General features: G+C 72.4%; 49 protein-coding genes. 14 read left to right on the forward strand and 35 right to left on the reverse strand.

Annotated features, from left to right (window positions below):
• Positions 1-113: 113 nt before the first annotated feature.
• Both IT780_RS03920 and IT780_RS03925 read right to left on the reverse strand, forming a co-directional pair.
• Complete coding sequence (locus IT780_RS03920) at positions 114-1,346, reverse strand: chymotrypsin family serine protease (RefSeq protein WP_199509959.1); 1,233 nt, start codon at positions 1,344-1,346, stop codon at positions 114-116.
• A 105-nt stretch (positions 1,347-1,451) separates the two neighbouring features.
• Positions 1,452-1,691 carry a hypothetical protein gene (locus tag IT780_RS03925; protein ID WP_199509960.1) on the reverse strand — a complete coding sequence of 80 codons (240 nt, stop codon included), beginning with the start codon at positions 1,689-1,691 and terminating at the stop codon, positions 1,452-1,454.
• 90 nt (positions 1,692-1,781) lie between these two features.
• On the opposite strand from IT780_RS03925, the gene IT780_RS03930 reads away from it, so the two are divergent.
• Positions 1,782-3,542 carry an acyl-CoA dehydrogenase gene (locus tag IT780_RS03930; protein WP_199509961.1) on the forward strand — a complete coding sequence of 587 codons (1,761 nt, stop codon included), beginning with the start codon at positions 1,782-1,784 and terminating at the stop codon, positions 3,540-3,542.
• Here IT780_RS03930 and IT780_RS03935 read toward each other — a convergent pair.
• Positions 3,539-6,547: an ATP-binding protein gene (locus IT780_RS03935; RefSeq protein ID WP_199509962.1), complete on the reverse strand. Its 3,009-nt coding sequence runs from the start codon at positions 6,545-6,547 to the stop codon at positions 3,539-3,541. The genes IT780_RS03930 and IT780_RS03935 overlap by 4 nt on opposite strands.
• A 78-nt stretch (positions 6,548-6,625) precedes the next feature.
• On the opposite strand from IT780_RS03935, the gene IT780_RS03940 reads away from it, so the two are divergent.
• Complete coding sequence (locus tag IT780_RS03940) at positions 6,626-7,501, forward strand: alpha/beta fold hydrolase (protein ID WP_199509963.1); 876 nt, start codon at positions 6,626-6,628, stop codon at positions 7,499-7,501.
• Between the two features lie 39 nt (positions 7,502-7,540).
• On the opposite strand, the gene IT780_RS03945 is transcribed toward IT780_RS03940, so the two are convergent.
• Positions 7,541-8,452 carry a phytanoyl-CoA dioxygenase family protein gene (locus IT780_RS03945; RefSeq protein WP_199509964.1) on the reverse strand — a complete coding sequence of 304 codons (912 nt, stop codon included), beginning with the start codon at positions 8,450-8,452 and terminating at the stop codon, positions 7,541-7,543.
• A gap of 157 nt (positions 8,453-8,609) precedes the next feature.
• Between IT780_RS03945 and IT780_RS03950 the strand changes: the two genes are divergently transcribed.
• On the forward strand, positions 8,610-9,287 hold the full coding sequence (locus IT780_RS03950; protein ID WP_199509965.1) for an NUDIX domain-containing protein: 678 nt from the start codon (positions 8,610-8,612) through the stop codon (positions 9,285-9,287).
• A gap of 26 nt (positions 9,288-9,313) precedes the next feature.
• On the opposite strand, the gene IT780_RS03955 is transcribed toward IT780_RS03950, so the two are convergent.
• From IT780_RS03955 to IT780_RS41560, 9 genes are all read right to left on the reverse strand, one after another.
• Positions 9,314-9,928, reverse strand: coding sequence for a TetR/AcrR family transcriptional regulator (locus IT780_RS03955; protein ID WP_372443596.1), 615 nt, complete (start codon positions 9,926-9,928; stop codon positions 9,314-9,316).
• Between the two features lie 45 nt (positions 9,929-9,973).
• Positions 9,974-11,554 (reverse strand): MFS transporter, encoded by a 1,581-nt coding sequence (locus tag IT780_RS03960; protein WP_199509967.1) that lies wholly within the window; start codon positions 11,552-11,554, stop codon positions 9,974-9,976.
• Between the two features lie 123 nt (positions 11,555-11,677).
• Positions 11,678-12,217 (reverse strand): hypothetical protein, encoded by a 540-nt coding sequence (locus tag IT780_RS03965; RefSeq protein WP_199509968.1) that lies wholly within the window; start codon positions 12,215-12,217, stop codon positions 11,678-11,680.
• A gap of 98 nt (positions 12,218-12,315) precedes the next feature.
• Positions 12,316-13,179, reverse strand: coding sequence for an RNA polymerase sigma-70 factor (locus IT780_RS03970; RefSeq protein WP_199509969.1), 864 nt, complete (start codon positions 13,177-13,179; stop codon positions 12,316-12,318).
• Positions 13,176-13,751, reverse strand: coding sequence for a carboxymuconolactone decarboxylase family protein (locus IT780_RS03975; protein ID WP_199509970.1), 576 nt, complete (start codon positions 13,749-13,751; stop codon positions 13,176-13,178). Before IT780_RS03975 ends, IT780_RS03970 begins: the two co-directional genes overlap by 4 nt.
• Positions 13,752-13,817: 66 nt before the next feature.
• A complete protein-coding gene (locus IT780_RS03980) occupies positions 13,818-14,687 on the reverse strand; it encodes a hypothetical protein (RefSeq protein ID WP_199509971.1) in 870 nt (289 codons plus the stop codon).
• A 9-nt stretch (positions 14,688-14,696) separates the two neighbouring features.
• Complete coding sequence (locus IT780_RS03985) at positions 14,697-15,956, reverse strand: Gfo/Idh/MocA family protein (RefSeq protein ID WP_199509972.1); 1,260 nt, start codon at positions 15,954-15,956, stop codon at positions 14,697-14,699.
• On the reverse strand, positions 15,947-16,795 hold the full coding sequence (locus IT780_RS41555) for a class II fructose-bisphosphate aldolase (RefSeq protein WP_307831021.1): 849 nt from the start codon (positions 16,793-16,795) through the stop codon (positions 15,947-15,949). Before IT780_RS41555 ends, IT780_RS03985 begins: the two co-directional genes overlap by 10 nt.
• Before the next feature lie 50 nt (positions 16,796-16,845).
• Positions 16,846-17,736, reverse strand: a complete 891-nt coding sequence (locus IT780_RS41560; protein ID WP_307831022.1) for a 1-phosphofructokinase family hexose kinase — start codon at positions 17,734-17,736, stop codon at positions 16,846-16,848.
• A gap of 237 nt (positions 17,737-17,973) precedes the next feature.
• Here IT780_RS41560 and IT780_RS03995 point away from each other — a divergent pair, with 237 nt between their 5' ends.
• A complete protein-coding gene (locus IT780_RS03995; protein WP_199509974.1) occupies positions 17,974-18,885 on the forward strand; it encodes a carbohydrate kinase family protein in 912 nt (303 codons plus the stop codon).
• Here the strand turns inward: IT780_RS03995 and IT780_RS04000 are convergent.
• From IT780_RS04000 to IT780_RS04020, 5 genes are all read right to left on the reverse strand, one after another.
• Positions 18,866-19,687 (reverse strand): carbohydrate ABC transporter permease, encoded by an 822-nt coding sequence (locus tag IT780_RS04000; protein WP_199509975.1) that lies wholly within the window; start codon positions 19,685-19,687, stop codon positions 18,866-18,868. The two genes, IT780_RS03995 and IT780_RS04000, sit on opposite strands and share 20 nt — an antisense overlap.
• Positions 19,687-20,631: a carbohydrate ABC transporter permease gene (locus IT780_RS04005; protein WP_199509976.1), complete on the reverse strand. Its 945-nt coding sequence runs from the start codon at positions 20,629-20,631 to the stop codon at positions 19,687-19,689. Before IT780_RS04005 ends, IT780_RS04000 begins: the two co-directional genes overlap by 1 nt.
• Positions 20,631-21,947 (reverse strand): ABC transporter substrate-binding protein, encoded by a 1,317-nt coding sequence (locus tag IT780_RS04010; protein WP_199509977.1) that lies wholly within the window; start codon positions 21,945-21,947, stop codon positions 20,631-20,633. The genes IT780_RS04005 and IT780_RS04010 overlap by 1 nt, the downstream gene beginning before the upstream one ends.
• 41 nt (positions 21,948-21,988) lie before the next feature.
• Entirely contained in the window at positions 21,989-22,873 is an 885-nt protein-coding gene (locus IT780_RS04015; RefSeq protein ID WP_199509978.1) for an SIS domain-containing protein, read from the reverse strand.
• 71 nt (positions 22,874-22,944) lie between these two features.
• Positions 22,945-24,240, reverse strand: a complete 1,296-nt coding sequence (locus tag IT780_RS04020; RefSeq protein ID WP_199509979.1) for an alpha-glucosidase/alpha-galactosidase — start codon at positions 24,238-24,240, stop codon at positions 22,945-22,947.
• A gap of 110 nt (positions 24,241-24,350) precedes the next feature.
• Between IT780_RS04020 and IT780_RS04025 the strand changes: the two genes are divergently transcribed.
• Both IT780_RS04025 and IT780_RS04030 read left to right on the forward strand, forming a co-directional pair.
• Complete coding sequence (locus IT780_RS04025) at positions 24,351-25,139, forward strand: DeoR/GlpR family DNA-binding transcription regulator (RefSeq protein WP_199509980.1); 789 nt, start codon at positions 24,351-24,353, stop codon at positions 25,137-25,139.
• Positions 25,140-25,148: 9 nt separating this feature from the next.
• On the forward strand, positions 25,149-26,198 hold the full coding sequence (locus IT780_RS04030; RefSeq protein ID WP_199509981.1) for a hypothetical protein: 1,050 nt from the start codon (positions 25,149-25,151) through the stop codon (positions 26,196-26,198).
• A 4-nt stretch (positions 26,199-26,202) separates the two neighbouring features.
• Here the strand turns inward: IT780_RS04030 and IT780_RS04035 are convergent, their stop codons facing one another.
• Positions 26,203-26,658 carry an aminoacyl-tRNA deacylase gene (locus tag IT780_RS04035; protein ID WP_199509982.1) on the reverse strand — a complete coding sequence of 152 codons (456 nt, stop codon included), beginning with the start codon at positions 26,656-26,658 and terminating at the stop codon, positions 26,203-26,205.
• A gap of 20 nt (positions 26,659-26,678) precedes the next feature.
• On the reverse strand, positions 26,679-27,476 hold the full coding sequence (locus tag IT780_RS04040) for an MBL fold metallo-hydrolase (protein WP_199509983.1): 798 nt from the start codon (positions 27,474-27,476) through the stop codon (positions 26,679-26,681).
• A 114-nt stretch (positions 27,477-27,590) separates the two neighbouring features.
• Between IT780_RS04040 and IT780_RS04045 the strand changes: the two genes are divergently transcribed.
• Positions 27,591-28,355, forward strand: coding sequence for a SigB/SigF/SigG family RNA polymerase sigma factor (locus tag IT780_RS04045; RefSeq protein ID WP_199509984.1), 765 nt, complete (start codon positions 27,591-27,593; stop codon positions 28,353-28,355).
• 152 nt (positions 28,356-28,507) lie between these two features.
• Here the strand turns inward: IT780_RS04045 and IT780_RS04050 are convergent, their stop codons facing one another.
• From IT780_RS04050 to IT780_RS04065, 4 genes are all read right to left on the reverse strand, one after another.
• Entirely contained in the window at positions 28,508-29,395 is an 888-nt protein-coding gene (locus tag IT780_RS04050; protein ID WP_307831026.1) for a Stf0 family sulfotransferase, read from the reverse strand.
• Positions 29,396-29,419: 24 nt separating this feature from the next.
• Complete coding sequence (locus IT780_RS04055; protein ID WP_199509986.1) at positions 29,420-29,743, reverse strand: STAS domain-containing protein; 324 nt, start codon at positions 29,741-29,743, stop codon at positions 29,420-29,422.
• A 78-nt stretch (positions 29,744-29,821) separates the two neighbouring features.
• On the reverse strand, positions 29,822-30,055 hold the full coding sequence (locus IT780_RS04060) for a hypothetical protein (protein ID WP_199509987.1): 234 nt from the start codon (positions 30,053-30,055) through the stop codon (positions 29,822-29,824).
• 41 nt (positions 30,056-30,096) lie between these two features.
• Positions 30,097-31,251: a branched-chain amino acid ABC transporter substrate-binding protein gene (locus tag IT780_RS04065; RefSeq protein WP_199509988.1), complete on the reverse strand. Its 1,155-nt coding sequence runs from the start codon at positions 31,249-31,251 to the stop codon at positions 30,097-30,099.
• A gap of 82 nt (positions 31,252-31,333) precedes the next feature.
• Between IT780_RS04065 and IT780_RS04070 the strand changes: the two genes are divergently transcribed.
• On the forward strand, positions 31,334-33,367 hold the full coding sequence (locus IT780_RS04070; protein ID WP_199509989.1) for a putative bifunctional diguanylate cyclase/phosphodiesterase: 2,034 nt from the start codon (positions 31,334-31,336) through the stop codon (positions 33,365-33,367).
• On the opposite strand, the gene IT780_RS04075 is transcribed toward IT780_RS04070, so the two are convergent.
• The 3 genes from IT780_RS04075 to IT780_RS42540 are packed head-to-tail and all read right to left on the reverse strand — an operon-like array spanning position 33,345 to position 36,115.
• Positions 33,345-34,994 carry an ArnT family glycosyltransferase gene (locus tag IT780_RS04075; protein WP_307831028.1) on the reverse strand — a complete coding sequence of 550 codons (1,650 nt, stop codon included), beginning with the start codon at positions 34,992-34,994 and terminating at the stop codon, positions 33,345-33,347. The two genes, IT780_RS04070 and IT780_RS04075, sit on opposite strands and share 23 nt — an antisense overlap.
• A complete protein-coding gene (locus IT780_RS04080) occupies positions 34,991-35,941 on the reverse strand; it encodes a nucleoside/nucleotide kinase family protein (protein WP_199509990.1) in 951 nt (316 codons plus the stop codon). Before IT780_RS04080 ends, IT780_RS04075 begins: the two co-directional genes overlap by 4 nt.
• Before the next feature lie 48 nt (positions 35,942-35,989).
• Positions 35,990-36,115, reverse strand: coding sequence for a nucleoside/nucleotide kinase family protein (locus IT780_RS42540; protein ID WP_267909897.1), 126 nt, complete (start codon positions 36,113-36,115; stop codon positions 35,990-35,992).
• A gap of 107 nt (positions 36,116-36,222) precedes the next feature.
• Here IT780_RS42540 and IT780_RS04085 point away from each other — a divergent pair, with 107 nt between their 5' ends.
• Genes IT780_RS04085 through IT780_RS04095 form a run of 3 tightly spaced genes read left to right on the forward strand, consistent with a single transcriptional unit; the run spans position 36,223 to position 39,381 of the window.
• A complete protein-coding gene (locus IT780_RS04085) occupies positions 36,223-37,578 on the forward strand; it encodes an ABC transporter substrate-binding protein (protein ID WP_199509991.1) in 1,356 nt (451 codons plus the stop codon).
• A gap of 1 nt (position 37,579) precedes the next feature.
• Positions 37,580-38,482 (forward strand): carbohydrate ABC transporter permease, encoded by a 903-nt coding sequence (locus IT780_RS04090; RefSeq protein ID WP_233412077.1) that lies wholly within the window; start codon positions 37,580-37,582, stop codon positions 38,480-38,482.
• 8 nt (positions 38,483-38,490) lie between these two features.
• Complete coding sequence (locus IT780_RS04095) at positions 38,491-39,381, forward strand: carbohydrate ABC transporter permease (RefSeq protein WP_199509992.1); 891 nt, start codon at positions 38,491-38,493, stop codon at positions 39,379-39,381.
• A gap of 12 nt (positions 39,382-39,393) precedes the next feature.
• Here the strand turns inward: IT780_RS04095 and IT780_RS04100 are convergent, their stop codons facing one another.
• Entirely contained in the window at positions 39,394-40,512 is a 1,119-nt protein-coding gene (locus IT780_RS04100) for an amidohydrolase family protein (RefSeq protein ID WP_199509993.1), read from the reverse strand.
• 120 nt (positions 40,513-40,632) lie between these two features.
• Here IT780_RS04100 and IT780_RS04105 point away from each other — a divergent pair, with 120 nt between their 5' ends.
• Positions 40,633-40,902: a DUF2277 domain-containing protein gene (locus IT780_RS04105; protein WP_199509994.1), complete on the forward strand. Its 270-nt coding sequence runs from the start codon at positions 40,633-40,635 to the stop codon at positions 40,900-40,902.
• Positions 40,903-40,905: 3 nt separating this feature from the next.
• Here the strand turns inward: IT780_RS04105 and IT780_RS04110 are convergent, their stop codons facing one another.
• The gene (locus IT780_RS04110; RefSeq protein ID WP_199509995.1) at positions 40,906-41,616 is read right to left on the reverse strand and encodes a hypothetical protein; all 711 of its coding nucleotides are present in this window, start codon (positions 41,614-41,616) and stop codon (positions 40,906-40,908) included.
• A gap of 84 nt (positions 41,617-41,700) precedes the next feature.
• Between IT780_RS04110 and IT780_RS04115 the strand changes: the two genes are divergently transcribed.
• Positions 41,701-42,066 carry an ArsR/SmtB family transcription factor gene (locus IT780_RS04115; protein ID WP_199509996.1) on the forward strand — a complete coding sequence of 122 codons (366 nt, stop codon included), beginning with the start codon at positions 41,701-41,703 and terminating at the stop codon, positions 42,064-42,066.
• Entirely contained in the window at positions 42,063-42,695 is a 633-nt protein-coding gene (locus tag IT780_RS04120; protein WP_199509997.1) for an SRPBCC family protein, read from the forward strand. The genes IT780_RS04115 and IT780_RS04120 overlap by 4 nt, the downstream gene beginning before the upstream one ends.
• 1 nt (position 42,696) lies before the next feature.
• Here the strand turns inward: IT780_RS04120 and IT780_RS04125 are convergent, their stop codons facing one another.
• From IT780_RS04125 to IT780_RS41565, 6 genes are all read right to left on the reverse strand, one after another.
• Positions 42,697-43,254 carry a sigma-70 family RNA polymerase sigma factor gene (locus IT780_RS04125; RefSeq protein WP_199509998.1) on the reverse strand — a complete coding sequence of 186 codons (558 nt, stop codon included), beginning with the start codon at positions 43,252-43,254 and terminating at the stop codon, positions 42,697-42,699.
• Positions 43,251-44,006 carry a YcnI family protein gene (locus IT780_RS04130; protein ID WP_199509999.1) on the reverse strand — a complete coding sequence of 252 codons (756 nt, stop codon included), beginning with the start codon at positions 44,004-44,006 and terminating at the stop codon, positions 43,251-43,253. Before IT780_RS04130 ends, IT780_RS04125 begins: the two co-directional genes overlap by 4 nt.
• Before the next feature lie 89 nt (positions 44,007-44,095).
• On the reverse strand, positions 44,096-45,454 hold the full coding sequence (locus IT780_RS04135) for a sensor histidine kinase (protein WP_307831029.1): 1,359 nt from the start codon (positions 45,452-45,454) through the stop codon (positions 44,096-44,098).
• 1 nt (position 45,455) lies between these two features.
• Complete coding sequence (locus tag IT780_RS04140) at positions 45,456-46,142, reverse strand: response regulator transcription factor (protein ID WP_199510000.1); 687 nt, start codon at positions 46,140-46,142, stop codon at positions 45,456-45,458.
• A 319-nt stretch (positions 46,143-46,461) separates the two neighbouring features.
• Entirely contained in the window at positions 46,462-46,998 is a 537-nt protein-coding gene (locus tag IT780_RS04145) for a GNAT family N-acetyltransferase (RefSeq protein WP_199510001.1), read from the reverse strand.
• Between the two features lie 165 nt (positions 46,999-47,163).
• On the reverse strand, positions 47,164-47,573 hold a 410-nt coding region (locus IT780_RS41565; RefSeq protein ID WP_233412078.1), incomplete at its 5' end, for a hypothetical protein.

The raw sequence follows: 47,573 nt of genomic DNA on the forward strand, positions 1-47,573 counted from the left end.
TTGGTCCCCCCCCCCGTCCTCACGCTTATTTACCCCCCCCCACGCCCCCCGGGGGGCCGCGGCACACGCCGCGACCCCCGGCCGGCCGGCCGGCGAGCGGCCGGGGTGATGGCTCAGCGGGTGGCCGGGGTGATGCCGAAGTCCCGCCACGCCGTGCCGTAGTCCTGGAAGCCCAGCCGGGCCCCCGCGGTCCGCGTCACGGTCCCCTTCGCGACGATCTTGCCGCTGCCGGAGATCGAGTAGACCGGCCCGCCGCTGTCACCCGGGCGGGCCGCCGGCTGCCCCTCGGTCTGCTCGGCCTCGACGAGGTCCTCCCGGTCGGCGTAGAAGAACAGCACCTTGAGGTTGCACACCGGCCGGCCGAGCTCCCGCGAGCTGGAGACGCCGGACTGGCACAGGTACTCGCCGACGAACGTCCAGCCCCAGCCCTCCACCAGGCCCACGAGGTTGTCGTCCGGGTTGCCGATGTAGACGTACCCGTCGACGGCGGAGGTGGGCACCAGCTCGACGTCGTGGTCCTGGTTCCGCGGCCCGACGTTGCCGATGAACTCGCCCCGGGCGTCCTGGAAGCGGTCGCCGCCCTGCCCGCAATGCGCGGCGGTCAGCAGGTAGCCGGCCGAGCCGTTGCGCACGCCGAAGCCCGACGTGCAGGCGGTCGACCGGGTGGTGTTGACGATCGTGGCGCCACCCTTCCACGGCGACCAGTCGTCGTCGCGGCTGGTCGGTCGCAACGCGGGCTCGTGCACCACGCTGACGGGCACGCCGGCGGCCGCGCGGACGCCCGCCGCGCCCGGCGGCGCCGAGACCACGAGACCGCTGCCGTCGCCCTTCAGCTTGACTGCCTGGATCGGCAGGCCGGGATTGCCGGCCCGGACGGCGGCCGCGGCCGCCCGCAACTCACCCAGCGAGTGCGCAGCGCTTCTCACAAGTACGGGCGCAGTGCGCGAAGCGTTCGCCACGGCCCGGCGCATCGACGGAGGAACGACACCCTTCCACCACAACGCCACCGCGGAATCCTCGAGCGTGATGCCGGCGTAGCCGGAGTATCCCCGCCGCTCGACCTCCCAGCGCACCACGGACGCGGCCGCCACCAGAGGCCGCTGCCGCTCCATGCGGGCCCGGTCCGCGGCCGGCAGCACGCTGAGCGCGTCCACCGTCGCCGCGACGGAGGCCGACGCGGCGCCGGGCGCGGATCCGGCGGGTCCGGCAGCCCCCGCGGTCTCGGCGGTCCCGGTCGTCGCGCCGACAGCCGGGGTGGCGGAGGCGGGTGCCTGCAGGGCGGTGACGGTCAGGGTGAGCATGGCGGCCGCAACGGTCCAGCGACGCGGGTGTGACAACGATGTCATGCGATCAGAGCTCCCTCGGTGACGGATGTCGCCTGATGGATGAACACGACCGACAGATCGATGGTTATCGATAGTAAACTTTCTATTACGAACCCGCTACCGCCGCTATTCACATTCCTCGTCGTCGTCGCGCACGGCCGCCACGTCGTCCAGGAAGTCGCGGAACCCCGCCGGCCAGTGCGCGGGCGCCGGGAACAGGCCGGGCTGCGCCTCGAGGGCAAGACCGACCCGCACGAGCACCGCGGCGACCTCCGGTGGCACCGGCACCGTGTGCCGTTGCTCCAGCAGCAGCGACCGTTCGCGGTCGCCGAGCCCGTCCCAGACGTCCACGAAACGATCACCCACGAGCCCACCGTAGGGCGCGGAGCCGCAGCTCACGGCAGGTTCGCCGACCGATCACCCCGGCGCCGCGCCCGGGCCGGGCAGAATCGGGGGATGTCTCGGATTCTTTCGCAGCGCGACCTCGAGTTCCTGCTCTACGAGTGGCTGGACGTCACGGCCCTGACCGCGCGGCCCCGGTTCGCCGAGCACTCGCGGGAGACCTTCGACGCGATGCTCGAGGTCTCGGCGCAGATCGCCGAGCGCGAGTTCGCCCCGCACAACCGGGCCGGCGACCTGCAGGAGCCGACCTTCGACGGTGAACGGGTGACCGTGATCCCCGAGGTGAAGGCCGCGCTGAAGGCGTTCAACGACTCCGGGCTGCTCGCCGGGGGGCTCGACGAGGAGCTGGGCGGCCTGCAGCTGCCGCACGCCGTGCTGCGGGCGTGCTTCGCCTGGTTCCAGGCCGCGAACATCGCCACGTCGGCGTACCCGATGCTCACCATGGCCAACGCCAACCTGCTGCTCACGTACGCGAAACAGGAGCATGTCGACGCCTTCGTCCGGCCGATGCTGGAGGGCCGGTTCACCGGCACGATGTGCCTGTCGGAGCCGCAGGCGGGGTCGTCGCTGAGCGACGTGACGACCCGCGCGGTGCCGGCCGGCGACGGCGCGTACCGGCTGCACGGCAGCAAGATGTGGATCTCCGCGGGCGACCACGAGCTGAGCGAGACGATCGTGCACCTCGTGCTCGCCCGGGTGCAGGGCGCGCCCGCCGGGGTGAAGGGCCTGTCGCTGTTCATCGTGCCGAAGCACCTGCTCGGGCCGGACGGCTCCCCCGCGGAACGCAACGACGTGGTGCTGGCCGGGCTGAACCACAAGATGGGCTTCCGCGGGACGACGAACGCCGTGCTGTCGTTCGGCGACGGGACGTACGAGCCGCAGGGGGCGCCCGGCGCGGTCGGCTACCTGGTCGGCGAGGAGGGGCGCGGGCTCGCGTACATGTTCCACATGATGAACGAGGCGCGGATCGGGGTCGGGGCCGGCGCGGTCGCGCTCGGCTACACCGGCTACCTGCACGCGCTGGCGTACGCCCGGGAGCGGTTGCAGGGCCGCCCGGTGACGGGCAAGGACCCGGCCGCGCCGCCGGTGCCCATCGTGCGGCACCCCGACGTCCGCCGGATGCTGCTCGCCTCGAAGTCGTACGTGGAAGGCGGCCTGGCCCTCGTCCTGTACGCGGCGATGCTGGTCGACGACGATTCCCCGGACGCGCCGCTGCTGCTGGACGTGCTCACGCCGATCGTGAAGGCGTGGCCGTCGCAGTGGTGCCTCAAGGCGAACGACCACGCGATCCAGGTGCACGGCGGCTACGGCTACACCCGCGAGTACCCGGTCGAGCAGTTCTACCGCGACAACCGGCTCAACCCCATCCACGAGGGCACCGACGGCATCCAGGCGCTGGACCTGCTCGGCCGCAAGGTCGTCATGCAGGGCGGCGCGGGCCTGGCGCTGCTGCTGCGCACCATCGGCGCGACGACCGCCCGGGCGCCGGAGGAGCTGTCCGCGATGGCGTCGGCCCTGGACGCGGCGTGCGCGCGGCTCACCGAGGTGACGCGGAAGCTGTGGGCCGCGGGTGACCCGGACGCCGCGCTGGCCAACGCGACCGCGTACCTGGACACGGCCGGGCACATCGTCATCGCGTGGATGTGGCTGGAGCAGGCGATCGCCGCCGCCGGCAAGGAGGGCGCGTTCTACGACGGCAAGCGCCTCGCGGCCCGCTACTTCTTCACCCACGAGCTTCCGCGTACGGGCCCGTGGCTGGATCTGCTCGCCGGCGGCGACACCCTCCTCGCGGACCTGGACGACGCCGTTCTCTAGAGCAGTTCCCGCAGGGCCGCGAGGTGCTCGTCGACCGTGCCGAACGAGACGACGCCGCTGCCCGCCCCGGCCAGTTCCCCGGCGGCGGGCAGCAGCTCCTCGTACAGCCGCGCGGCCGCCTCGCGATCGCCCAGGTCGGCCACGGCCCGCGCGGTGAGGCAGAGCCGGGCCTCCCACAGCAGGTCGTGCGGGGACCGCGGCAGGTCCCGTACGGCCTGCGCGGCCTCCTCGCGCCGCCCGTCGGCGAGCAGGCGCCCGGGACGCACCCACGGCTCGTACGGGCCGGTGTCCCCGCCGTCGTGCCCGATCGACAGCAGGGCCAGCCCGAGCAGGCCGTCGCTCATCCCCGGCATGCCGCTGCCGGCGAGCCGCGCGCACGCCGTGCGGTACGCGTCCTCGGCGGGACAACCGGTCACGGCGAGCCGGAGGGCGGCGTACAGCTCGGTGAACACGCCGACCACGGGCAGCTCGTAGCGGCCGGCGAGCCGGTCGGCGGCGGCCGCGTGCCCGTCCGCCGCGTCGAACCCACCGCGGGCGCAGGCCGCCTGCAGCCGGATCAGGTGCCCGAGCACCTCCACGGTCACGAGGTCGTGCTTCGCTGCCAGGCCGACGAGCTCCGCGCCGAGGCGGTCCCGCTCCCCCGCGGTCCCCGTACGGGCGAAGGCGTGCAGGAACCGCGCGTTGAGCGCCAGCGCGAGCAGCCCGGGATCGTCGAGCTCCCGGGCGATCGCCTCGGCCTCGGCGGCGGCCCGGCGGCCCCGGTCGCCGGTGTCCCCGCGCAGCTCGAGGGCGAGCGTCGACAGCAGCCGGCTCCGCAGCGGCGGCAGCGCGCCGGGCAGCACCCGCTCGACGGCGGCGGCGACGCGGCCGGCGAGCTCCTGGTCGTCGTTGCGCGGCCAGATCGCCGGCACGTCGAAGCCGGTGAGCACGGCCGCGGTCAGCTCGGGGTCGCCTGTGGCGGTGACCGCGGCGATCGCCTCGGCGCGCAGGGCCCGCGTCTGCTCCAGGTGACCGGTGACGGCCAGGTTGCGCCCCAGCCCGGCGAGCGCGGTCAGCCGCACGGCCACCTCGCCGCTGCCGGCGGCCAGGACCTGCTGCCACAGCCGGGCGGCCTCGTGCGGGTTGCTGCGACGTTCCGCCTCCTCCGCGGCCGTACGGGCGTACCGGGCGGCCTTCGGCGCGGTGGCCCGGCCGGCGGCGAGCCCGAAGTGGTGGGCGAGCACGGCCGCGTCGCCGGGCGAGAGGCGTTCGATGGCCGCCCCGGCCGCCGCGTGCCAGTGCGAGCGGCGTACGGCGGTCAGGTCGTCGTAGACGGTGTCCCGCACCAGGATGTGCGCGAACCGCAGGCGCGGCCCGTCCTCGGTGAGGAACCCGGCGGCGAGGGCGTCGTCCAGGGCGTCCACCACGTCGCCGGCCAGCGCGCCGAGCACCTCGGGGTCGACGTCGCGGCCCAGCACCGACGCCTGGCGCAGCACGTCGCGGGTGCGCTCGGGCAGCCGGGCGAGGCGGTGCCGGATGACGTCGCGGACGCCCGCGGGAATGTGGTCCAGGGCGGCGCCGTCGGCGTGCAGCCGGGCGAGCTCGCGGGCGAAGAACGGGTTGCCGCCGCTGCGCCGGTGCACCGCCCGGGCCACGCCCACGCCGGCGGGCGCGCCGAGCACCCCGGCCACGAGCCGGCCGACCTCAGGCTCGGTCAGCCCGCCCAGGTACACCCGCACCGGCTCGGTACGCGCCCACCGCGCCAGCGCCGCCGTCAGCGCCGGTCCGATCTCCGTGGCCCGGTACGTCCCCAGCACCAGTACCCGCCCGGGCCCGGAGTGCAGGGCGGTGAGCAGGTCCAGGCTGTCCGCGTCGGCCCGGTGCAGATCGTCGGCGACCAGCAGCACCGGCGATCCGCCCGCGGCGGCGGCGACCCGGGCGGCGGCCTCCCGGCGGCGGCGGAACCGCACGGCGGCCGGATCCTCCCCGGGTGCCGGTACGGTCTCCGGCGTCCACGGCCAGGCGGCGGGGGCGCCGTCGTCCTCCGGCCCGCGTCCCCACAGCACGACCCAGCCGCGTGCGGCGAGCCGCCCGGCGACCGTCTCGGCGAGGGCGGTCTTGCCGGCGCCGGGCTCCCCGGAGATCAGCGCCACCACCGCCTCGTTCCCGGCCGCGGCCCGGCCGGCGGCGGCCTCGAGAACGGCGAGTTCGTCGGCCCGTCCCACCAGGGCACGAGGAGTGGACCGCCCCTGCGGGGCCCGCGGCGGATCCAGGTGCGGCGCCTGCGCCAGGATGTCGGTCTCCAGCCGGCGCAGCCGCGGCCCCGGATCGACGCCGAGCTCACCGACCAGCACGTCCCGGGCCCGGCGCAGCGCGGCGAGCGCCTCACCCTGCCGGCCCGCCCGGTACAGCGCGGTGGCCAGCAGGTGCCACGCGTCCTCCCGCAGCGGCGCCTGCGTGGTGTGCGCCTGCAGGTCGGACACCGCCTCGGCGGCTCGCCCCAGTTCGAGCAGGGCCTCCGCGCGTCGTTCCACGGCGAGCATCCGCAGCTCGTTCAGGCGGTCGATCTCCGCGCGTGCCCAGGGCTCGGCCTCGTGCTCGGCGTACGCGGGTCCACGCCACAGCGCGAGGGCGTCGTCGAGCCGGGTCAGGGCGTCCGCAGCGGGGTCGCCGGTACGGGTCACCGCGGCTTCGAACCGCCAGGCGTCCACTGCGTCCGGCGCGGCGGGCAGCGCGTACCCGGGCGGGCTGGTGACCAGCAGCTCGGCGGGCCGCCGCGGGAGCCGGTCGGGTTCGAGCACCCGGCGCAGGTCGGCGACGAACGTCCGGATGGCGGCGACGGCGGCGTCCGGCGGCGCCTCCCACAGGTCCCCGACGAGCCGGTCCACGGGCACGACCCGGCCGCGCGCCACCAGCAGCCGGGCCAGCACCGCCCGCTGCCGGGCCCCGCCGATCGCGACCGGCTCTCCCCCGGCGTCGGCGCCGATCGGCCCGAGCACCCGGAACGTCGTCACCCGGCCGGTCATGGCCACCCATCGTAGGCGGCGCAGCGCACTCATCCGGCACTCATCCGGCACTCATCGGCGCGGGTGAGGCTGGGCGGCATGGACAGCATCACCGGATTCGACTACCAGGACGTCCCGGCCGCCGAGGGCGTCACCCTGCACACCGCGGTCGCGGGCAGCGGCACGCCGATCGTGCTCCTGCACGGCTTCCCGCAGACCCACCTGATGTGGCGGCACGTCGCGGCCGACCTCGCCGCCGACCACACCGTCATCTGCCCGGACCTGCGGGGTTACGGCAGGAGCAGCAAACCCGGGGACCCCGACGGTACGGCGTACGCGAAGCGCACGATGGCCGCGGACGTGGTGGCCGTGGCCCGCGCGCTGGGCCACGACCGGTTCGCGCTCGCCGGGCACGATCGGGGCGCCCTGGTCGCCTTCCGCGCCGGCCTGGACCACCCGGAGGCGGTGTCCCACCTGGCGCTGCTGGACATCGTCCCGACCCTGGACATGTGGGACGTGCTGCACGGCGTGTCCGCGTCGGTGGCGTTCCACCTGTACCTGATGGCGCAGCCGCCCGGCCTGCCCGAGGCCATGATCACCGGCGCCGCCGACGCGTTCTTCGGCCACTTCCTCGACGTGTGGACCAAGGACCCGGCCGCGCTGCCGCCCGCCGTACGCGAGACCTACCTCGCGGCCTCGCGGGCGGCGATCCCGTCGATCGTCGCCGACTACCGGGCGTCGGCGGGCATCGACGTCGAGCATGATCGGGCGGACCGGGACGCCGGGCGCACGTTCGCGATGCCGGTGTCGGTGCTGCAGCAGGACTGGGGCGCCGCCCTCGGCTACGACGCCGCCGCGGTGTGGCGCGCCTGGGCCCCGGACCTGCGGCACGGGCTCGTGACGTGCGGGCACTTCATGGCCGAGGAGGCACCGGCCGAGGTCGTCAAGGCGCTGCGCGCCCTGCTGGCCCGCTGACGCCGCGCGCCTGGTCCGCGTCCGGCGGGCCGGGCACGCTCAGCGCAGCCAGGGAACCGAGCGGTCGAGCAGCCCCCGTTCGCGCAACTCGCGGCGCAGCGGAATGTCCTCGTCGACGTATCCGTCCCATTTCACACCCCAGTAATTGATGGTGCCGGGGGCCTCGCCGAGCAATTGTCGTTGCACCGGGGTGCGATTTCGCCACCACGCGCTGCCGCGATCGACCGGCATGTCGTCGAGCGGCCGGATCCACCGGTACGTATATCCGACGAAAAGTATCTTGCGGGTCACGGCGCTGGTGTTCGCCGACCGGGAATGCCACAGCCGGCGGTCGAAGATGAACGCGTCGCCCGGCGCGGCGGTGATCTCGACGGTGCCCAGCGGGTCGGGGTTGGCGGCGCCCGGGTCGGCGGGCCGTTCGAGGGTGTTGCGCAGGTGGCTCCCCGGGATGACCTTGGTGGCGCCGCGGCCGGTGCGCGACAGGTCGGAGAGCACGTAGCCGACCTTGAGCGAGAACATCGGCCGCGGCAGGGCAGGGTCGAGCGTCTCGGGGTCGGAATTCTGCCGGTAACCGTCCTGGTGCCAGCCCCACGACGGCGGCTCTTCGGCCCGTACCGGCGGGGTCACGTCCAGGTGATTGTGGTGGCTGTAGATGTTCCATCCGGCGACGCCCCAGATGTACGGGAACACCGCCGGCGCGGTGAGCAGCTCGCCGAACTCCTCGTCGCGGGGCAGGAAGCCGAGCAGGTGGAGCGCGCCGTTGTCCTTGACCCGGCCGGCGGCGCGCTCCTCGGCGTACACGCGGTCGACGGCGGCCTCGAGGCGCTGCCGGCGGTCCTCGTCCAGCGCGCCGCGGACGAGGACGACGCCGCGTTCGAGGAATTCGGCGCGTTGCGCGGGCGTCAGCGGCTCGTACCCGCCGACCATTTCCTGGTGCACGGTGGATTGCATCGATGCCTCGTTTCAGCTCGGCTTTGTACCCATGACGCGAGCCGTGGCCATACGCGTTGCCTGGTTCGACGAATACGGCGGAGAAAATTCATGCCGCGATCGATCGGACACCGGAAGTCAGTTAACATCGGGCGGTTCCGGACGTTATTGTCGGCGCATGGATTCGACGATCTTGCCGATTCCCGGCGTCGACGTCCCCGACCACCGCGGCCGCACCGGCCTCGACCGGGTGGGCCGTGACCTCACCGGCAACCCCGACGTCGTGGTGCGCGACGTGCAGCTGCTGGCCAGCGCCTGGCACGTGCTGCGCCGCACCACGTACGACTACCGCCACGCCGACGGCACCTGGACCACCGAGAACCGGGAGACGTACGACCGCGGCAACGGCGCGACGATCCTGCTGTACGACCGGGACCGCGGGACCGTGCTGCTGGCCCGCCAGTTCCGCTACCCGGTGTACGTCAACGGGCACCCCGACGGCATGTTGCTGGAGACCGCGGCCGGCCTGCTGGACGACGACGACCCCGAGACCGCGATCCGCCGGGAGGCGGGCGAGGAGCTCGGGGTCGAGGTCGGGGAGCTCGAGCACGTCTTCGACGTCTACATGAGCCCGGGCTCGGTCACGGAGCGGCTGCACTTCTACGCCGCACCGTACACGCCGGAGAGCCGGACCACGCCGGGCGGCGGGGTGGCCGCCGAGGGTGAGGACATCGGCGTGGTGGAGCTGCCGTTCGCCGAGGCCCTGGAGATGATCCACGACGGCCGGATCGCCGACGCCAAGACGGTGATGCTGCTGCAGTGGGCAGCCCTGCGCGGCCCGTTCGCCGGACGCTGACGCCCGGGCGCCCGGGCGCGCCCAGGTCAGGCCGCCATCCCCCGCAGCAGGGCGTCGACCAGCTTCTCGGCGTAGCCCTCCTCGGGCACGTTGGGATTCCAGTGCAGCATGTTCTGCGCGATGCTCGGTCCCGAGATCATCAGCAGGGTGAGCTCGATGTCGAGGTCGGCGCGCAGCTCGCCGGTCTCGATACCACGGCGCAGCACCTGGCGCATGACCTCGCGGCGGGGCTCGGTGGCCGCCTGGTAGACCGCCTGCATCTCGGCGCTGCGGACCATCTCCGGCAGCAGGCAGGCGGTGACCTTGCTGTACTGCTCCATGCGCTTCTGGCGTCCCTGCATGACCAGCATGACGAGGTCGTCGCGCACCGACTTGCCCTCCGGCACCGGCAGCGGGCCCTTCATCCGCGCCACCGCGTCGGTGAGCAGCGCGACCTTGTTGGCCCAGCGGCGGTAGATCGTCGCCTTGCCCACGCCCGCCTTCGCCGCCACCGCCTCGATGGAGATCGCGTCGGCGCTCTGCCCCTCGGCGAGCAGGGCGGTCACCGCCTCGAGGATCGCCTCGTCGGCTCGGGCATCGCGGGGCCGGCCCGGTGCCTTGCGGCCCGGACCGGTTCCCGCGTCAACGCTGACCGTCGTCATGCGCTCCATTGTTACTGAGCCTTCACCGTACGGCCACGACGGCCGTCACGCCTCGACCAGTTCGACGCCCTGTTCCTCGGCGAGCGACTCCGCCGTGGTGGGCGCCGGCGCCTGGGCGGGCCGCTTGCCGGGCAGCCACAGCACGGCGACGAGCACGCCGAGCAGGGCGAACAGCGTGGTGCCCAGCGAGGCGTAGTGCATGGCGGAGATGAACGAGTCGTTGGCGGTCTGGAGCAGCCCGTTCGCCCCGGGACCGGCCTGGGCGGCCACCCCGTACGCACCGGAGATGGACTCGTTCGCCACGTCGCGGGCGGCGGCGGGGAGGTTCGCCGTCGCGTCGGTCATGCCGTCGCGGTACACCGAGGACAGCACGGCTCCGAGCGCGGCGACGCCGAGCGCGCCACCGACCTGGCGGATGGTGTTGCTGACGGCCGACCCGACGCCCGCCTTCTCGCGGGGCAGGGAGGCCATGATCGACTCGGTGGCCGGCGGCATGACGTTGGCCATGCCGACGCCCATCACGAAGAACAGCGCGCCGACGATCCAGATCGGCGTGTCCGCCCCGATCGCGAGCCACCCGGCCAGCGAGGCGGCGACCAGCAGCAGGCCGGCCGAGCCGACCACCTTCGGGCCGAACCGCTTGACCATCGCGGCGCTGCGGGGAGCGAAGACCATCTGCGCCACCGCGAACGGCACGAACAGCGCGCCCGAGGCGAGCGGGCCGTACCCGCGGACCAGCTGCAGGTAGAACGCGCTGAAGAACATCATGCCCATGGCCGCGAAGAAGACCAGGCCGATCATGCCGGTGGAGGCGGAGAACTGCCGGTTCGTGAACAGCCGGACGTCCAGCGACGGGAACGGGATGCGGCGCTCGTACGCGATGAAGGCCGCGAGCACGACAGCCGCGCCGGCCAGCGAGCCCCAGGACTCCACCTGGCCGAAGCCGTTCTCGCCGCCCTCGATGACGCCGTACGTCAGCAGCGTCAGGCCGAGGATGGACAGCAGCACGCCGACGATGTCGATGCGGCCGGGCTTCGGGTCGCGCGACTCGGGGACGAGCACGCTGACCAGCACGATCCCGGCGATGACGACGGGCACGTTGATGAGGAAGACCGAGCCCCACCAGAAGTGCTCGAGCAGCAGGCCGCCGACGATCGGGCCGATGGCCACGGCCAGGCCGACGGCACCGGCCCAGACGCCGATGGCGCGGCCGCGCTCGTGCGGCTCGAAGACGTTGGCGATGATGGACAGCGTGGCCGGCATGACCGCGGCGGCGCCCAGACCCATCAGGGCACGGGCCGCGATCAGCTGGTCGGCGCTCCCCGCGTACGCCGACAGCAGCGAGGCCAGGCCGAAGAGCGCGAGCCCGACGGTCAGGGTGATCCGGCGGCCGAGCCGGTCGGCGAGGATGCCGGCGGTGAACAGCAGGCCGGCGAAGACGAGGGTGTACGAGTTGATGGCCCACTCGAGCTGACCCTGGCTGGCGCCGAGGCCGGCCTCCGGGTCCGCGATGGTGCGCAGGGCGACGTTCAGGACGGTGTTGTCCAGGACGACGACGAGCAGGCTGATGACGAGGACGCCGAGGATGGCCCAGCGCCGTGGATGCCCGGTGTTCGGAACGTCCATGAGGTGCTCTCCCGTGTGACGATCGGAGATACGATACGGAACAGTTCCGTATACAAGAGCGACCCTAGGCCGCCGAGCTCCGATACGGAACGGGCTCGTATCGTATTGTGGCCGTCCTCACGATCATCCGGCGGCGGGAATAGTCGCTGGACGGGCCGCGAGCGGCGCAAGCCCGGCCGCGACGACGAGCGACGCGACCGGCAGCAGGTCCAGGCTCACCGCGATCCCCGCGAACCCGGCCAGCACCAGCACCGGCGACCACACCGGCAGCCGGCGCGCCACGACCAGCAGCACCAACAGGGACAGCAGCCCCACCTGGAACAGCGCCGGCCCGGCGGCCTCCAGCACCCCGGGCAGCGGCGCGGCGTCCCGGAACGCCGCGGACAGATCCCCGGCGATCACCCACAGGAAGCACGCCGCACCCACCATTACGGCACCGGTGGCGACCCCGGCGAGCACCCGCCGGCCCGGGGCGTCCGCGACGACCGACCGGCGCAGGCTGCCGGCGAGCACGGCGAACAGCACGATCGCGAGGAAGAACGCGACGTGGCCGACGTTCCACGCCGGACCGCCCTTACGGTGTCCGTCCAGGCCGTCGATCCAGCGCAGGATGCCGTACGCGACCATGAGCGCGGGCGCCGTGACGGCGCAGAATCTCGTCATGCCGTGAGCCTCGCGGCTCCGGCCGGGCGGCCCATCAGGGATTACCCCCGCCTCCACCGGACCCGGGCCCCTAAGGGGGCCCGGCCGGGCCGTAGCCGTCACCGGCGCAGCTCGGATGCCCGCTCCAGGCGGCCGAGCTTGCGCGGATTGCGGATCGCGTACACGTGGGTGATCCGGCCGTCGGCGACCACGACGCTCGCCGCGGTCGTCTCGCCGTTCACGTCGAACCGGACGCCGGGCATCCCGTTCAGCCAGACGGCGCTCAGCCTGAAGCCGGGCACCTGCGAGACGTACGCCAGGAACGTCGCCGCCTTGCCGGCGCCGACGATCGGCCGGCGCGCCGCCGTGACCAGGCCGCCGCCGTCGGTCGTCACCACGACGTCCGGGGCGAGCACGGCCATCAGCCCCCGCACGTCGCCCGTGGCGACGGCCGCCATGAAGCGTTCGACGACCGCCTGCTGCTCGGCGCGGTCCACCCGCATCCGGGGCCGCCGCGCCGCCACGTGGTCGCGGGCCCGGTGCGCGATCTGCCGGACGGCGGCGGGCGACTTGCCGACCGCCTCCGCGATCTCGTCGAACGGCGTCTCGAAGACCTCGCGCAGCACGAACACCGCCCGCTCGGCGGGGCCCAGCGTCTCCAGCACGGTCAGCATCGCGATGGAGACGTTCTCAGCCAGTTCGACGTCGTCGGCCACATCGGGGGTGGTCAGGAGCGGCTCGGGCAGCCACTCGCCGATGTACTCCTCGCGGCGGCGGGCCACCGTCCGGAGCCGGTTCAGCGCCTGCCGGGTCACCATCCGCACCAGGTACGCGCGCTCGTCGCGTACCTCCGCCCGGTCGACGCCGGCCCACCGCAGCCACGTCTCCTGCACGACGTCCTCGGCGTCCGCGGCGGAGCCGAGCATCTCGTACGCGACCGTGAAGAGCAGGCTGCGGTGGACGACGAACGGGTCGCCGGTCATGGGTGCGACGGTACGGCCAGCGGCGGCAGGTCGCACGACGCCGAGAACTCCTGCGACTCCATGCCCAGCGCGGTGTTGGACCGGGTCATGTAGTTGGCGACCGCGACGTACGAGGTGAGCTCGACCAGCGCGGCCGGGCCGAGCGCCGCCAGCAGCCGCGCCGACATCTCGTCGGTCACAGCCGGCGGTGTCTGCGTCATCGCCTCGGCGTACGCCATGACGTCGCGTTCCAGCGGCGTGAAGACGTCCGACTCGCGCCAGCGCGGCACCTCACGGGCCTTCGCGACGTCCAGCCCCTCGTTGTGGGCCATGAAGTAGCCGAGGTCGAGGCAGAAGCTGCAGCCCACGAGGCTCGCCACGGCCATGTGGGCGTACGACTTCAGCGTGGCGTCGCACCGGTCCCACTTCTGCACCGAGCGGCCCACAGAGAAGCTGAAGTTCAGGACCTTCCGGTTGTGCCACACGACGCCGACGGGCTCCGGGACCGCCCCGAACATCCGGCGCGACATCCGCTTCACCAGCGCCCCGTAGACGCCGGTCAGCTCCGCCTTCGGGATCCGCGTACCGCTCATGTCTCCTCCTGGTGATCTGCTTCGGCATGCAGACACCGGCGGCGGCCCGGATGTGACATCGGGGCCTCAACCGTGGCGGTGGTGCTTCTTCACGTACGTGTAGCCGGGGGCCAGCGGGCTCGGTTCGATCTGCTCCTCCTCGACCGCCCGCTCGTGCAGCGTGACCTGCTTCTCCGACGGTCGCGCACCCGGCGGCAGCTTGCGGACGAACCCGTGGACCAGGTGCTCGGCCCGGTCGGCGCCGTCGTCGTCCTCGTCCTCGCCCGGCCATGGGGCCGGTTCCACGAGCGGCGCGTAGAACAGCATCTCCGCGACTTTCTGCCCGTCGACGGCCGGGTACGAGGGGTAGCCGGCCGAGGTGACGCTGCCCTCGACGCGGGTGAGGTAGCCCTCGCGGATCAACTGGTCGACGGCGTTGCGCAGCAGGAACGCGCCCCGCGCGCCGCGGCCCAGCCCGCAGTGCCCGGCCAGCTCGGACTCCGGGAGCACGGCGCTGCCGTCGTCGAAGACCCGCCCCTGGCGGCGTACGGCCCGCAGCACCCGGCCGCGGTTGGACGTGTCCGGGGCGAGCTCGCGGGTGACCACCTTCGGGTCGTACTCGTGGTAGTACGCGACGCCGTCGACGCTCATCGGCTCGTCCATCGCCGCCGCCCGTACGACGACCTCGTCGCGGGCCGCCTGCCATGTGACGGTGACCAGCACCCCGGGCCGCAGGTCCGCCGGCCAGGCGACGCCGGCGAACTGCCATTCGACGTCCTGGCGCAGCGTGGTGTCGAAGTTCCTGCGAACGGGCGTGAGCCCGTGCTCGCGGTAGTCCAGCACGACCGGCACGACCTCGCGGTCCCTCAGGGCCTCGACGCATTCCTCGGGGGCAGCGCAGACATCCCCCTCGAGATCCGCCCGCCACAGGGCGAAGCGGCGGGTCGCCGTTCTCATGGGAAGACCCTATCGGCCGGGTGCGGTGAGGGTGACGATGCCGCCGCTGAGCCGCGCGCGTTCGGCCGCCCAGACGACGCGATGGCTGGCCAGGCTCTGTGCCGCGTCCGAGGTGATCAGCGACGGGTCGCCCGCCTCGACCGCGGCGAGGAACGCCTCGGTGAGGCCCTCGTCCCCGCCGCCGTGCCCGTCCGCCGCGGACGGGCCGCCCAGCGCCGCCGAGTCGAGGGTCTCCTCGCGGCCGGTGCGGAAGTCGACGTGACGGACCGTGCGGCCGTCGCCCTCGAGGTAGCCGTGCGTGCCCATCAGCCGGGTACGCCGGTGTTCCATCGGAGTGAACGCGCTCATGGTGAACGTGCCGGTGGCGCCGTCGGCGTACTCCATCGTGACGACCTGGTGGTCGACCACGTCGTTGTCGCACGCGTACACGCAGCGTCCGTACGGCCCGGTGCGCAGCGCCTCGGTCAGCGCCGGCGCGGTCGCCTCCGCGGTGACCGCCCCCAGCGGCCAGAAGTGCTGTTCGGGGTCGGCGAGCGCGGCGAAGTAGAGCCGCTTCGCCGAGTACGGGCAGTCCGGCTCGACCGGGCAGTCGAGGCACCGGTCGGCGGCGCCGTCGGGGCGGTCGGCGGCCGTGAAGTGGGTGAGGCTGCCGAAGGACGCGATCCGGGCCGGGACGCGGCCGGTCACGTGCACGAGCCAGTCGAGGTCGTGGCAGCTCTTGGTGAGCAGCATCGGCCCGGACGTGCCGGTGCGCCGCCAGTGGCCCCGCACGAACGAGTGGGCCTGGTGCCACCAGCCGACGGGTTCGAGGTGGTCGAAGCTGACCAGCCGCCCGATGCGGCCGTCGTCGACGAGACCCTTCACGAGCTTCGTGTACGCCGTGTAGCGGAGCACATGGCACACGGCCAGGATCACGCCGTGCCGGACGGCCGCTTCCGCGATGGCGCTCGCCTCCTCGTCGGTCGGCGCCATCGGCTTCTCGAGGAGGATGTGGTAGCCGATCTCGGCGAGCCGGATCGCCGGCCCGGCGTGCAACCGGTCCTGGGTGGCGACGATCGCCGCGTCGGCGAGCCGCGGTCCGGCGGCCAGCCCGGTCCAGTCGGTGTGGACGTTCGCCGGGTCGATCCCGAACTCCGCGGCGACGCTCTCCCGCCGGTGCGGGTCCGGCTCGGCGACGGCGACGACGCGGGCCCGGCCGGTGGCGACGGCGTGGCGGGCGTACGTCTGCCCGCGCAGCCCGGCGCCGACCAGCGCGAGCGTCACGGGCACGGCACGGGCTCCCCGAGCAGGCGCAGCGCGGCGGCCACGGTGTCGGTCATCGCGTCCCGGGCCGACGCCAGGTAGCGCCGCGGGTCGACCAGCGCGGCGTTGCTCCCGAGGCTCTCCCGGACGGCGGAGGTGAAGGCGCTGTTCAACGCGGTGCCGATATTGATCTTGACCATGCCCCCGCGGACCGCGGCGGCCAGCTCGTCGTCCGGCACCCCGGAGGAGCCGTGCAGCACCAGCGGTACGGGCACCGCCTCGCGCAGCCGCGCGATGAGCTCGTGGTCGAGCCGGGCGGTCCGGGTGTGCATGGCGTGCGACGACCCGACGGCCACCGCCAGGGCGTCCACCCCGGTGGCGGCGACGTACGCGGCCGCGTCGCCGGGGTCGGTGCGCACGCCGGGCGCGTGGGCGCCGTCCTTGCCGCCGATCTCGCCCAGCTCGCTCTCGACCCAGAGTCCCTGGGCGTGTCCGCGGCGCACGGCCGCGGCGGTACGGGCCACGTTGTCATCGTAGGAGCGCTTCGACGCGTCGTACATGACCGAGCCGAACCCGCAGCCGGCCGCCTGGTCGAACAGCTCGTCGCTCTCCACGTGGTCGAGGTGCAGCGCCACCTTCACGGTCGAGGCGTCGGCGATGCACCGGGTGGCGGCCGCGATCGGGGTGAGCCGGCCGTGGTGGAAGCGCACCGCGTTCTCGCTGATCTGCAGGATGACCGGCCGCCCGGCGCGCTCGGCGCCGGCGACGATGGCCTCGGCGTGCTCGACGGTGATGACGTTGAACGCCCCCACTGCGACGCCGGCGGCGCGGGCCGCGTCGACGATCTCCCCGGTCGGTGTGAACACGGGAACTCCTTCCAGATGGTGGATCAGCCCGTGAGGGCGGCGACGGTGGATCAGCCCTGGAGGGCGGTGACGGTGACGGCGGGGCGGAACCGGCGATACGCGTCCGCGTCGACGGTCCCGGCCACCGGTGCGCTGACGGCCGCCGCGGACAGCGCCACCGCGTCGGCGAGCAGGCCGGGCCAGGCGGTGCCGTCCCGCAGGCCGCGGGCGAGCGCGGCCACGCACGCGTCGCCCGCGCCGGTCGGGTTGCCGGTGACGGCTTCCGGCGGCACCGCCTGCCAGGCGTCGTCGCCGGCGAGGGCGAGCAGGCCCTCGGGACCACGTGAGACCACGACGGACCGGGCGCCGTGGGCGAGCACGTCGGCCGGGCGCGCGTCCGGCGCCAGGGACGCCAGCTCGGCGGCGTTGGGTTTGGCGAGGTCGGGCCCGGCGGCCAACCCCTGCCGCAGGGCCTCGCCGCCGGCGTCCAGCACGACGGGCACCCCCGCGTCCCTGGCGAGGCGGATCAGCACCGCGTACCCGTCCTCGGGGACGCCGGGCGGCAGCGAACCGCTCAGCGTGAGGACGTCCGCCTCGGCGAGCAGGTCGCGCAAGTGGGCCAGGAGGCTGTCCCATTCCGCCGTGGTGACCCGCGGTCCGGGCTCCCAGAAGCCGGTGGCGTCGTGCCGGTCGGCGACCGCGACGGTGCGCCGGGTCTCCCCCGCGATCGCCACGAACGAGGCCGGTACGCCCACCGCGGCCAGCAGCTCGGTGACCCGCCGCCCGGTCGCGCCGCCGAGCAGCCCGGTCGCGAGCACCGGTTCGCCCAGCGTGTGCAGCACCCCTGCGACGTTGAGTCCCTTGCCGCCGGGCCGCTCGGCGACCGTCGCGACCCGGTGGGTGGCGTGCGGGACGAGCGCGTCCACTGTGTACGTGAGGTCGAGCGCCGGATTCAGCGTCACCGTGACGATCATGGAGCCCTCGCCCCCGGTTCGATCTGCCCCGCCTCGGGCCACCGGCCCTGGCGACCCGATCGCCGGGCTGGGTACCGGCTGGGCTCGATCGCTGCCGCCGATTCAACTGATCGAACGAACAAGTGTCAATAGCCGTTTGTGCGCGTATGGTGCTCTGGACCCCTTACAGGGGCTCGAAAAGCTCAAGTGAGCAATCCAGATTGTTCATATGGACAGGAGACAGCGATGGACGTGCTCGTCGTCGGCGACGCCAACCCGGACCTCGTGCTGCGCGGCGACGTACGCCCCCGCTTCGGCCAGGCCGAGCAACTGCTCACCGGGGCCGACCTCGTCCTGGGCGGTTCGGCGGCCATCACGGCGGCCGGGTGCGCGCGGCTCGGGCTGCGAACCACGCTGCTGACCGCGCTGGGCGACGACGTCTTCGGTGCGGTGACGCGCAGCGCCCTCGAGGAGCGCGGCGTCAGCCTGCTGCTGGCCGAGGCGGCGCAGGGCACGCCGACCGGTCTGAGCGTCATCCTGTCCCCCGCGGACGAGGACCGGGCGATCCTGACGCTGCCCGGCACGATCCCCACGTTGCGCCCGGAAGATGTGACCGATGAGCATCTGGCGGCCGCCCGGCACGTGCACGTCGCGTCGCTCTACCTGCAGCCGGGGCTGGCCGCCGGGCTGGCCGGGGTGTTCGCCCGGGCCCGCGCCGCCGGCGTCGGCACGTCGCTGGACACCAACTGGGATCCCACGGAGAAATGGGAGTCGATCACGGACATCCTGGCGTACACCGACGTGTTCCTGCCGAACGCCAACGAGCTGCGCGCGGTGACCGGCGAGTCCGATCTGGACGCTGCCGCCGCCACGCTCACCGCCATCGGCACGACCGTGGTGATGAAGAACGGGGCGGCGGGCGCGCGTGCCTGGGGACCCGGCGGCGCGTGCTCGGCTCCCGGCCGTACCGTCGAGGTGGTCGACACGACCGGCGCGGGCGACAGCTTCAACGCCGGCTTCCTCGCCGCCCGCCTGGCCGGGCGGCCCCTGGCCGAGGCGATCGGCTGGGCCGCAGCGGCGGGGTCGCTGAGCACCCGGGCGGCCGGCGGCACCGCGGCGCAGGCCACCCGGGAGGAGCTCAGCCCTTCAGGCCGGTGAAGGTCATCGTCGCGATGAACCGCCGCTGGGCGACGAGGAACGCGATGATGAGCGGCATCGTGGCGATGACGTTGCCCGCCATCAGCTGCGACCATTCCGTACGCCGGGTGCCCTGGAAGCTGGCGAGCCCCACCTGCAGCGTGTACTTCGTGTCGTCGGAGATCGCGACCAGCGGCCACAACAGGTCGTTCCAGCTGGACAGCAGGGTGAAGACGGCAAGGGTGGCCAGCGCCGGGCGGGCCAGCGGCAGCACCACGCTGACGAAGGTCCGCAGCGCACCGCACCCGTCGAGACGGGCGGCCTCCTCCAGCTCGACGGGCAGGCCGAGGAAGAACTGGCGCATGAGGAAGATGCCGAACGCCGAGGCGAGCCACGGCACGAACGCGGCCGCGAGAGTGTCGACGATGCCGGCGCGCGCGAACATCAGGTACGTCGGAATCATCAGCAGCTGGATCGGGATCATCACGGTCGCCACGATGGCCAGGAACGCCACGCCGCGGCCCGCGAACCTGAGCCGGGCGAAGCCGTAGCCGGCCAGCGAGCAGAGCACCAGGTGCGAGACCACCGCGATCGCCGAGACCAGCACGGTGTTGGCGAACCAGCGCACGATGTGCGACTCGGCCAGCAGCGTGCGGTAGCCCTCGAGGTGGATGCTCGTCGGGATGAACCTCGGCGGGAACTGGTTGATCTCCTGGGTGGTCATGAACGACGTCAGGACCATCTGCACGAGCGGCAGCACGAAGATCAGCGCGAGCGGCATGAGCAGCAGGTGCCAGGGGCTGAAGGGCAGGCGCCGGCGCATCAGAACGCCTCCGATCCGGAACGGCGGCTGTACCAGATGACCACGAGGGTCAGCAGCATCGTCACCGCGAACAGCAGGTACGCCACGGCGGCGCCGTACCCGAGCCGCTGGGTCTGGAAGGCCAGCTCGTAGATGTAGTAGACGACGGTCTGGGTACTGTTCATCGGCCCGCCGCGGGTGGTGGTGTAGATCAGGTCGAACAGCTGCATCGCCGTGATCGTCTGCCAGATCGCCACGAACACGGTGACCGGGCGCAGCTCCGGCAGCGTGATGTGCCGGAACACCCGCCACCGGCTCGCGCCGTCGACCACCGCGGCCTCGACCAGCTCCTTCGGGATGTCCTGCAACGCGGCCAGGTAGACGACGGCGCAGAAGCCGACCTCGCCCCACAGCGCGATGAGGCAGATGACCAGCAGGGCCTGCGACGGGTTCTCCAGGAACTGCTGGGTGGGCAGCCCGAGCCGGCGCAACGCCTCGTTGGCCGCGCCGAACTGCGGGTTGAACACGAAGCTCGCGAGGATGCCGGTCGCCGCGGCGGAGGCCACGTACGGCACGAAGATGCACGTCCGGTAGAAGCCGATGAACCGGATCTTCTGGTTCAGCGCGACCGCGATGAGCATGCCCAGCAGGATCGAGCCCGGGACGAACAGCACGGTCAGCACCAGCGTGTGCTGCGCCGCCGCGGCCGCGTCGGGGTCCTGCACGATCCGCTCGTAGTTGCGCCACCCCACCCCGGTGGCCGGCGCTATGCCGTTCCACTTGGTCCGCGAGATGAAGAAGGCCCACACGGCCGGGAACAGCGAGAGCCCGACCACGAGCAGGGTCGCCGGTCCGGCGAAGCCCCAGCCGGTGAGGTTGCGGCGCAGCGCCCGGCCGCGCCGGCCCCGCGCCCGGGGCGCGACGTCCTGATGCGTACGCGGTGTCGCCGCGAACGTGAGCGCCATCAGTCCTCCAGCGCGCCGGCGGACTTCTGGGCGGCCTGGTCGAGCGCCTCCTTCGGGCTCGCCGCGCCCTGCAGCACCTTGGCGATGGCATCGCCGACGTTGCGGCTCATCGCCTCGTACCCGGGCAGCGTGGGCCGGGCCTGCTTGGCGTTGGCCAGGTTGTCGAAGAACTTCCGCCCGCCCGGGTACTCCTCGACGTACGCGGCGAACTCGGGGGTGTCCTTCTCGCTGGAGCGCAGCGGCAGGTTGCCGACCGCGAGGTTCCACTTGGCGTCGGTCTGCGCGCTGGTCAGCCACTTGATGAAGTCGCGGGCGGCGCCGGCCCGGTTGGCGTCGTCGTGGTCGAACAGCACCCACAGGTCGGGGCCGGAGACGGTCTGGTGGTCGCCGTTCACGCCGGGCAGGTACGCGACCCCGTAGTCGAGCTTGGCGGTCTTGATGTCCAGCAGCGACCACGGCCCGGACATCATCATGGCGACGTGGCCGCTGTTGAACAGCGGGCCGTACTTCTCGTCGGTCTGGTCGAGGTACATGGACTTGTCGTCGACCGCCATCACCCGCAGCGTCTCGAGGGCCTTGACGCCGGCGTCGGAGTTGAAGGCCGGCTTGGTGCCGTCCAGGATCTTGCCGCCGTTCTGCCAGAGCAGCGGCCACAGGTGCCAGGTGGTGTCCTCGCTGCCGGAGACCGAGTACGCCGTCCCGTACGTGTTGGTCGCCGGGTCGGTGAGCTTCTTCGCCGCCGCCCGGAAGTCCTCCCAGGACCACGTGTCCGTCGGATGGTCCACGCCCTTCGCGTCGAAGAGCTTCTTGTTGTAGATCAGGGCGAGGTTGTCCACGAGCGCCGGTACGCCGATCACCTTGCCGTCGGCGGTGGCGACCGTGCGGGCCGCCTCGGGCATCTCGGTCCAGCCGAACGACGGGTCGTTGACGTACGAGGTCAGGTCCTGCGTCCGCCCGCTCGCCCCGAGGTCGCCCGCCCAGTTGCCGAAGGCGTACGAGATGTCCGGGTAGTTGCCGCCGGCGAACCCGGCGGAGAGCTTGGTGAGCAGCTCGTCGGTGGTCCCGGCGCCCGCCGAGGTCTTGATGGTCACGTTCGGGTGCGCGGCGTGGTATTCGGCGGCGAGCCGCTCGGCGACCTGTTCGGCCTCCGAGGTCTGGCCGGTCCACCACGTGAGGGTCACGGCGGCGGCCGGGTCGTAGCCGGCCGCCGCGTCCTTGCCGTCGTCCTTCGTGCCGCCGGTGCAGGCGGCGAGCAGCAGGGCCGTGCCGGTCACGGCCAGCAGCCGGGCCCGCCGGCCGCGCCTGGAAGTGATCATCACTGGAGGAACCTCGATCTCCTGGGGGAAGGGATGGGTTGTCAGGCCGCGTCCAGCACGACCGAGCGGGTCAGCAGACGGGGGCGGTCGGGGTCGAGGCCGCGGTGCGCGGCCAGGGCGAGCGCGAAGCGCTGAGCGAGCACCAGCTGGGCGAGCGGGTCACGGTCGTCGCGGTAGGTGGTGGCGCCGGCCGCGCGGCCGGCGTCGTCGAGCCCGGTGGGCACGCCGCCGAAGGAGAAGATCAGGCTCCGGCTGCCCGCGACGGCGACGGGCCCGTGCCGGAAGTCCATGGCCGGGTACGACTCGGAGTACGCCTGGGCCGCCTCACGGACCTTCAGCGCCGCCTCGTGGGCCAGCCCGACGGTCCAGCCGGTCCCGAGGAACACCAGGTGCTCGATGCCGGCCGGGTCGGCGGGCAGCGGCGCGGCGAGCGCGGCGCGGCCGTGGTCGGCCAGGTGGCCCAGGTCCTCGCCGAACGCGGCGCGGGCCAGGGCCAGCACGGTGGTGGGGAACCGGGTCTGCACCACGCTGCGCTCGTCGGCGAAGTCCAGCAGCAGCCGCGACTCCGTCAGGTCGTCCACCGGCATCCCGTCGACCGCGGTGACCGCGACCCGGTGGGTGCCGGCGGGCACCTGGCGCAGCGCGTCCAGCACCTCGGTGGAGGTGCCGGAGCGCGAGACGGCGACGACCCGGTCGTAGCGGCGCCGCGGCCGGTACTCCGAGGCGCACACCGCGTCGGTCTCACCGAGCCCGGCGCTCTCGCGCAGCTCGGCGATGCTCTGGGCGACGAACCAGGACGTGCCGCAGCCCAGCAGCAGCACCCGTTCGCCGGGGGCGGCCAGCAGGTTCCGGGCCTGGTCGGTGAGCTGCAGGCCGCGGTCCCAGACGGCGGGCTGGCTGGCGATCTCCTCGGACGTGTCGTTCATGGTCGAGGATTATGCTCGTTTGTTTTCGTTTCACAAGGGCACGCGTACAAACGAACATTCCGGAGTGCGCGTCAACCGCGCAGTGCCGCCGGGATGAGGTCCCCGTGCGCCGCGGTCAGCTCGTCGCACAGCTCCCAGATCCGCTCCACGGGCAGGGTCGCCGCGGTGTTCGGGTCCACCATGGCGGCCTGCCGGACCATCCGGGGATCGCCCGTGACAGCCGCCTGCACCGTCAGCTGGCCGACGTTCACGAACGAACGGTTGAGCGCCGCGCACTGCAACGGCAGGTCGCCGACGCGCTCCGGGCGTAGGCCCATGGCGTCCACCACGCACGGCACCTCCACGGCGTACCCCTCGGGCAGGTTGGCGATCAGGCCGCGGTTGGCGACGTTGGCGTGCACGCGCCGCATCGTGCCGGTGGTGATGCTGTGGATGACCTGCGGGGCGTACTCGGTGGCGTCGCGGCTGACGTCGAGCGGCTCACCGGCGAGCACGGACGCGCGGGTGGCGTGGTACTCCGCCACGTTGTCCGCGCTGATCCGCAGGTAGTCGCCGACGGGGATGCGCAGCCGCTCGATCTCCTCGTCGTGGCGCAGGTACCAGGGCACGTACTCGCTGGAGTGCTCGCTCGTCTCGGTCGGGAAGTAGCCGAGCCGGCGGTACATGTCCATGCGTACGCGTCGCCGCAGGTCGGGGTCCTTCTCCAGCCGCTCGTCGAGGCGCGGGTAGAGGCTCTCGCCGCGGTGCTCCCACCGCAGAAGCCAGGCCTGGTGGTTCACCCCCGCCGCGCTGTAGTCCACCTCGTCCAGGGGTACGTCGATCAGCTTGCAGAGGTCGTGCACGGTCCAGAAGACGGAGTGGCACAACCCGACCGCCTTCAGGTCCGGCGCGACCGCCGCCAGGTAGCCGATGTTCATGGCCATCGGGTTCGTGTAGCTGAGGAACCAGGCCTCCGGGCACAGCTCGCGCATGTCCCGCGCGATCGCCTCGAGCACCGGGAACGTCCGCAGGGCGCGGAAGATGCCGCCGATGCCCAGGGTGTCCGCGATGGTCTGGCGCAGGCCGTACTTCGCGGGGATCTCGAAGTCGCGCACGGTCGCGGCGTGCATGCCGACCTGGATCGCGTTGATGACGAAGTCGGCGCCGTCGAGCACCGTACGCCGATCGAGGCTGGTCGTGATCCGCGGCTGCGCGCCGAGCTGCTCGGCCGTGCGCCGCGCGATCGCCTCGGCGGTCTCCAGCCGCTCGGGGTCGATGTCGTGCAGGGCCAGCGTCACGCCGCGCAGCTCGTCGAAGGAGAGGATGTCCGCCAGCAGCTCACGGGTGAAGACGACGCTGCCGGCGCCGAGGAAGGCGATCACTGTCATGGCGGGATTGTTGGCGTTGCACCGCAAGCGCGCAAGGAATTCTGGTCATTCGCTTGGAAACGAACTACAGTGACTGCGCGTTTGATCAATACTCCTCGAAGAAGGGCGCGATGGCACCCAGTTCCCTGCGCCGCGCCGACCGGGTGTCGGCCATCCTGGAGCGAGTGGCCAGCCACGGCTCCGTCGACGCCGGCCACCTCGCCGGCGAGTTCCGGGTCTCCCCCGCCACGATCCGCCGCGACCTGCAGACCCTCGAGGACCAGCGGCTGCTGTCACGCACCCACGGCGGCGCTGTCGCCGTCGACGTCGCGTACGAGCTGCCGGTGCGCTACCGCGTGGGCCAGCACCGCGAGGAGAAGGCCCTCGTGGCCCGCAAGGTCGCCGACATCCTGCCGAAGGGGCCGCTGACGCTGGGCCTCACCGGCGGCACCACCACCCACCTGCTGGCCCGCCTGCTCGCCGAACGCGTCGACCTGACCGTGGTGACCAACGCGCTGAACATCGCCTCCGAGCTCGCGCTGCGGCCCCGGCTGAAGCTCATCATGACCGGCGGCGTGTCCCGCACCCAGTCGTACGAGCTGGTCGGGCCGATAGCCGACCAGGCCCTCGCCGGCCTCAACATGGAGGTCGCGGTCGTCGGCGTCGACGGCATCAGCGCCCGCGGCGGCCTCACCACCCACGACGAGATCGAGGCCAACACCAACGCCACGATGATCCGCCGGGCCGACCGGGTCATCGTCGTGGCCGACGGCTCCAAGGTGGGCAAGGTGTGCCTGGCCGGCATCTGCGCCATCACCGACGTGGCGACCCTGGTGACGGACACGAGCGCGGACGCGGCGGGCGTCGACGCGATCCGGCGTACCGGCACCGAGGTCATCGTCGCGGGCCTCGAGGACTGATCAGCCGCCATGACCGCACCCGGCCCGATATTGGTGGAGACCGACGACCTGGTCGGCCTGGACGTCGGCGGAGCCATCCCCGACGGCGTGGTCATCGGCGACTGGGAACTGATCCGTTTCCCGGGGGAGGCCGTTCACCGATATGAACCGGAGTACGGGATCCGCGCAACCCCGGCGCTGTCCTGGGATCCCGTCGCGGCGTCGTACACGTGGTGGCTGCGCCGGCCGGCGGGCCGGCGGCCCCCGCTGAAGCGCACGGCGCTGACCACGTCCGATCCGACGACGGTCGGCGAGGTGCCACTGACGGCGCTCGCTCTCGCCAAGCCGGCGCCGGTGTCAGCACTCAGCCATGTGATCGCGCAGCCCGGGCACGGGGTGAAGATGACGCTCCCCAGCCGCGAGCTGGAGTACGTCGTCGATGAGGACGGCGAGGTTCACCCGCAGCGCGGCCCGTACACCGTCACCTCGGCCGAATCGGCCTCCTGGGCCCGCGATGCCGCCGTCATCGGCGACCTGGTTCAGCAAGTATTCGCCGAGGACACCAAGCGGGTACGCCGCTTCCACGAAGCATGCCGGAGGTTTCTGCGCCTCAGCCGCGAGCTCTGCAGCGGCATTTCGCCCGAGGCTCGCCTGCCACTGGAGATGTCGACCGTACTGGAGCTCCTCCTGCTGACCGGGAGCCGGGAACTCGAGATCGGCAAGCGGGTCCGGCGCGGCGCCGAGGCGCTCGCCGGTGCCGGCACGGACGTCGGAGGGCTGGTGGGCGCGATCTATGACGCCGGGTCCCGGCACCGGCACGGCGGTGAGGCGTACCGGCTCACCTGGGATGAAAGCACCGACACCTCGGCCAAGCCGCGGACCTTGAACGTGGAGGACGCGTACCGACTGCTCCGACGGCTCCTCGTGAACGGGCTCGCCGTCCTCGCCGAGGGTGAGTCGCTTCCCTTCCTGTGCGACCGGGCGCAACGGGACGACTCGACGCCGGATCGGGCGGCCGAGGCCGGCGAGCGGATCCAAGCTGCGGTTGGTCGTTTCCAGGGCCGCCTCACCCCTACCTGAGGGCTCAGGACGGGTCGGTCACATCCGCCCACGTGCCCTGCAGCGCGGACACCGCCGCGTCGGCCGGCACGTGCAGGGCCACGCCGCGCTCGCCGGCGCCGAGGCTGATCGTCCGGCCGCGGACGCGCTCGTCGGCGATCACCGGCCAAGGGCGCGCGGACCCGAACGGTGTGATGGTGCCCCGCTCGTAGCCGGTGACCTCCTTGGCGGTCGCCGCGTCGGGCATCGACAGGCGGTTGACGCCGAGCAGCGTGCGCAGCTTCGGCCAGGAGATCTGCCGGTCGCCGGGCACCAGCACGAACAGGTAGTCGTCGTCGGAGCGGCGTACGACCAGGGTCTTGACCAGATCGCGCAGCTCGACGCCCTGGGCGGCGGCGGCCTCGGCCACACTGCTGACCGGGCCGTGCCGCACCACCCGGTGCTCGATCCCGGCGGAGGTCACGGCGTCGACGGCGGTCACGTGATCACGATATCCCGCGCTCAGACCCGGACCGGCAGCTCCAGCGTGGCGCCGCGGGTGATCGGCTGGACACCGGCCAGTCCCTCGGCCCGGGCCCGGCGCAGGAAGTGCTCCAGCGGCGTCTTCTGCACCTTGTAGTCGTCGTTGTGGATCGGGATCGTCAGCCCTGGGCGAATCAGGCCCGCCGTCGCCACGCCCTGCTTGTCGTCCATGGTCAGGAGCATGCCCAGCAGCCGGGTGCCGCCGAGATGGATCAGCATCGCGTCGATGTCACCGCAGCGACGCGGGATCTCCGCCAGGTGGCTGCCGTAGAGGGTGTCGCCGGTGACGTACAGGCGCAGCCGGGTGCGGTTGTCCGCCTCCAGCTCCAGCACCGAGCCCATGACGTCGGGCAGCAGCCTGTCGACCGGTCCCGGGCCGTGCCGCCCCGGCACGGCGGTCACCCGCAGCCGGTGCCCGTTGCGGGCCCACTCGTGGGTCTCCCAGGTCGGCAGGCCCCGGACCTCGGCGAACCGCGATCGACGCAACCGGCGCTGCGCCTGCGGGGTGGTCACGATCGGCAGCTCCGGCGGAAGGTCGCGGCGCGCCTCCCGGTCGAAGTGGTCGCCGTGCAGGTGGGACAGGAGGACGGCGTCGAGCAGCCGCACGTCGAGGACGTCCAGCGCGGGAGCCTTCACCCGTTTCGTCCAGGCGCCCTTGCCCAGGTAGACCCGGCTGCCCGCGGGCCCGAAGGCGGGATCGGTGAGCAGGGTGAAGTCGCCCAGCCGCAGCACGGTCGTGGCATTGCCGACGAAGGTCACGCTCGCGTTCACCGTCATCGTCGGCGCGTACCCGGTTATCCACATCTCAACCGGCAACCAGTTGCGTCGGTTGTTGCGTCGTTTATTGTGGGTCGAGGCGGGTACTGACTGCGCTCGGCGAGAGGAATCACCATGACGATGACCAAGACGCGCGTACCCGAGAGCGGCAGCGTCCTGCTGCGGGAGATGGCGGCCACCGCGGCCGGTCCCCGGCGGGCGGCGCTGCGCGACGAGGCGGTGCGGGTCTGGCTACCGCTGGCCCAGCACCTGGCGCACCGCTACAGCGGCCGAGGTGAGCCCGACGACGACCTGCTGCAGACCGCGACGGTGGGCCTGATCAAGGCGATCGACCGCTTCGACCCCACCCGCGGCGTCGAGTTCGCCGGGTTCGCGATCCCGACCATCCTCGGCGAGATCCGGCGACACTTCCGCGACCGCACCTGGTCGGTCCGCGTGCCCCGGCGCATGCAGGAGCTGCGCATGGCCATCACCGAGGCCGGCAACGCGCTCACCCAGACCCTGGGCCGCTCCCCCACGGTCGCCGACATCGCGGCGCACCTCGGCACCACCGAGGAGGAGGTGCTCGAGGGCCTGGAGGGCGCCCGGGCGTACAGCGCGGCGAGCCTGTCGACCCCGGTCACCGAGGACGGCGCCACGTCACTGGGCGACACGCTCGGCGAGGACGACCACGACATGCAGCTGGCCGAGCTGCGCATCGCGCTGGGCCCGGCGATGGCGACGCTCGACGAACGCGAGCGCACGATCCTGTCGCTGCGCTTCTTCGGCAACCTGACCCAGTCGGAGATCGCGCAGAAGATCGGGGTGTCGCAGATGCACATCTCCCGGCTGATCGCGCGGTCGCTGGCCAAGCTGCGCACGGAGCTCACCGCCGGCTGACCCGGCGGGGCGCTGCGCGCCGAGCGCATTTCGGCTCGGCTGTCCCACGAACCGTGCCCGGCCGGGCGATGGGCCTCCCGGCCGGGCGACGGGTCCGGCCCGGTTGCAGATGCGACCGGGCCGGATGTCCTTCACGGCCGTCCCGAGGTCGGTCACGGCCCGGTCCGGTCCGGCGAAGCGCGATTGGTCCCGCGAAAGCCCGTTCGCTTCTTGAGCCTGTGGTCCTGTAGACCGGCTGGGTGCTCCCTGTAGCGGTCTGCCCATTGCTGGTTGAGGTCGTCGGCTTGGCGTCGGTGACGCGGCGCGATCCGGTGTCCGTCGGGTAGCCGCAGGCCGACGAAGCCCACAATGTCGCGGGTTGTGGCAGCCGGATCAGCGGCAAGGTGCTCGTAGCGCACTCGGTATGGCGTGATGCCGGCTGAGGCGAACCATGCCTCCCACCCAGCGTTGTGCTCGTTGATGGTCTGGACAATGTCAGTGATTCGTTCCCGGTCGTAAGCCGGTGCCCTGCCGGTGGGAACAGTGCCGCCGATCTCCCCGTTGCCGCCGAGGTACCACGCACCGGTCTGTTCGGCGCGGAGCCAGGACACCGCCTGGGCCACGACGTCATCGCGACGGACGTACACGAACCGGGAGGCGCCGAAGGTGCGCGTCAGCAGACCGACGTCGTCACCCCGCGGGTCGCCGGACAGGGCTCGGAGCTTGTCGAGCATTTCTTGGAGCGTGCCCCACATCAGCTTCGCGCCGAAGACCCCGTTCGTGGTCCGGCCGTGAGTCAGGGCCGCACGAACGTAGTCGCCGTAGCCGAAGCCGTCGTCAGGCGTGCGCGGGATCTGCCACCGCTCGGCCCAGAGGTGCTCGTCAGGGGCGCGGAAGTACGCCTGCGGATGCCCCGCGACTCCGGTGGATTCCAGCAGGCCCAACAGCAGCGAACTACCGGTACGGGGCGTCGCGCAGACGAAGTACGAAGCGGCAGGTCTCGCTGGGTCCGGTTGCGTTCTCACGGCACACAATAGGACGGGACTGGCGGCGCCTGGCACCTCAATTGTTCACCAGCCATGGGCTCAGCGGCTGCCGAGCCACTCCCCGACACCGGTTACCGCCAGAACCCGGGCCACCACGCCCCGCGCCCCCTCGGCGCGTACCACGACACCCGCCGTCCGCGCGGCGGTGCGGGCGCGGCTCAGGGCCGCGATGCCGGACGCGTCGAGGAACGTGAGACCGGACAGCTCGACGAGCACTTCGCGCACGCCCGGGCGCCCGGCCGCAGCGGCCACGGCCTTCTCCAGGTCGTCGGCGGCGGCCAGGTCGAGCTCGCCGGAGACGGACAGGCACACCATCCCGTCGTCGACGGGTTGGTCCGCGATGACGAGCGGTGGCGTCTGCATCGCTCAGCACTGTAGAGCGATATTCCTTGCCATAGAGCAACGATTGCGCATCGACGCGACCGGCGGGCCGCAGCGGGGTCAGCCGCGTGGTTCCCGCTTCTTCGCCTCGTCCGACAGGCCGCGGGCGCGCTCGGCGATGTCGCCGGCCGTCTCCGTCATCGTGTCGGCGAGCCTGTGCAACCGCTCACCGGCCGCGCCGGGCCGCTGGTCCGCGCTGGTGTGCAGGCTCTGCTCGGTCTCCTCCAGCGCCATCGCGTTCAGGTGCATCAGGTCGGCGGCGCGGGTGGTGCGATCGTGGTGCGAACTGCTCATTCCCCCGTCATTACCCGCTGGATCTTGGGTCAATCGCGGGGTCAGCCCTGTGCGGGCTGGGGGATCAGGCGGAAACCCGTACCTGTGGCGTGCAGCAGCAGGAACCGCGGCGTGGTGCGCGTACCGTCCGGGTTGAAGCTGACCGGACCGGAGAGGGCCGTCAGGTCGGTCGCGGCGATGGCCTTGCGCACCGCTTCCCGGTCGACGGTGCCCGCGCGGCGGATGGCGTCCAGCGCGATGGTCACCGCGTCGTAGGCCTCGACCGTCGACGGGCCCGGCGCCGAGCCGACGGCCGCCCGGTAGCGCTCCGACCAGGACGCGAGCTCCGGCATCAGCTCGGGCACCAGCAGAGCGGTGCCGTAGAGATCGGCGATCTGGGGTCCGGAGAGGCCGTCGAGCAGCGGTCCGTCGGTGGCGCCGTCGCCCACGACGACGATGCCGCGATAGCCGCGGTCGCGCAGGTCGACGACGAGCTGGCGGGCCTCGGCGTAGTAGCCGGTGTAGTAGACGACGTCGGCGCCGGAAGCGACGAGCGACTGCGCGGTACGGGCGTACCCGGGTGCGCCCTGCCTGATCTGCCACTCCCCCGCCACACCGAGCGTGCCCGACCGCCGGGCCGCCGCGACCGCAGACTCCGCGAGGGTCACCGTGAAGCTGGTGCCGTCGTGCACCACCGCGAGCCGGCGCGCGCCCAGCCGCTTCATCCAGTCGGCGGCGAAGTCGGCCTCCGCTGTGACGGTGCCGCAGACCAGGAAGACGCTGTCGTACTTGGGCGTCAGCAGGTCGGTGGAGTTGGACTGCGCGAGGACCATGGGTACGCCCGCGGCCCGGAAGATCTTCAGCGTCGGCACGGTGGCGCTGGAGCAGTACCCGCCCACGGACACCGTGACGTCCTGCGCGACCATGGCGTGGGCGGCCGCGACCGCCGTACCGGCGTCGCAGGCGTCGTCGCCGACCACCAGCTCGACGCGGCGGCCCAGCACGCCCCCACGCGCGTTGGCCTCGTCGACCGCCATCCGCGCGGCGCTGACCATGGCGTCGCCGGACGGGCTGCTGCGGCCGGTCAGCGGCACCAGCGTGCCGAGCCGGATCACCCCGGCCGCGGGCGCCGCGGCATCCGCCGTGTCCTGTCCCCCGGCGCAGCCGGCCGCGGACGCCAGCAGGAGGGCCAGCGCGGCACCACAGAGCAGTCGCATGGCAGGCCCATCGGTCCGGGCGTGGCGTACCTGAGGAGACCATTTCCTTCACCCGGCCACCGGACTGCCGATCAAGCCCGGCGTGGTCGGGCACATCGGTGGATCTCTGCGGACGCGAGTCGCCGGTTTCGTGCGCCGTGGCGGCGGCACCACCGCGGCGCTGGCGGCCGTGCTGCTGGCGCTGGCCGCGTACGTGCTGCAGGGCACCGCGCACACCGGCCGGGCCACCGACGAGCAGCGGCACGCCCTCGCGATCGACGCGCTGTTCTCCGAGGCCCGAACGGCGATCGCCATGCAGGAGGTGAACCTGCGGCACTACCAGGTGGAGCCGTCGGTGGCCGTACGGCAGCGCTTCGACCAGGTGGCCCAGGTGGCCGACGCCGCCCTCACCCGGGTCAGCAGCGACGGGGACAGCCGGGTACGGGTCGACGCGCTGCGCCTGCGCGACGAGCAGCGGGCGTACCGGGCGCTGGCCGTACGCCTCATCGACCTGGTCTCCGACGGCGACCCGGGCCACGTGCAGCTCGACCGGCTCGAGGTCACCCCCGCCTTCTACACGTTGCAGGACGACGCCGACCGGGTCGCGCGCGCCTACCACGAGGCCGCCCAGCGGCAGGTGGAAGCGCTGCGCCAGACGCAGGTACGGCTGCTCGCCGGCACCGCCGTGGGCTTCGCCGCCGGTCTGGCGCTGGTCGCGATGATCATGCGCCTGGTCATCGGCTACCAGCGGCGGCTCGTCGAGCAGGCCGACGAGAGCCGTCACCTGGCCCTGCACGACCCCTTGACCGGGCTGCCCAACCGCACCCTGTTCGCCGAGCGGCTGCGCGACGCGCTCGCCGACGCCCAGGCCGGCGACCACCAGATGGCGCTGATGGTGGTCGACCTCAACGGCTTCAAGGCGGTCAACGACACCCTCGGGCACCACGCCGGCGACCAGGTGCTGCTGGAGGCCGGCCGGCGGCTCGGGGTGGGCGTCGGCGACGCGGGGATCGTCTCCCGGCTGGGCGGCGACGAGTTCGCGGTGCTGCTGCCCCGGGTGCCGGGCGCGGCCGCCGCGACCGCCCTGGCGGAGAGCCTGGCCGAGGCGCTGGGCCGCAACTTCATGCTCGAGGAGGGACCGGCGGCGGTCAGCGGCAGCCTCGGCGTCGCGCTGGGCCCGCTGCACGGCGCCGGCGAGGACCTGTTCCGGCACGCCGACGCCGCGATGTACCGGGCGAAGGCCGGCGGGGGCGGGGTCGCGCTCTACGACGCCACCGCGGACACCGGCACGCCGGACCGCATGCAGCTCCTCGCGGAGCTGCGCGCGCTGCTCGAGGACGGCGATCCCGCAGGTCAGCTGGAGCTTCACTACCAGCCCCAGGTACGCCTCAGCGACGGCACGGTGACCTCGGTGGAGGCGCTGGTGCGCTGGAACCACCCCGTGCGCGGGCTGCTGCCCCCGGCGGCGTTCCTCACCATCGCCGAGACCAGCGGGCTGGAGGTCCGGCTCACCGGCCACCTGCTCGCCCTGGCGGTGCACCAGGCGGCGGCCTGGCGGCTCGCGGGCCGCCCGCTGATCGTGGCGGTGAACGTCTCCCCGGGCTGCCTGATCGACCCGGGCTTCGTACCGCAGGTCCTCGACACGGTCGCCGGCGCGGGCCTGCCGCCCGCGCTGCTGCGCCTGGAACTGACCGAGACCAGCATCATGGCCGACCCGGCCAGCACGGTCCGCGCGCTGGGCCGGATCCGGGAGCAGGGCGTCACCGTGTCGGTCGACGACTTCGGTACGGGCTTCAGCTCGCTCGCCCAGCTGCGCCACGTGGCCGCCGACGAGCTCAAGGTCGACCGCATGTTCATCAAGGACCTGGGCAGCGACGACTCCGGCCGTACGCCGGACGCGGTGATGGTGCGCAGCGCCATCGACCTGGGCCACAACCTCGGGCTGAGCGTGGTCGCCGAGGGCGTGGAGGACGTCGCGGCCCTGCTGCGGCTGCGGGAGATGGCCTGCGACCACGCCCAGGGGTACGTGCTCAGCCGGCCGGTGCCCGCGACGGAGCTGCCGGCGGCGTGCGACCGGGCCGAGGCGATCGCGCGCAAGGCGTTCGCGGCGACCGCTACGGGCGCCGGTAGATCGTGATGGAGTGGCCGACCTCGTCGATCGGCTCGCCGCTGGTGCGGATCAGCTCCGCCAGCGAACCGGTCGCCTTCGCGATCGAACTGTCCGAGATCACGACCAGGCCGTGCACGGTCTCCGGCTGCGCCCCGAGCGGGTTGCGGGCCTGGATGCCGTACGCCGCCGGCACGCCCGCGCCCTTGTAGACCAGCCACACCGGCTCGCCTGGGTAGCGCTCGCGGAGGCGGTCGGCGAGGCGCCCGAGGTCCTGTCCCCAGTCGACGTTCGAGTCGTGCAGCCGCAGGTGCGTCTTCTCGGGGCCGCCGAAGGCCTCGTTCGAGTACGGCAGGTAGTACGGGAACGTGCGCAGCGAGCTGACCGCCACGAAGACCGCGAGCACGGCCGCGGTGACCTTCGCCCAGCGCCACCGCAGGAGCACGACGGCGGCGGCTGCCACGGCGAGGAACATCGGCATGAAGATGGCGTACCGGGTGCCGAAGTCGCGGGCGCCGGTCATCGCGACGGCCAGCAGCACCACGGGCGGGACCAGCACGTACGCGGCGGCGACCCGCAGCCGGGGCAGCGCGAGCATCGTCACGGCCCCGGCCACCCAGAGCACCAGCATGCCCAGCGGGGTCTTCACCAGCAGCGCAGCGGGAAGGTAGTACCAGAGCGAACCCTGGTAGTGCCGCCCGAACAGGAAGCCGCTCCACGGGGCGTTCTCGAACGCGAACTGGATGCGCATCCCGTCGCGGTAGGACTGCGGCACCGGCAGCCAGCCGACCAGCAGGCCGCGGACGCCGTGGACCGCGGGCAGGCCGCTCGGCGGCGCCCAGCGCAGCGAGGGATCGACGGCCAGGTAGCTCAGCCACACGACCGCCACCGCGGCCACCGCGATCCCGGCCCCCGCGGCGAGCGGCCGCCACACCTCCCGCGGCCGCCGGGTCAGCACCGCAAGAGCGCCGAGAACCATGATCACGGGTACGGCGGGCAGCACGCTCATCCGCGTCGCGAGCGCGGCACCGAGCGCCACCCCGGCCAGTGGCAGATACAGCAGGGGCCGGCCCCGGGCCCGCCACGTCAGCCAGACCGAGGTCAGCAGGAAGGCGACGGCCGGCACGTCGAGCGTCGCCAGCGAGCCGTGGGTGATCACGTCGGGCGAGAACGCGTACAGGGCGAGGGCCAGCACTCCCCCGGCCGCGTTCGTCAGGTCCCGGGCGAACGCGAACACCACCAGCCCGGTGAGCAGCGTGAGCACGATCATCGGCAGCCGGGCCAGGAACATCAGCTCGTACGGGTCGTTGCCCGCCTCGTACAGCACGTGCCGGCCCAGCTGCGTCTGGTTGCCGCGGAACCCCGGGTCGAGATGCGGCCGGGCGAACGCGAGCCCGGCGGCCATGAGCAGCTTGCCCAGCGGCGGATGCTCGGGGTTGAAGCGCACGCTGTGCTGCTCGAGGTACGTGACGGCGGTGCCCACGTACACCGGCTCGTCGATCGTGGGGGTCTGCTGCACCGCGGTCGTGACCATCGCGGCGGCCATCTGCCCGAGCAGCAGCAGCACGACGGCGGGCAGCCACCACCGCCGCCGGGGGCGGTCGCGGCCGGGGTCCGGCGTCGCGGTCGCGGGCTGGTCGAGGTCGGCAGCGGTCACCGGAGGAAAGGTACCCGGCCCGTCCGGCGGAGTCCCTGGAGCACCAGAGCGACCACCTCGTCCACGCTGCGGCCGCCGGTGTCGACGCGGAACCCCGGGCCCGCCCGCTCCAGCGCCTGCGCCTCCAGCACGGCCTCGCCGGCAATCCGGCGCAGGTGGGACACGGGCCGGCCGATCAGCGGGTCGCCGGGCTGGGGCCAGCTGCCCAGTCCACGGCCGCGCAGCATGATCCGCTCGGTCAGGTCCCGGCGGCCGGCGTGCAGGCGGCACACGGTCAGCGCCGAACCTGACAGCTCGGCCTCGTACCTCGCGGCGGTCGCCCGGTCGCCGACGGGCCCGGCCATGACCAGCGTCTCCGCCCCCGCCCGCCGGTACGTCCGCCACACGGCCGCCAGGTTGCGGGCCTTGAGCCGGTGGTCGGCGGGTCCGGGGAGGAAACCGAGCTGGTCGAGGTCGGCGTACGCGGCCGGTCGCCCCGCCGCCAGCAGCGCGAGGTACACCCGGAACGCGACCGTGGACTTGCCGACGCCGGTGGGCCCGCACACCCAGAGCACGGGCCGCCCGTCCGGCTCCTCCTCCGGGCGGGCCGCGACCGGTGACCGCGATGCGTCCCGGGGCGTGGTCCAGCCCTCGGCCCGCTCGAGGACCTGTTGCGCCGCCTGCGCCACGGTCAGGCCGGTGGTGTCCACGCACGGGCCACCGATCGCGTCGAGGCCGGCGGCTTCCCGGAGCACGTGCGCGAGCCCGTCCGCGCTGCCCTGCCGGCCGGTGAGCCGACGGCTCAGCTCCTCGTCGGCGGCCCGCAAGCGGCAGACCGTCACGGCGATCCCGGGCAGCTCCTCGAGCGGCACGCCACGCCGGACGTCGACCACTCCGGAGACGACCACGCAGGTCGCACCGGCCTCGCGGTAGCCGTCCACCACGGCGGCCAGGTTCCGGGCCTGCATCCGGTGCCGGCCCGGGTCGCCGGCGGGCTCCGGGTGGCAGACGCCCAGCTAGTCGATGTCGGCGTACGCGGCGTGCACCCCGGCAGCCAGGAGCCGGGTGTACACCTCCCAGCCGACGGCGGACTTACCGACCCCGGGCGGGCCGGTCAGCCAGAGCACCGGAATGTCGCGCATCGGGTGGATCCTCGCTCCTCGCGGGCCCGGGCGCCGCCGAATTGCGGGCCGATCGACCCGGATCTATATTCGGCGCAACGGTCACTGAGCGTGATGGGAGAACGACGATGTTCCTCCGATCGATGCGCACGGCGGTGGGTACGACCCTGGTCGTCGTGCTGGCGGCGGGCTGCGGCGGCGTGGGCTCGTCCGGGTCGAAGTCCGGCGGCACCGGGCAGGCGACGCTGACCATGATGGGGTTCGGCACCGGCGACGAGATCGCCAAGACCCGGTTCGACGCGGCCAACGCGGCGATCACGCCGAACCGGGCGCAGGCGTCGGAGGGCAGCTTCAACGCCCAGCAGTTCCTCTCCGCGGTGGCCTCGAACACGCCGCCCGACCTCGTCTACATGGAGCGGCGGCTGCTCGGCACGTACGCGGCCAAGAACGCGATCCGGCCGCTGGCCGACTGCGTCGGGCGCGAGAAGATCGACATGGGGCAGTTCCGGCCGGCCGCGGTCGCCGAGGCCACCCTCAACGGCAAGCTGTACGGCCTCCCGGAGTTCTACAACAACCGGGTCCTGATGATCAACGACGCCGCGTTCGCCGACACGGGGCTGGACCCGGCCACGTTCACCACCAGCGACTGGGGCAGGCTGTCCGCCGCCGCCACCAGGCTGACCTCGATCAGCGACGGCAAGCTGCGGCGCATCGGCTTCGACCCCAAGCTCCCCGAGTTCCTGCCGCTGTGGGCCCGGGCCAACGGCGCCGCCCTGGTCAGCGACGACGGCCGGACCGCCCGGCTGAACGACCCGCGGGTGGTGCGGGCGCTGGAGTTCACCGTCGGGCTGATCAAGGCGCAGGGCGGCTGGGCCTCGTTCAAGTCGTTCCGCGACTCGTTCGACTTCTTCGGCGCGAAGAACCAGTTCGCGAGCAACCAGCTGGGCGCCTTCCCGATGGAGGACTTCTACCTCAACGTGCTCGCCGAGAACTCGCCGAAGGTGAAGCTCACGGTCGCGCCGTTCCGCGGCGTCGACGGGCGGCCGGTCGACTGGATCACGGGCAACGCGTGGGCGATCCCGGCGAAGAGCCCGCATCCCGACCTCGCCTGCAAGTGGATCAAGACGATGACCGACAGCGGGACGTGGGTCGCCGCGGCCAAGGCCCGCGCCGCCGCCCGCAAGTCCGAGGGCAAGCCGTTCGCCGGCGTGTTCACCGGCAACAGCAGGGCCGACGAGGTGATCTTCAAGGACGTCGTGCGGGCCGGCGGCAACCCGGCGTTCGACGCGGCGGTGCGGACGGTCCTGCAGACGCAGGAGGCGGGGGTCGCCGAACCGCTCACCGCGGCCGGCGAGGAGTTCAAGGCCGCCTGGCAGGACGCGGTCAACCGGGTGCTCGACGGCAAGCAGCAGCCGGCCCAGGCGCTCGCCCAGGCCCAGCAACAGGCCCAGAAGGCGCTGGACGAAGCCAACCGCGGTTCCTGAGATGACCACGATGCGCCGGCGGGAGGCGCTCGCCGCGTACGGGTTCCTGTCGCCGTGGATCATCGGTTTCCTGGTGTTCATGGCCGGCCCGATGGTGGCCAGCCTCGTGCTGTCGCTCACCGACTACGACGTGCTGACGAGCACGGAGTTCGTCGGGGCGGACAACTACCGGGAGCTGTTCGCCGACGACCGGGTGCGCCGCAGCCTGGCCAACACGCTGATCTACACCGTGCTGCACGTACCGCTGACGATGGCGGTCGCGCTGGGCCTGGCCATGCTGCTGGCCCGCGCCGGGCGCCGGTCCGCCGGCTTCTTCCGGACGATCTTCTACCTGCCGACGGTCACCCCGAAAGTGGCCGTCGGCGTGCTGTTCCTGCTGCTGTTCAACGGTCAGGTCGGGCTGACCAACGAGACGCTCGCGCGGGTCGGCATCGACGGGCCCGACTGGACCGTGGACGGCCCGTGGATCAAGCCGGGCCTCGTGCTGATGAGCGCCTGGAGCCTGGGCAGCACGGTCATCATCTACCTGGCCGCGCTGCAGAACGTGCCGCGTGACCTGCACGAGGCGGCCGAGATGGACGGCGCCTCGCCGTGGGCCCGGTTCCGTGCGGTGACCGTACCCATGATCAGCGGGGCGCTCTTCTTCACCCTGATCATTAACACGATCAGCAGCCTGCAGACCTTCGACGAGGTCTACACCGCGTTCTACGGCAGCGCCAACCAGCAGACGTACGGCAACGACGCGGCGCTGTTCTACGTCGTCTACCTGTTCCAGCAGGCGTTCCAGTTCCTCCACATGGGATACGCGTCCGCGCTGGCCTGGCTCCTGTTCCTCATCATCGTGGCCATCACGCTGGTGCAGGTACGCCTCAGCCGCCGGTTCGTCTACTACGAGAGCGAGTGAGGCGCCCGATGACCGCGCTGCAGGAGCCGCAGGCCGTGACCACCCCGCCCGGTACGCCCGACCGGCGCCCCGGGCGGCGCCGGCACCCGTGGGTGCTGTGGACCGCGCTCGCCGCGGCGGCCGTGGTCTTCGTGTACCCGTTCCTCTGGCTGGTCAGCGCGTCGCTGAAACCCCGGCCGGAGGTGTTCGACAACCGGCTGGTCCCGGAGCACTGGGCGCCGGGCAACTATGTGACGATCTGGTCGGCCGCGCCGGTACTGACGTGGCTGCTCAACAGCGTCGTGGTGGCGCTCGCCGCGGCGGTGGCCGTGACGATCTCCAGCGCGATCGTGGCGTTCGGGTTCGCGTACTTCCGCTTCCCCGGGCGCAACCTGCTCTTCGCGCTGGTGGTGGGCACGATGATGCTGCCCGGCGCGGTGACCATGATCCCGACGTACCTGATCTGGAACGAGCTGGGCCTGGCCGCCACGCAGGTGCCGCTCTGGGCGGCCAACCTGTTCGGCAGCGCCTTCTACATCTTCCTCATCCGGCAGTTCTTCCTCGGCGTGCCCCGCGAGCTGTTCGAGGCCGCCCGCGTCGACGGCGCGGGCTACTGGCGGCTGTTCTGGCGCATCGCCGTGCCGCTGTGCAAGCCCGCGCTGATCGTGGCGTTCGTCTTCGAGCTGCGGGCGAGCTGGTCGGACCTGCTCCGCCCGCTGATCTACCTGCGCGACCCGCAGCTGTACACGATGCCGCGCGGGATGAAGGCGATCCTCGACCAGTTCGGCCAGGCCGGCGAGGCCCGCTGGGAGGTCGTGCTGGCGGGCGCGGTGATCACGACCGTACCCATGATCGTCGCGTTCTTCCTCTGCCAGCGCTACTTCGTCGAGGGCGTCGCCACGCAGGGCCGCAAGGGATGAACCGGCGATGTTTCAGACCTTTATTCCGAACAGCTTTTCCGCATTTCGGTACGCGATCTTCTCCTTGGCTTCACGTGGCAGATCGACTCCCCGGAACCAGTCGGTCTGCACCTTCATGTCCGCGAACGGGTAGTCGGTGGCGAACATGACCCGGTCCACACTGATGTACTTCAGCAGGAGATCGAGCAGTTCAGTCTGGGGGAGTGCGCTGGTGGTGAACCAGAAATTGTCGTGGAAGTACTGCTCGAACGGCTTGTCCAGGCTCTTCTCGGTCACTTCGCTCATCTTCTCCAGGATGCGCTTGTAGAAGAACGGAAGCCCCTCTCCCATATGGCCGATGATGATCTGGAGCCTGGGATGCCTGTCGAACACCCCTGAGGTGATCATTCGGACGCACTGGGTGACGACTTCCTGGTGCCATCCATAGGCCGAGATGCTGAGAACCTGGTCCTGGAACTCCTTCTGGTATTCCGGCCGCATGTTGCTGTAGTAGATCTGGAAGACCTCGTCCGGCGGCAGGCCCGGATGGATGTAGATCGGCTTGCCGAGCGCTTCGGCGCGCGTCAGCAGGGGCTCGAAGTCGGGATGGTCGAGGAACTTCTTCCCGATGATCCCGTTGGTCAGGCATCCCAGGAAGCCGTCGTCGCGGACCGCGCGTTCCAGCTCGTCCGCCGAGGCTTGAGGATTCTGCAGCGGCAAGGTGGCGAATGCCTGGAACCGCCCCGGATACGTGGCCATCGGCCCGTCGACGAGCAGCTTGTTGAGACGATAGGCGAAATCGATGCCCTTCCGGCCCGGGACATTCTGCACACCTGGCGTGTGCGCGGAGAGGATCTGAACGTTGAGCCCCGCCTTGTCCATGGCGCCGATGCGGCGCGGGCCGAGCTCGGCGAGACCGGTGTCCTCGAGGAAGAGCCTGTCGTTCAGCACCATCAGCTCACGGGTGGAGAAGGTCTCCTCCGTGCCGATGAAGGGCAGGTCCTTGTCCCGCTCCGACATGTCCGAAGTCTTGTCCGAGGTCTCGTTCCCATCCCCGTCCGCTGCGGACGCAATGGCATGGGTGGACAGGCCGGCGCCAATGCCGAGTGCCGTGGCGGCGGCCAAAAAGCCGCGGCGTCCCATGGGTTTCATATGACCTCCTGGACGTGGGGTACCTCGCTTGTCTGATGGAGACTTCGTACCGAGCGAATCTGAGACGACCGTTAGAAAGCCCGGACCCGGTGCACCGCGCGCGCGGCTAGGCTCGGTGGCATGTGCCGAAACATCCGTCAGCTGCACAACTTCGAGCCGCCGGCCACCTCCGACGAGGTGCACGCCGCCGCCCTCCAGTACGTCCGCAAGGTGGCCGGCGCCACCAAGCCGTCGCAGCGCAACCAGGCCGCCTTCGACCGGGCGGTCGAGGCCGTCGCCGCCGCGACCGCCGAGCTGCTCGGCGAGCTGGTGACGACCGCGCCGCCGAAGGACCGGGAGACCGAGGCCGCGAAGGCCAAGGAACGCGCCCGGATCCGGTACGCGTCCTGACGCTCATCCGCGCCGGATCGTCACGCCCCGCAGCGTCAGGTACCACGGCGACGACGTGAAGTCCGGCCCGGTCTCCTCGCCGATGTACGCGTCGATGTGCTTGGTCCCGCCCAGCCCGGGGGTGAACTCGTCGGTGACCGTCCACCGCGCGTCCCGCAGCGCCGCGCACACAGCGGCGGCCGGGCGGGAGCCGTCGTCGGCGTGCCCGCAGTCGGAGATCCGGAACCGCACGCCGCGCGCCAGCACCCCGGGGTCCGCCGCGGCCGAGACGAACGGGCGCAGCGCCCGCCCGCCGGTGTCCCGTGGCCGGGTGTCGAGCCAGAAGCCGATGTCGTAGGACCAGTTCAGGTACGTGCCGCCGGCCGTACGACCGGTCCCCTCCTCCTGGACCGCCGCGACGAAGTCCTCCCGGTAGCTGCCGAGGTCGTCGTCGCCGTGGGAGCAGTCGACGCCCCGGCAGCCGGTGACGGGGACCGGGTCGCCGGAGTGGTAATCCTCCACCGCCGTGTAGTAGACGGTGATCTCCCAGCCGCCGCTGAACACCGGCGCGGTCACGACCGGCAGCCGCAGCACGGGCGCGCTGCTCGACGGCGCCACCGTCGGTCTCGCCGTCACGGCGGAAGCCGGCGGAGAACTCGGCAGCGGGGCCGGCCGGGCGTCCTCCGCACACCCCGCCAGCAGCAGCAATGCCGTCACCACGGCGGCCCGTCGCACCCTCAGGAGTGTGTCAGCCGGCCCGCCACGCGGAGTCGAGTTTCAGTCTTGCCTTATATAAGCCGTGCCTGATAACTTCGGCCGGTGCACGCGTTCGACGTGCTCGGGGACCCGGTCCGCCGCCGCATCCTGGAGCTGCTCGCCGACGGCGAACAGTCCTCCGGCGCGGTCACCGAGGTGGTCCGGGCGGAGTTCGGGATCTCCCAGCCGGCCGTCTCCCAGCACCTGCGGGTGCTGCGCGACAACGGCTTCGCCACCGTGCGCCCCGACGGCGCCCGGCGCCTGTACGCGGTGGACGACACCGCGCTGCGCGAGGCGGAAGCCTGGCTGAGCCGGTTCCGGCGGTTCTGGACGCCGCACCTCGACGCGCTGGCCACCGAGGTGGCCCGCGGCAAACGGCAGCGGCGCCTCACCGCCCGCGACGACGACACCACGGGAGAACACCCATGATCGACGTGAAGCAGCAGGTCAGCGACGTCCGCCGCTGGGTCGGCAACCGTACGCTCGAGGCCGGCGAGGCCCGCGTGCTGACGCTCAGCCAGGTCTACGACACCGACCAGGACGATCTGTGGGAGGCCGTCACCACCGCCGAGCGCATCCAGCGGTGGTTCCTGCCGATCAGCGGTGAGCTGCGCGAGGGCGGCACCTACCAGTTCCAGGGCAACGCGGGCGGCACGGTCTCGCGCTGCGACAAGCCGAACGGTTTCTCCGCGACATGGGAGTTCGGCGGCCAGGTGAGCTGGGTCGAGGTCCGACTCACGTCCGAGGGCGACGGGCGTACGCGCCTCGAGCTGGAGCACGTCGCGCACGTCGCCGACGAGTTCTGGGACCAGTACGGCCCCGGGGCCACCGGCGTCGGCTGGGACGGCGGGTTCCTCGGCCTCGCCAACTACCTGACCGACCCGGCCGCGGCCCTCGACCCGGAGGCGGCGATGGCGTGGGCGCTGTCGCCGGAGGGCAAGGAGTTCAACCGCCTCAGCGCCGACTCCTGGGCCGAGGCCGCCATCGCCGCCGGGAACGACCCGGAACAGGCTCGGGCCAGCGCGGACCGCACGTACGCGTTCTACACCGGCTCCTGAGCTATCCCGACAACCGGCGGCCCCCGTCGTCCGCGAGCAGCGCCACCAGCTCCTCGCGGGCGCGGGCCACCCGGGACCTGATCGTCCCCACCGGACAGTCGCAGACCTCGGCCGCCTCCGCGTACGACAGACCCAGGACCTGCGTCGCCACGAACGCCTCCCGCCGTTCCGGGGACAGCCCGCCGAGCAGGTCCCGGACGGCGACGTCGTCCTCGAAGCCGCGGCGCCCGGCCCCGGTCGCCGCGTCCGCGGCGGCCTGCCAGTCCGCCACGGCGGCGATCCGCGGCCGGGCCATCGCCGAGCGCACGTGGTCGACGGCGACCCGCCGCGCGATCGTGAACAGCCACGTCCGGGCGCTGGACCGGCCGGCGAAGCCGGGCAGGCTGCGCAGCGCCCGCAGGTACGTCTCCTGGGCGAGGTCCTCCAGCTCGGCCGGCCCGGCGAGGTGGTGCAGGAACCGCCACACCTCGCGCTGGGTGGCCCGGACGAACGCCGCCGCCGCGTCCGCGTCGCCGCGGCCGGCGGCGAGCGCCCACCCGGTCACCTCGTCGTCGATCACTCCGTGGCGGGCTTGGCCGCCGCCGGAACGGCACCGGACGCCGCCTGGGCCCGCCGGTACGCCAGCAGCCCCAGCACCAGCCCGGCGAGCCCGAGCACGATGCCGGCGACGCCCGTCCACGTCCCGCCGCTGCCGCCCTCGTCGTCGTCGCCGTCATCCGCGACGGCCGCCACGGACGGCCCGGGGGCGGCGGCCGGCGCATCGGCACCCGGCGCGCCCGCCGGCGTCAGCTTCAGCACCGGCGCGGGCTTCTCCGGCTCGGTGCCGTCGGTCGTCGGCTCGTCGATCCACCGGACGATCGTCCCGTCCGAGTACGTCTGCAGCGCCTTGAACACCACCTGGTCCACCTCCGGCAGCGGCCCCAGCGACACGTCGAACTCCTGGAACTGCCCCGGCTTGATCGCCGCGTCCCCCACCGCCGTCCAGGTGATCTTGGAGACGGCCTCGCTGAGCTGGGCGCCGTGCGCCTCGATCGGCTTCGCGAGCTTCGACTTCTGCGCCACCATGGTCCAGCCCGCGACGGGCTTGAGCGACACCGAGGCGAACGGCGTACCGGTGGGCAGGTTCACCTCGACCTTGGTGGTGTTCGCGGTGTCCGTCTCGTTCGGCACCCGGAAGGTCACCTTGGCGTACCCGCCCTGGACCGCGGTGTTCGGGTTCACGGTCACGTGCGCGGCGGCGGGGGCCGCCAGGGCGAGGGCGGACGCGGCGGCGATCGCGCCCACCACGGCCGAACGCTTCAACAGGGACATCTGGAGGCCTTTCCGACTCGGATCAACCCGGCCGGGGCGCCGGGCACGGTCATTGGTCGCGACCCTGAGGGGAAAAGTTCCCGCGAAGATCAGGCGGTGGGCAGGCGTACCTCGGCGCTGAGGCCGGGCGGCGGGGTCGTCCCCTTCAGCACGACGGTGCCGTGGTGCCGGCGGACCAGCTCACGCACGATGGCCAGCCCCAGCCCCGAGCCGCCCGCGTCCCGGGCCCGGGCGTCGTCCAGCCGGGTGAACCGGTCGAAGACCCGCTCCCGGTCGGCCGCCGGAATGCCCGGGCCGTCGTCGGCCACGGTGATTCTCCGGTACGCGCCGTCCGCCGCGACCGCCAGCCGCACCGCCGACGCGGCATGGCGTACGGCGTTGTCGAGCAGGTTGGCGACCACCCGGGCGAGCGCGTCACGGTCCCCCGCCACCCGCAGCGGGACGGCGGGACGCTCGTACTCGACGGACGGGTAGCGGGCCGCCACCTCCGCGAGCAGCTGCCCCAGCTCGACCTCGCCGGAGGGCGGCGGGGCGGCGCGGGTGCCACCGTCGTCCGAGCGGGCCAGCAGCAACAGATCGTCGACGAGGCGGCTCAGCCGTTCCACGTCGGTCAGCAGGTCACCGGCCAGCTCCGGCCAGTCCGTGGTGTCCGGGAGCCGCTGCGCGACCTCCAGCTCGGTCCGCATGTTGGTCAGCGGGCTGCGCAGCTCGTGCGCGGCGTCCGCGACGAAGGCCCGCTGCCGCGCCCGCGCGGCGTCCAGGCGGTGCAGCATGCCGTTGAGGGTCACGGCCAGGCGGTGGACCTCGTCGCGCGAGTCCGGTACGGGCAGCCGCCCCGGCCGCGCACCCCCGGTGATCTCCTCGGCGCCCGCCCGCAGCGCCTCCACGGGGCGCAGAGCGGCGCCGGACACCCGCCACGCCACGAGCGCCAGCAACGCCACGAGCGGCGGGAACGTCACCAGCAAAGTGGTACGCAGCAGGTCCACGCTCTGCGTCAGGTCGCCGGTCGGGCGCGCCACCAGCACCCTCACCCGTGCCTCCGTCGGGCCGGCGGCGAGGACGACGACGCGTACGCGCCCCTCGAGGCCGATCCGGTCGCCGGAGATGTACCTCCCCTCGCCGTCGGCCAGGTCCGCCAGCTCGCGCGGATAGAGGATCGGCGTGAGCCGGTCGGCGCCGAAGGACACCGACAGCACCCGATCGGCGGCGTCGACCACCTGCACGCGTACGGTCGGACCGGCCGGCACCGGATTCGGCAGCGACCGGCTGTTCACGAGCCCGGCCACCGCCCTGGCCGTCTCCAGGGCCTCGGTGTTCGCGGTGCGCAGCAGCGCGAACCGCATCGTGGCGACCAGCAGCACGCCGCCCGCGGCCAGCCCGACCGCGAGCACCACCACGGACACGAGCAGCAGCCGCGCCCGCAGGCCCAACCGGCGCAGCCACGCCACGCTAGGCCCCCGCGGCCTCGCCGGCCGCCTCCACCGCGGCCAGCCGGTAGCCGGCGCCCCTCACGGTCTCGAGGCGCTCCCGGCCGATCTTGCGACGCAGGTAGCCGACGTACACCTCGACGGCGTTCGCCGCGGTCTCCACCGCCGCGTCCCACACGTGGTCGAGCAGCTCGGTCTTGGAGACCACCTCGCCGGGGCGGCGGATCAGATACTCCAGCAGGGCGAACTCCCGCGCGGTCAGCACCACCTCGGCGCCGGCGACCGTGACCCGCCGATGCGCCGGGTCCAGCTCGACGTCGCCGTGGCGCAGCACGGCCGGGCGTTCCGGGGTGCCCCGGCGCAGCAGCGCGCGCAGCCGGGCGAGCAGCACCACGTACGAGAACGGCTTGGTGAGATAGTCGTCGGCGCCGCAGTCCAGCCCGTCGGCCTGGTCGTACTCGCCGTCCTTCGCCGAGAGCATGAGCACCGGCAGCCACTTCTGCTCGGCCCGCAGCTGCCGCACCACCCTGTACCCGGACAGCCGCGGCAGCATGACGTCGAGGATCATCGCGTCGTACTCGCCGTGCCGGGCCAGCTCCAGCCCATCCTGCCCGTCGCCGGCCACGTCCACGGCGAACCCCTCGGCCTGCAGGCCCCGCTGCAGCGCGGCCGCGAGCCGCACCTCGTCCTCCACCACCAGCAACCGCACGTGTCTACCTTGGCATGCCCGGCCCACCCGGCCGACCCCTTCTCAGCCCGATCACAGCCGCACCCCAGCCTGCAACGCCCGATGTTCCTGTTCGCCGCCGCGCCCCTGGCCGGGTGGGCGGTGATCTGCCTCGTCCGGGAAGATGTGCCGGCGCATTCCTCGCCGCCGGCATCGCCGGCGTGATCGCCACAGTCCTTCCGCGGTATGCGTCGAGACGTGGCTCGAACGGCACCGCTCGAAGATCGTCCACGCGGTCGCCTACCGCGTGGACGACGACAGCCGATGCCTGCCGCTGCTGCTCTCGTTGGCCCTCGAGGTGTCAGAGGGGTGTCGTGAGGAACAGGGTGGTTCCGTAGACCGCGTCCGTCTCCTTCCGGTCTGTCTCGGTGAAGCCGACCCTGGCCAGTACGCGGCGAGAGGCGACGTTCCATTCGCGGACGGTGGCCCATAAACGTTCGTACCCGGATGATTTCGCCCAGTCGAGGATCGCGAGTGAGGCTTCGGTCGCGTATCCGTGATGCCAGAATCGGCGTAGCAGCTCGAACGCCAGTTCCGGTTCCCCGTCCGGTACGCGGCCGCCGTCGATCAGCCCGCAGGCGCCGATGACGTCACCTGCGGCCTTCCGCTCTATCGCCAGCAACCCGATCGGCGATGGTTGGTCGGTACGGATGGAATCTGCGAGCTCCGCGACGGTCGGGTGTCCATCCGCGTCGATTCGGCGGTGCGGCGGTACTCGTGGATCACGTTCGATCCACAGTTCATGCTGGACGACAGCCTCCGCCGCCCGCCAAGGCCTGAGTAGCAGGCGATTCGTCTCGAGTACGACTTCGCGGCCCGGAGTTGCTGCGGCTGCCACGACAGCAACTCTCCCACGGGCGACCGCACCGTCATGCCGCCGGCCTGATGCTCACGCTGTCCGGCGCTGCGCGTCGGCGTAGGCGCCGGTTGGGTCGGCGGTCTCGCACTGCTGAACTGGGTGATGCCGAACTCTGGTTCTGTTCCTGGAAAGACGGGTTGATGCTCATCGTGATCGATCGTTGGGTGATGGTGTGATGAGATCGTCGGCAGGCTGCCGCCGCATCTCGACGTAGAGGTCAGTGAAGTCATCGAAACCAGCGTCGGTGTCGTTCTTCATGCAGCGGCGCGCAGCGCCGGGCAACGTGCTCCGTGGCATCTTCTGCGGCTGGCGCCGGATCCTCGGCGTCCCGACCGGCTGCTCAGCGGCGCCGAGCGCGACCGGTTCCTCGACCTCGTGCGCGCTCGCGGGAGGCGGCCCCGCAGCCGGTTCTCTGGGGGAGAATCCCCTAAGGCGTGTTTCATAAGCCCCGCCGAGATCTGAAGTTGCGGCGTGGCGGTGGTCGATAACTGAAGAGGTCTCCGGTATCTGGTTCTGCGACCAAGCAAGAACTTCATACCGGAGACCTCGTGGCC

This window comes from Nucisporomicrobium flavum, from assembly GCF_016464385.1.
Taxonomy (GTDB): domain Bacteria; phylum Actinomycetota; class Actinomycetes; order Mycobacteriales; family Micromonosporaceae; genus Actinoplanes; species Actinoplanes flavus_A.

Bases quoted from the DNA above. Each gene is read 5' to 3' on its own strand.
- IT780_RS03930 (WP_199509961.1), top strand. From the start codon at position 1,782: ATGTCTCGGATTCTTTCGCAGCGCGACCTCGAGTTCCTGCTCTACGAG.
- IT780_RS04020 (WP_199509979.1), bottom strand. From the start codon at position 24,240: ATGACAGTGATCGCCTTCCTCGGCGCCGGCAGCGTCGTCTTCACCCGT.
- IT780_RS03950 (WP_199509965.1), top strand. From the start codon at position 8,610: ATGGATTCGACGATCTTGCCGATTCCCGGCGTCGACGTCCCCGACCAC.
- IT780_RS04045 (WP_199509984.1), top strand. From the start codon at position 27,591: ATGACGATGACCAAGACGCGCGTACCCGAGAGCGGCAGCGTCCTGCTG.
- IT780_RS04090 (WP_233412077.1), top strand. From the start codon at position 37,580: ATGACCACGATGCGCCGGCGGGAGGCGCTCGCCGCGTACGGGTTCCTG.
- IT780_RS03975 (WP_199509970.1), bottom strand. From the start codon at position 13,751: ATGAGCGGTACGCGGATCCCGAAGGCGGAGCTGACCGGCGTCTACGGG.
- IT780_RS04080 (WP_199509990.1), bottom strand. From the start codon at position 35,941: ATGCAGGCCCGGAACCTGGCCGCCGTGGTGGACGGCTACCGCGAGGCC.
- IT780_RS04010 (WP_199509977.1), bottom strand. From the start codon at position 21,947: ATGATCACTTCCAGGCGCGGCCGGCGGGCCCGGCTGCTGGCCGTGACC.
- IT780_RS04060 (WP_199509987.1), bottom strand. From the start codon at position 30,055: ATGAGCAGTTCGCACCACGATCGCACCACCCGCGCCGCCGACCTGATG.
- IT780_RS04000 (WP_199509975.1), bottom strand. From the start codon at position 19,687: ATGCGCCGGCGCCTGCCCTTCAGCCCCTGGCACCTGCTGCTCATGCCG.
- IT780_RS03965 (WP_199509968.1), bottom strand. From the start codon at position 12,217: ATGACGAGATTCTGCGCCGTCACGGCGCCCGCGCTCATGGTCGCGTAC.
- IT780_RS03980 (WP_199509971.1), bottom strand. From the start codon at position 14,687: ATGAGAACGGCGACCCGCCGCTTCGCCCTGTGGCGGGCGGATCTCGAG.
- IT780_RS04105 (WP_199509994.1), top strand. From the start codon at position 40,633: ATGTGCCGAAACATCCGTCAGCTGCACAACTTCGAGCCGCCGGCCACC.
- IT780_RS04065 (WP_199509988.1), bottom strand. From the start codon at position 31,251: ATGCGACTGCTCTGTGGTGCCGCGCTGGCCCTCCTGCTGGCGTCCGCG.
- IT780_RS03945 (WP_199509964.1), bottom strand. From the start codon at position 8,452: ATGCAATCCACCGTGCACCAGGAAATGGTCGGCGGGTACGAGCCGCTG.
- IT780_RS04015 (WP_199509978.1), bottom strand. From the start codon at position 22,873: ATGAACGACACGTCCGAGGAGATCGCCAGCCAGCCCGCCGTCTGGGAC.
- IT780_RS03960 (WP_199509967.1), bottom strand. From the start codon at position 11,554: ATGGACGTTCCGAACACCGGGCATCCACGGCGCTGGGCCATCCTCGGC.
- IT780_RS04085 (WP_199509991.1), top strand. From the start codon at position 36,223: ATGTTCCTCCGATCGATGCGCACGGCGGTGGGTACGACCCTGGTCGTC.
- IT780_RS03940 (WP_199509963.1), top strand. From the start codon at position 6,626: ATGGACAGCATCACCGGATTCGACTACCAGGACGTCCCGGCCGCCGAG.
- IT780_RS03955 (WP_372443596.1), bottom strand. From the start codon at position 9,928: ATGACGACGGTCAGCGTTGACGCGGGAACCGGTCCGGGCCGCAAGGCA.
- IT780_RS04095 (WP_199509992.1), top strand. From the start codon at position 38,491: ATGACCGCGCTGCAGGAGCCGCAGGCCGTGACCACCCCGCCCGGTACG.
- IT780_RS03995 (WP_199509974.1), top strand. From the start codon at position 17,974: ATGGACGTGCTCGTCGTCGGCGACGCCAACCCGGACCTCGTGCTGCGC.
- IT780_RS04005 (WP_199509976.1), bottom strand. From the start codon at position 20,631: ATGGCGCTCACGTTCGCGGCGACACCGCGTACGCATCAGGACGTCGCG.
- IT780_RS04130 (WP_199509999.1), bottom strand. From the start codon at position 44,006: ATGTCCCTGTTGAAGCGTTCGGCCGTGGTGGGCGCGATCGCCGCCGCG.
- IT780_RS04025 (WP_199509980.1), top strand. From the start codon at position 24,351: ATGGCACCCAGTTCCCTGCGCCGCGCCGACCGGGTGTCGGCCATCCTG.
- IT780_RS04040 (WP_199509983.1), bottom strand. From the start codon at position 27,476: ATGACGGTGAACGCGAGCGTGACCTTCGTCGGCAATGCCACGACCGTG.
- IT780_RS03920 (WP_199509959.1), bottom strand. From the start codon at position 1,346: ATGACATCGTTGTCACACCCGCGTCGCTGGACCGTTGCGGCCGCCATG.
- IT780_RS04100 (WP_199509993.1), bottom strand. From the start codon at position 40,512: ATGAAACCCATGGGACGCCGCGGCTTTTTGGCCGCCGCCACGGCACTC.
- IT780_RS03935 (WP_199509962.1), bottom strand. From the start codon at position 6,547: ATGACCGGCCGGGTGACGACGTTCCGGGTGCTCGGGCCGATCGGCGCC.
- IT780_RS04055 (WP_199509986.1), bottom strand. From the start codon at position 29,743: ATGCAGACGCCACCGCTCGTCATCGCGGACCAACCCGTCGACGACGGG.
- IT780_RS04030 (WP_199509981.1), top strand. From the start codon at position 25,149: ATGACCGCACCCGGCCCGATATTGGTGGAGACCGACGACCTGGTCGGC.
- IT780_RS03970 (WP_199509969.1), bottom strand. From the start codon at position 13,179: ATGACCGGCGACCCGTTCGTCGTCCACCGCAGCCTGCTCTTCACGGTC.
- IT780_RS42540 (WP_267909897.1), bottom strand. From the start codon at position 36,115: ATGCGCGACATTCCGGTGCTCTGGCTGACCGGCCCGCCCGGGGTCGGT.
- IT780_RS04120 (WP_199509997.1), top strand. From the start codon at position 42,063: ATGATCGACGTGAAGCAGCAGGTCAGCGACGTCCGCCGCTGGGTCGGC.